General features: G+C 41.3%; 57 protein-coding genes and 1 riboswitch (2 of these 58 running past the window's edge). Of the genes, 12 read left to right on the plus strand and 45 right to left on the minus strand.

From position 1 onward, the window contains the following. From ACQKL0_RS11305 to ACQKL0_RS11315, 3 genes are all read right to left on the minus strand, one after another. Positions 1-133: the 5' portion of a DUF1648 domain-containing protein gene (locus ACQKL0_RS11305; protein ID WP_427687648.1), read on the minus strand. The gene continues 260 nt to the left of window position 1, outside the view; only the first 133 of its 393 coding nucleotides appear in the window; it begins with the start codon at positions 131-133; the stop codon falls past the left edge of the window. A gap of 7 nt (positions 134-140) precedes the next feature. Continuing rightward, a complete protein-coding gene (locus tag ACQKL0_RS11310) occupies positions 141-650 on the minus strand; it encodes a hypothetical protein (protein ID WP_427687650.1) in 510 nt (169 codons plus the stop codon). Between the two features lie 713 nt (positions 651-1,363). Beyond that, a complete protein-coding gene (locus tag ACQKL0_RS11315; RefSeq protein ID WP_427687652.1) occupies positions 1,364-4,246 on the minus strand; it encodes an SH3 domain-containing protein in 2,883 nt (960 codons plus the stop codon). Between the two features lie 316 nt (positions 4,247-4,562). On the opposite strand from ACQKL0_RS11315, the gene ACQKL0_RS11320 reads away from it, so the two are divergent. Beyond that, on the plus strand, positions 4,563-4,823 hold the full coding sequence (locus tag ACQKL0_RS11320) for a membrane lipoprotein lipid attachment site-containing protein (protein ID WP_427687654.1): 261 nt from the start codon (positions 4,563-4,565) through the stop codon (positions 4,821-4,823). Positions 4,824-4,998: 175 nt separating this feature from the next. On the opposite strand, the gene ACQKL0_RS11325 is transcribed toward ACQKL0_RS11320, so the two are convergent. From ACQKL0_RS11325 to ACQKL0_RS11355, 7 genes are all read right to left on the minus strand, one after another. Further along, positions 4,999-5,313 (minus strand): thioredoxin family protein, encoded by a 315-nt coding sequence (locus ACQKL0_RS11325; protein ID WP_402874112.1) that lies wholly within the window; start codon positions 5,311-5,313, stop codon positions 4,999-5,001. Between the two features lie 150 nt (positions 5,314-5,463). Beyond that, complete coding sequence (locus ACQKL0_RS11330; RefSeq protein WP_427687656.1) at positions 5,464-7,185, minus strand: allophanate hydrolase; 1,722 nt, start codon at positions 7,183-7,185, stop codon at positions 5,464-5,466. Then, positions 7,157-10,792 carry an urea carboxylase gene (gene uca / locus ACQKL0_RS11335; RefSeq protein WP_427687658.1) on the minus strand — a complete coding sequence of 1,212 codons (3,636 nt, stop codon included), beginning with the start codon at positions 10,790-10,792 and terminating at the stop codon, positions 7,157-7,159. The genes ACQKL0_RS11330 and uca overlap by 29 nt, the downstream gene beginning before the upstream one ends. Positions 10,793-10,797: 5 nt before the next feature. Beyond that, a complete protein-coding gene (locus ACQKL0_RS11340) occupies positions 10,798-11,454 on the minus strand; it encodes an urea amidolyase associated protein UAAP2 (RefSeq protein WP_427687660.1) in 657 nt (218 codons plus the stop codon). Then, on the minus strand, positions 11,454-12,191 hold the full coding sequence (locus tag ACQKL0_RS11345) for an urea amidolyase associated protein UAAP1 (RefSeq protein WP_427687662.1): 738 nt from the start codon (positions 12,189-12,191) through the stop codon (positions 11,454-11,456). The genes ACQKL0_RS11340 and ACQKL0_RS11345 overlap by 1 nt, the downstream gene beginning before the upstream one ends. 34 nt (positions 12,192-12,225) lie before the next feature. Next, the gene (locus ACQKL0_RS11350) at positions 12,226-13,530 is read right to left on the minus strand and encodes an APC family permease (RefSeq protein ID WP_427687664.1); all 1,305 of its coding nucleotides are present in this window, start codon (positions 13,528-13,530) and stop codon (positions 12,226-12,228) included. A 91-nt stretch (positions 13,531-13,621) separates the two neighbouring features. Then, a riboswitch (guanidine-I (ykkC/yxkD leader) is annotated at positions 13,622-13,729 on the minus strand. Positions 13,730-14,454: 725 nt separating this feature from the next. Then, positions 14,455-15,828, minus strand: coding sequence for a VanZ family protein (locus ACQKL0_RS11355; protein ID WP_427687666.1), 1,374 nt, complete (start codon positions 15,826-15,828; stop codon positions 14,455-14,457). A 426-nt stretch (positions 15,829-16,254) separates the two neighbouring features. On the opposite strand from ACQKL0_RS11355, the gene ACQKL0_RS11360 reads away from it, so the two are divergent. Then, positions 16,255-16,860 (plus strand): DUF6518 family protein, encoded by a 606-nt coding sequence (locus ACQKL0_RS11360; RefSeq protein WP_427687668.1) that lies wholly within the window; start codon positions 16,255-16,257, stop codon positions 16,858-16,860. A 331-nt stretch (positions 16,861-17,191) separates the two neighbouring features. Here the strand turns inward: ACQKL0_RS11360 and ACQKL0_RS11365 are convergent, their stop codons facing one another. Next, positions 17,192-17,941 (minus strand): class I SAM-dependent methyltransferase, encoded by a 750-nt coding sequence (locus ACQKL0_RS11365; protein WP_427687670.1) that lies wholly within the window; start codon positions 17,939-17,941, stop codon positions 17,192-17,194. 118 nt (positions 17,942-18,059) lie between these two features. Then, complete coding sequence (locus ACQKL0_RS11370) at positions 18,060-18,596, minus strand: GNAT family N-acetyltransferase (protein WP_427687672.1); 537 nt, start codon at positions 18,594-18,596, stop codon at positions 18,060-18,062. A 127-nt stretch (positions 18,597-18,723) separates the two neighbouring features. On the opposite strand from ACQKL0_RS11370, the gene ACQKL0_RS11375 reads away from it, so the two are divergent. Continuing rightward, positions 18,724-19,650 (plus strand): ketopantoate reductase family protein, encoded by a 927-nt coding sequence (locus ACQKL0_RS11375; protein WP_427687674.1) that lies wholly within the window; start codon positions 18,724-18,726, stop codon positions 19,648-19,650. 223 nt (positions 19,651-19,873) lie between these two features. Here ACQKL0_RS11375 and brnQ read toward each other — a convergent pair whose 3' ends face one another. Both brnQ and ACQKL0_RS11385 read right to left on the minus strand, forming a co-directional pair. Then, on the minus strand, positions 19,874-21,232 hold the full coding sequence (gene brnQ, locus ACQKL0_RS11380; RefSeq protein ID WP_427687676.1) for a branched-chain amino acid transport system II carrier protein: 1,359 nt from the start codon (positions 21,230-21,232) through the stop codon (positions 19,874-19,876). 33 nt (positions 21,233-21,265) lie between these two features. After that, positions 21,266-22,246 (minus strand): proline racemase family protein, encoded by a 981-nt coding sequence (locus ACQKL0_RS11385; RefSeq protein ID WP_427687678.1) that lies wholly within the window; start codon positions 22,244-22,246, stop codon positions 21,266-21,268. Positions 22,247-22,483: 237 nt separating this feature from the next. Here ACQKL0_RS11385 and ACQKL0_RS11390 point away from each other — a divergent pair, with 237 nt between their 5' ends. After that, positions 22,484-23,476 carry a proline dehydrogenase family protein gene (locus tag ACQKL0_RS11390; protein ID WP_427687679.1) on the plus strand — a complete coding sequence of 331 codons (993 nt, stop codon included), beginning with the start codon at positions 22,484-22,486 and terminating at the stop codon, positions 23,474-23,476. An 83-nt stretch (positions 23,477-23,559) separates the two neighbouring features. Here ACQKL0_RS11390 and ACQKL0_RS11395 read toward each other — a convergent pair whose 3' ends face one another. Next, on the minus strand, positions 23,560-24,852 hold the full coding sequence (locus ACQKL0_RS11395; RefSeq protein WP_427687681.1) for a sigma 54-interacting transcriptional regulator: 1,293 nt from the start codon (positions 24,850-24,852) through the stop codon (positions 23,560-23,562). Between the two features lie 138 nt (positions 24,853-24,990). Here ACQKL0_RS11395 and pruA point away from each other — a divergent pair, with 138 nt between their 5' ends. Next, positions 24,991-26,535 (plus strand): L-glutamate gamma-semialdehyde dehydrogenase, encoded by a 1,545-nt coding sequence (gene pruA / locus ACQKL0_RS11400; RefSeq protein ID WP_427687683.1) that lies wholly within the window; start codon positions 24,991-24,993, stop codon positions 26,533-26,535. Between the two features lie 166 nt (positions 26,536-26,701). On the opposite strand, the gene ACQKL0_RS11405 is transcribed toward pruA, so the two are convergent. Continuing rightward, on the minus strand, positions 26,702-27,175 hold the full coding sequence (locus ACQKL0_RS11405; protein ID WP_427687685.1) for a YjdJ family protein: 474 nt from the start codon (positions 27,173-27,175) through the stop codon (positions 26,702-26,704). Between the two features lie 19 nt (positions 27,176-27,194). Then, positions 27,195-27,476 (minus strand): hypothetical protein, encoded by a 282-nt coding sequence (locus ACQKL0_RS11410; RefSeq protein ID WP_427687687.1) that lies wholly within the window; start codon positions 27,474-27,476, stop codon positions 27,195-27,197. 175 nt (positions 27,477-27,651) lie between these two features. Here ACQKL0_RS11410 and ACQKL0_RS11415 point away from each other — a divergent pair, with 175 nt between their 5' ends. Next, on the plus strand, positions 27,652-28,308 hold the full coding sequence (locus tag ACQKL0_RS11415; protein WP_427687689.1) for a DUF6944 family repetitive protein: 657 nt from the start codon (positions 27,652-27,654) through the stop codon (positions 28,306-28,308). On the opposite strand, the gene ACQKL0_RS11420 is transcribed toward ACQKL0_RS11415, so the two are convergent. After that, positions 28,305-28,712 (minus strand): VOC family protein, encoded by a 408-nt coding sequence (locus ACQKL0_RS11420; protein ID WP_403124747.1) that lies wholly within the window; start codon positions 28,710-28,712, stop codon positions 28,305-28,307. The genes ACQKL0_RS11415 and ACQKL0_RS11420 overlap by 4 nt on opposite strands. 222 nt (positions 28,713-28,934) lie before the next feature. Here ACQKL0_RS11420 and ACQKL0_RS11425 point away from each other — a divergent pair, with 222 nt between their 5' ends. Both ACQKL0_RS11425 and ACQKL0_RS11430 read left to right on the plus strand, forming a co-directional pair. Next, a complete protein-coding gene (locus tag ACQKL0_RS11425) occupies positions 28,935-29,612 on the plus strand; it encodes a YqjF family protein (protein WP_427687855.1) in 678 nt (225 codons plus the stop codon). Between the two features lie 122 nt (positions 29,613-29,734). Continuing rightward, on the plus strand, positions 29,735-30,433 hold the full coding sequence (locus ACQKL0_RS11430; RefSeq protein WP_427687690.1) for a hypothetical protein: 699 nt from the start codon (positions 29,735-29,737) through the stop codon (positions 30,431-30,433). A gap of 56 nt (positions 30,434-30,489) precedes the next feature. On the opposite strand, the gene ACQKL0_RS11435 is transcribed toward ACQKL0_RS11430, so the two are convergent. The 4 genes from ACQKL0_RS11435 to ACQKL0_RS11450 are packed head-to-tail and all read right to left on the minus strand — an operon-like array spanning position 30,490 to position 33,590. Continuing rightward, on the minus strand, positions 30,490-31,665 hold the full coding sequence (locus ACQKL0_RS11435) for a hypothetical protein (protein WP_427687692.1): 1,176 nt from the start codon (positions 31,663-31,665) through the stop codon (positions 30,490-30,492). Between the two features lie 34 nt (positions 31,666-31,699). Then, complete coding sequence (locus ACQKL0_RS11440) at positions 31,700-32,521, minus strand: hypothetical protein (protein WP_427687693.1); 822 nt, start codon at positions 32,519-32,521, stop codon at positions 31,700-31,702. 8 nt (positions 32,522-32,529) lie between these two features. Then, positions 32,530-33,216 carry an ABC transporter ATP-binding protein gene (locus ACQKL0_RS11445; RefSeq protein WP_402874061.1) on the minus strand — a complete coding sequence of 229 codons (687 nt, stop codon included), beginning with the start codon at positions 33,214-33,216 and terminating at the stop codon, positions 32,530-32,532. Continuing rightward, positions 33,213-33,590 carry a GntR family transcriptional regulator gene (locus ACQKL0_RS11450; protein ID WP_402874058.1) on the minus strand — a complete coding sequence of 126 codons (378 nt, stop codon included), beginning with the start codon at positions 33,588-33,590 and terminating at the stop codon, positions 33,213-33,215. Before ACQKL0_RS11450 ends, ACQKL0_RS11445 begins: the two co-directional genes overlap by 4 nt. Before the next feature lie 289 nt (positions 33,591-33,879). Here ACQKL0_RS11450 and ACQKL0_RS11455 point away from each other — a divergent pair, with 289 nt between their 5' ends. Together ACQKL0_RS11455 and ACQKL0_RS11460 are read left to right on the plus strand one after the other, a co-directional pair. Beyond that, positions 33,880-34,224 (plus strand): PadR family transcriptional regulator, encoded by a 345-nt coding sequence (locus tag ACQKL0_RS11455; protein WP_402987181.1) that lies wholly within the window; start codon positions 33,880-33,882, stop codon positions 34,222-34,224. Further along, a complete protein-coding gene (locus tag ACQKL0_RS11460) occupies positions 34,221-34,565 on the plus strand; it encodes a DUF1048 domain-containing protein (protein ID WP_407408739.1) in 345 nt (114 codons plus the stop codon). The genes ACQKL0_RS11455 and ACQKL0_RS11460 overlap by 4 nt, the downstream gene beginning before the upstream one ends. A gap of 116 nt (positions 34,566-34,681) precedes the next feature. Here the strand turns inward: ACQKL0_RS11460 and ACQKL0_RS11465 are convergent, their stop codons facing one another. The 14 genes from ACQKL0_RS11465 to ACQKL0_RS11530 all read right to left on the minus strand — a co-directional run bounded on the left by ACQKL0_RS11465 (position 34,682) and on the right by ACQKL0_RS11530 (position 46,779). Next, a complete protein-coding gene (locus tag ACQKL0_RS11465; protein WP_402957261.1) occupies positions 34,682-34,837 on the minus strand; it encodes a hypothetical protein in 156 nt (51 codons plus the stop codon). A gap of 118 nt (positions 34,838-34,955) precedes the next feature. Beyond that, positions 34,956-35,399 (minus strand): hypothetical protein, encoded by a 444-nt coding sequence (locus ACQKL0_RS11470; protein ID WP_402874046.1) that lies wholly within the window; start codon positions 35,397-35,399, stop codon positions 34,956-34,958. Positions 35,400-35,430: 31 nt separating this feature from the next. Next, positions 35,431-36,246 carry a DUF3100 domain-containing protein gene (locus ACQKL0_RS11475; RefSeq protein WP_402874041.1) on the minus strand — a complete coding sequence of 272 codons (816 nt, stop codon included), beginning with the start codon at positions 36,244-36,246 and terminating at the stop codon, positions 35,431-35,433. Between the two features lie 73 nt (positions 36,247-36,319). Further along, positions 36,320-37,540: a M20 metallopeptidase family protein gene (locus tag ACQKL0_RS11480; protein WP_427687695.1), complete on the minus strand. Its 1,221-nt coding sequence runs from the start codon at positions 37,538-37,540 to the stop codon at positions 36,320-36,322. A 453-nt stretch (positions 37,541-37,993) separates the two neighbouring features. Then, the gene (locus ACQKL0_RS11485) at positions 37,994-38,239 is read right to left on the minus strand and encodes a DUF2164 domain-containing protein (protein ID WP_402874035.1); all 246 of its coding nucleotides are present in this window, start codon (positions 38,237-38,239) and stop codon (positions 37,994-37,996) included. A gap of 150 nt (positions 38,240-38,389) precedes the next feature. Then, a complete protein-coding gene (locus tag ACQKL0_RS11490) occupies positions 38,390-39,034 on the minus strand; it encodes an FMN-dependent NADH-azoreductase (RefSeq protein ID WP_402957253.1) in 645 nt (214 codons plus the stop codon). A 200-nt stretch (positions 39,035-39,234) separates the two neighbouring features. Beyond that, entirely contained in the window at positions 39,235-39,600 is a 366-nt protein-coding gene (locus ACQKL0_RS11495) for a bleomycin resistance protein (protein ID WP_427687697.1), read from the minus strand. A 73-nt stretch (positions 39,601-39,673) separates the two neighbouring features. Beyond that, complete coding sequence (locus ACQKL0_RS11500) at positions 39,674-40,321, minus strand: SH3 domain-containing protein (protein ID WP_427687699.1); 648 nt, start codon at positions 40,319-40,321, stop codon at positions 39,674-39,676. Between the two features lie 186 nt (positions 40,322-40,507). Next, positions 40,508-41,860 carry an LLM class flavin-dependent oxidoreductase gene (locus ACQKL0_RS11505; protein WP_427687701.1) on the minus strand — a complete coding sequence of 451 codons (1,353 nt, stop codon included), beginning with the start codon at positions 41,858-41,860 and terminating at the stop codon, positions 40,508-40,510. A gap of 36 nt (positions 41,861-41,896) precedes the next feature. Continuing rightward, positions 41,897-43,255 carry an LLM class flavin-dependent oxidoreductase gene (locus ACQKL0_RS11510; protein ID WP_427687703.1) on the minus strand — a complete coding sequence of 453 codons (1,359 nt, stop codon included), beginning with the start codon at positions 43,253-43,255 and terminating at the stop codon, positions 41,897-41,899. A gap of 23 nt (positions 43,256-43,278) precedes the next feature. After that, complete coding sequence (locus ACQKL0_RS11515; RefSeq protein ID WP_402873991.1) at positions 43,279-44,100, minus strand: ABC transporter permease; 822 nt, start codon at positions 44,098-44,100, stop codon at positions 43,279-43,281. Between the two features lie 26 nt (positions 44,101-44,126). Then, positions 44,127-44,933 (minus strand): ABC transporter ATP-binding protein, encoded by an 807-nt coding sequence (locus tag ACQKL0_RS11520; RefSeq protein WP_402874284.1) that lies wholly within the window; start codon positions 44,931-44,933, stop codon positions 44,127-44,129. 13 nt (positions 44,934-44,946) lie between these two features. Beyond that, a complete protein-coding gene (locus ACQKL0_RS11525; RefSeq protein WP_427687706.1) occupies positions 44,947-45,978 on the minus strand; it encodes an ABC transporter substrate-binding protein in 1,032 nt (343 codons plus the stop codon). A 450-nt stretch (positions 45,979-46,428) separates the two neighbouring features. Continuing rightward, complete coding sequence (locus tag ACQKL0_RS11530) at positions 46,429-46,779, minus strand: n-acetylglutamate synthase (protein WP_427687708.1); 351 nt, start codon at positions 46,777-46,779, stop codon at positions 46,429-46,431. Between the two features lie 192 nt (positions 46,780-46,971). Between ACQKL0_RS11530 and ACQKL0_RS11535 the strand changes: the two genes are divergently transcribed. After that, positions 46,972-47,136, plus strand: a complete 165-nt coding sequence (locus tag ACQKL0_RS11535; protein ID WP_403080380.1) for a hypothetical protein — start codon at positions 46,972-46,974, stop codon at positions 47,134-47,136. A gap of 222 nt (positions 47,137-47,358) precedes the next feature. Here ACQKL0_RS11535 and ACQKL0_RS11540 read toward each other — a convergent pair whose 3' ends face one another. The 8 genes from ACQKL0_RS11540 to ACQKL0_RS11575 all read right to left on the minus strand — a co-directional run bounded on the left by ACQKL0_RS11540 (position 47,359) and on the right by ACQKL0_RS11575 (position 55,925). Further along, positions 47,359-47,844: a hypothetical protein gene (locus ACQKL0_RS11540; RefSeq protein WP_402873978.1), complete on the minus strand. Its 486-nt coding sequence runs from the start codon at positions 47,842-47,844 to the stop codon at positions 47,359-47,361. A 24-nt stretch (positions 47,845-47,868) separates the two neighbouring features. Then, a complete protein-coding gene (locus tag ACQKL0_RS11545) occupies positions 47,869-48,357 on the minus strand; it encodes a GNAT family N-acetyltransferase (protein WP_427687710.1) in 489 nt (162 codons plus the stop codon). A 202-nt stretch (positions 48,358-48,559) separates the two neighbouring features. Continuing rightward, positions 48,560-49,792, minus strand: coding sequence for an MFS transporter (locus tag ACQKL0_RS11550; protein ID WP_427687712.1), 1,233 nt, complete (start codon positions 49,790-49,792; stop codon positions 48,560-48,562). 4 nt (positions 49,793-49,796) lie between these two features. Further along, on the minus strand, positions 49,797-50,534 hold the full coding sequence (locus tag ACQKL0_RS11555) for an alpha/beta fold hydrolase (RefSeq protein ID WP_403080375.1): 738 nt from the start codon (positions 50,532-50,534) through the stop codon (positions 49,797-49,799). A gap of 447 nt (positions 50,535-50,981) precedes the next feature. Continuing rightward, positions 50,982-52,094, minus strand: coding sequence for a GerAB/ArcD/ProY family transporter (locus tag ACQKL0_RS11560; protein ID WP_427687714.1), 1,113 nt, complete (start codon positions 52,092-52,094; stop codon positions 50,982-50,984). A 25-nt stretch (positions 52,095-52,119) separates the two neighbouring features. Further along, complete coding sequence (locus ACQKL0_RS11565; protein ID WP_427687716.1) at positions 52,120-53,331, minus strand: Ger(x)C family spore germination protein; 1,212 nt, start codon at positions 53,329-53,331, stop codon at positions 52,120-52,122. Then, positions 53,321-54,949 (minus strand): spore germination protein, encoded by a 1,629-nt coding sequence (locus tag ACQKL0_RS11570; protein WP_427687718.1) that lies wholly within the window; start codon positions 54,947-54,949, stop codon positions 53,321-53,323. The genes ACQKL0_RS11565 and ACQKL0_RS11570 overlap by 11 nt, the downstream gene beginning before the upstream one ends. 217 nt (positions 54,950-55,166) lie before the next feature. Beyond that, complete coding sequence (locus ACQKL0_RS11575) at positions 55,167-55,925, minus strand: SDR family oxidoreductase (protein WP_402873962.1); 759 nt, start codon at positions 55,923-55,925, stop codon at positions 55,167-55,169. A gap of 151 nt (positions 55,926-56,076) precedes the next feature. On the opposite strand from ACQKL0_RS11575, the gene ACQKL0_RS11580 reads away from it, so the two are divergent. After that, positions 56,077-56,637: a TetR/AcrR family transcriptional regulator C-terminal domain-containing protein gene (locus ACQKL0_RS11580; RefSeq protein WP_427687720.1), complete on the plus strand. Its 561-nt coding sequence runs from the start codon at positions 56,077-56,079 to the stop codon at positions 56,635-56,637. A gap of 119 nt (positions 56,638-56,756) precedes the next feature. On the opposite strand, the gene ACQKL0_RS11585 is transcribed toward ACQKL0_RS11580, so the two are convergent. Further along, positions 56,757-57,671, minus strand: the 3' portion of a protein-coding gene (locus ACQKL0_RS11585) for a metallophosphoesterase (RefSeq protein ID WP_427687722.1). The gene runs 186 nt beyond the window's last position; 915 of the gene's 1,101 nt are visible here — the last part of the coding sequence; its start codon lies beyond the right edge, outside the window; it ends in the stop codon at positions 56,757-56,759.

Below are 57,671 nucleotides of genomic sequence, written 5' to 3' on the forward strand. Positions count from 1 at the left end.
TAGGGATGCTATTCGGTAGAACCGGCCACTTTAAAAATATGTATACAAACATCATGATAAGTAGAATCATCGAAACACTATCTAATAAACTCTCAACGAATGTTTTTTTAGTTGTTACTTGTTGCTTTACCATGTTCTCCTCACCTTCTTAACATAGCCAATTCCTTTGCCAGGATGGAAGGACGGAATTTCTTTTGATGAAAGAACTCCCTTAACTCTTCCGGAGTCTGATAGGAAAGCCTGATATGGTAGTAATTGATATGTTCAATGATGGCGAATGCATAAAGAAAGATGAACCAATAATGACCGACCGAAAAAAAGATGAATTGATAAACGGCTACGAGTAATCCTATCAAGATCAGAACAATGTTAATCTTTTTAAACGCACGGAAAATACGTAGTTGAGCAGAAGGCAGCCCGACGAACTTCTTTTGCTTCGCTTGTTTCCATTTCAGAAACCAATAGAGGCTCCCTTGAAGCAGGATGAACTCCAGCACAACAAAGGCATAGATAGGGGGAAATGAAATCAAGTAAGGATCCGCCCATTTCTGTTGCTGAATGAATAACAACCACAAAGCGGCAAAAAGGACCGTTGCCGTCAACTCCCCCGTCCATAAACTGTATAATTTCCGGTTCGCTTTTTTTTGCATCTAATTCCCCCTGTATACATTCGAATATTTTTTTCTATCAATTCTCTCTTCATACTTCTCTAAAAAACAAAATAATCCTTCCAGGCATCCCTCATGACTACCAATTTCATATGGGTATCCTTGAGCCTTTTATTAAAAAACCATGACAAATCGATAAGCTAACTTGTCCGAAGTCGCATTAACTATATAAACCAGTAGAAAAGAGGTGAATTACATGTCTGATTCTGTGTCCATTCCTAGACCTCCTGATGTAGTGACGATACTATGGGAAAGAAATCCTTTAAGGCCTCACTCTTCTCGTACAATTGTAGAAGCTACAGTCATTGGAAACGCTGATTCCTGCAAGCTATCAACAGGTAAGTCCTACCGGAAAGCTGTAAATTGTCTACTATCAAATGATTTTGTAAGGGTTTCGAATACCTGTTTGGGAGTTTTCGGGGTTTCCGTCTACGTCCGAAAATTCTAGTATATTTTATATAAGAGAGACGATATTGGACTGAAGTGGATAGGTAAAAGGTTCAGGCCAAGCGTGATAACCTGAACCTTTTCCTACTTATATTACTGAAGAATTTTGTCGAAAAATCGATATAATGGCAAAATCCGAAGATATATGAGACGATTACGAAGATAAAATTGCCTTTTCGTAGATAAATGTTGAAATAAGCTATATATCGTAAAAACCACATGAACCTAATCATGTGGTTTTTACGATATTATTTATATTTTGGAATTTCAATGTTTAGATTATAGGAATCTAATAAACTATATAGATTATAAATCTGTTTTACTTGCTTCACGGCCCAGCCGATATCTGTTGCATATTGGTGTGTGGCATATCCATAACTGCTAGCCCCAGCAGGATTCCATCTCATTTTATATAAGGTGTCCTGACCTGTGGAGATATACCCTTTGGCGATGAATTCTGCACCACCTATGATGGCAGCTTCAGGAGTGAACCAGCCTGCATTATAGGCATACTGCGCGCCACTGCTTACTGCCGTTCCATCATACGCGCCTATTCCATACATATTATAGACCGTCTTTCCATTCACCATAACGCCTGTTGCTAATGGTGAAGTCCCTTTGCCCGTTTCCAATAATGCGTGTGAAATAAGATAAATATCATTGACTCCATATTTATCCCCTGCCGTCATGAAGGTGGCTGCTTGTCCTTCTAAAATCCCTTTGCCGGATAGGATTCTACTATTCACTTCGGCAGCGTTCAGGTTCGCACTTTGAGAGAGTTTAACAAATTGAAACGAGTTAACTGGATCATCCACGAAATTATCTGGATTCAGATGATATTTCACATCTTCTGGACTCGCATTGACCCAGGTTTTATTGATATCGACTTCATACCAGTAATAACCGTCAGAGCCTTTCACCTTCGATTTGATTGTAAGGGACTGATTATTGCTAACGGAACCGACTACCCAGTTATCCGGACCGGCTCCTCCCCGTACTCGCCAGCCCGATCCATTGACCGTACCTTTCGTGGAAGAGGTCAAAATAATACCGTCTTCACGTATGTAGGTTTGGTAGCTTTTATCCGTTTGGGCATTGACGGCCATCTGCAAATCTACCATCTTGTCGATCGTCAGGCCATATTCTGTATAATTCTTAATGACCGTTCCAGGAGCATTGCCTGGAGTTTCTGCAGCTGTGTTAACTAAATACTGTGAGCTCACATATCCCGTTTTCCCATTGGCTGAAACCTTTGCCCAACCATCAGATTCAGAATACACCGTTACCGCCGTATTATTGGCAAGCATTGCCACGATAGAGGCAGACGTTGAGGCTGCGGATCGCATGTTCAAATTAGATCCATCGTTCACCTTCACGAATTTAATGAGCGTGTTTTCTTCAATAGGAGGGGTAGGTTCAGGCTTTTCATCTTTCGAATTTGGCTTGGTCGTTGAAAGATATTGCGAGCTAACATAGCCTTCTCCACCATATACTTCAATATTTGACCAGCCATTCGATTCAGAAAGAACGGTAACCTCTACACCCTTCGCCAATTTCACAATGATGGAGGCGGTTTCTGTCGGTTTATTCCGTACATTGAGTGTACCTGAGCTTACATTTACATATTTTATCTCTTTGACAGTTGGTTCCACTACAGGTGTTGAGCTTGGCTTTGTTGTGGAAAGGTAGGTTGTATTCACATAGCCTTCCTTATTGTTCGCTTTGATTTTTGCCCAACCGTTGGACTCCGAATACACTGTTACCTTTGTCCCTTTCGTTAGCTCGGTGACGATGGCCGCGCTTGCGGAACCACTTTTCCGCATATTCAGCGTACCTGAACTTACATTCACGTATTTTGTCGTCGTCTTAACCGGAGTGGACGCTGGTTTGGCCGTGACTGGTTTCGTTGTGGAAAGGTAGGCTGTATTCACATAGCCTTCCTTATTGTTCGCTTTAATCTTCGCCCAGCCTTTTGACTCTGAATACACCGTTACTTTGGTGCCTTTGGTTAATTCCGTGACAATTTTCGCGCTCGCGGATCCACTTTTCCGCATATTCAGCGTACCTGAGCTCACATTCACGTATTTTGTCATCGTCTTAACCGGAGTGGACGCTGGTTTGGCCGTGACTGGTTTCGTTGTGGAAAGGAAGGCTGTATTCACATAGCCTTCCTTATTATTCGCTTTGATCTTCGCCCAGCCTTTTGACTCTGAATACACCGTGACTTTAGTGCCTTTGGTTAATTCAGTGACTATTTTCGCGCTCGCCGAACCACTTTTCCGCATATTCAGCGTACCTGAACTCACATTCACGTATTTTGTCGTCGTCTTGACGGTGGTGGAAGCCTTAGTTGCCGTTGCTGGCTTCTTTGTGGAAAGATAGGCTGTATTCACATAGCCTTCCTTATTGTTCGCTTTGATCTTCGCCCAGCCTTTTGACTCCGAATACACCGTTACCTTCGTGCCCTTGCTTAGCGTCGTGACTATTTTCGCACTCGCGGAACCACTTTTCCTCATATTCAGCGTACCTGAACTCACATTCACGTATTTTGTCGTCGTTTTGACGGTCGCAGTAACTGCTTGCTTAACCGCTCCTGGCTTTTTTGTGGAAAGGTAGGCTGTATTCACATAGCCTTCCTTATTGTTCGCTTTGATCTTCGCCCAGCCTTTTGACTCCGAATACACCGTTACCTTGGTACCCTTGCTTAGCGTCGTGACAATTTTCGCACTCGCGGAACCACTTTTCCTCATATTCAGCGTACCTGAACTCACATTCACGTATTTTGTCGTCGTTTTGACGGTTGCAGTTACTGCTTGCTTGACCGCTCCTGGCTTTTTCGTGGAAAGGTAGGCCGTACTTACATACCCTTCTTTTCCATTCGCTTTAACTTTAGCCCAACCTTTGGATTCCGAATAGACGGCTACCTTCGTGCCTTTACTTAGCTTCGCCACTACGGCTGCGCTTTCCTTACCGCTTTTTCGCATATTCAGTGATCCTGAGTTCACATTCACATATTTTGTCGTTTCTATCGTTTTTTGTTCGGCTGATAGTGGAGCTGCAGATATATGTTCTTCAAAAGCAACAGTACTCAATACTGCGAAACAGAAAGTCGGTATAAGTAACTTTTTCATATCATTCTCCCTACTAAAGTATTATTTTTGTTACATTATTTTAAATATCGGTTAGAATTAGTATTCTGATATAGGTATTTTAAACTATTTTTATGACATAATTGTGTATTTATCTAAGATTATGACTATTGTTAAGTTCTTTTAATCTAATAGTAAAATAATTAATATTTATGTAACATAATTGAAACGATAGTATTTTAAGGTATATGGTTCATCCATCAAAAAGGAATGTCATGTAAGCAAGGTTCTTGAAAATATTTGTAGAATAATAAGTTGAGGAAAGAAAAAAGTATTTCCATTAATAAGGAGGTTGCATATGAAAAAGATCTTCCATTTTTTAGGCGTGGTTGCCGTATTGGCTGCTTGTTCGAATAGTGATGCGAAATATGGTGGAGCACCTTTGAATATTGCAGTAATTGGCGAAACACCTGAATTTAAAAATAATAATTCTCATACGACCATTTATTTACATGATGATCATGCAAATAAAGAGGATGCTTGGTATTTTTATGTAGACGATAAAAAGAACATTGACCAACTTTATACCGATCTCTTCAAAAAAATCGAGGAGGTATAAACAAAAGAAAAATGCCACTTTAGTGGGGAACATTTTAATTCGTTACATCGACTATATCTTGTTGAATGTCTGAAATTTTGTATACTGCGTAACAATTTATTCCTATTCACATACCATGAAACGAAAAACAACCCCCACATGACGATACATGCGAGGGTAGGTTCCGTGCTTATTATTATAGGTTATTTAAAAACTCATTCACTTGATCAGGAGTTTTAGCGTTCGCACTGTGCAGGTGGGCGATTTTTTCACCATTCTTGAATACCAATAATGAAGGGATTCCCATTACAGTCTGTTCTTCCGCGATTTCCGGGAATTCGTCTTTATCGATGGTGAACCAATTCTTGTCTTGATGTTCTGCTGTGATGTCACCGATGAACATATCCAGACGTTTGCAGTCCGGGCACCATGTTGTCGTGAAAATCCCGACCGTTAATTCATCTTGTTTGATTTGTTCACGATATTCTTGTTCTGTACTAATCGTTTTCATAATATTCTCCTCCGAGCTTTTCTAAAAATAGCCTATGTCGCATATGTGACTCAGTGATAAATATATAGGTATTTCCTTCATTATTCAAATTCTAACTACAACTCACCAGTCAGATTCGTTATTGTTCCCAACATTACAGAATTCCACTACTTATTCAATCGATGTCGTTTCTAAATAACGCCACCCACCGGTATAAGAAATATCCAATGCTTGCTCGATTGCATCTGGCTCACAAATAAAACCAAGAACTTCAAGACCGTTTGCTAGCTGGACTTTTCCCATTCCAAGCGGTGCAGGAATCCGTTGCATAAAGGCACCGAGCTGTGCAATTGGCATATCCCATACCTCGACTTCTATGGCGACACCATCTGCACTCCGAACTAACCCAGGTTTAGCTGGCTGTGTAGCTAGTTGATATAATCGATAGGTAGAGGCTGTTGTTGTTTGATAGGCAAAGGTAGCTTGGCATTCTAGCATTTGGTGCTCTAATGCAAAGCCACGCATATGAAGTCCGCATACGGCAACGGGAATTGTGTTGCCACGCTCAATAGTAGTGGCCAGTCCTTTTAATAAATGCTCTTCATCGAAGCGGCTAAAAAGTGTAATGCCAAAAGGAACGTTTGTGGTTGCATGATCTGCCGGAACAGCAATCGCTGCCAAATCAAGCAAATTACAATGATTCGTATACAAGCCCAATTGTTGATTTGTTGAAATCGGGTCTTCTTTTGCCTGTTGAATCGTCCACGTACCACCTGTTGTTGGCAAAACAAGCACCGCGTTCTCTAAATCTAACATCGCACGTTTCTTTAATGCTTGTAGACGATGCATTGCCTGAAATAGCTCGGTGGCACGATACGTTTGATTTTCGCTTTCACGTAGTAATTGGCGCGTAACATCGAAGATTTCATCAGGATGGTCCTCTACAAAATCCCCAATCGCAGACCAGCGCTCCGCAATCCATGGACCGTCGTATAAAATGGCTGCCGCTTCTTGTAAGTACGTCACATCTATATAACGGATCGGCACGTTCCCATTTTCCAGACGTTGCACCGTGCGATTCCAGGCCGCTTCATATTCCCGCGCATATGGGCCAAAAAACGTTAAATCATTTTTCGGCAAACACACTACAGCTGGATTTGCAGCGGGGGCCAATGGTACGGCACGGCTCCAGATATCAGCCGCATCCTCCCCGCGTACAACGGCATCCACCGAATAGACATCTTGCAGTTCAGTCGCAAACACCGTCACACAATCCAAACTTTCGCATGCCGGTACAACACCTTTCACGGGCCAAGAGCCTAGACTTGGTTTCAACCCATACAACTCATTTAATGCGGCTGGTACGCGACCCGACCCCGCGGTATCCGTACCAAGACCAAAGCTTGCAAATCCTAGTGCCACCGCGACGGCCGATCCCGAGCTGGAGCCCCCGCTGATCAATTCTTCATTCAAGGCATTTTTCACGACACCGTATGGACTACGCGTGCCGATCAGCCCCGTTGCAAACTGGTCTAAATTGGTTTTGCCAATTGGAATTGCACCAGCATCAATCAAGCGTTGGACAACAGTCGCACTTTCAGTAGGTGTATAGGCATAGGTTGGGCAAGCCGCTGTCGTGTCGGCATCAACCCAATCGATATTATCCTTAATGACAAACGGAATTCCATATAACGGAAAGTCCTGCATGTTGACTCGTTCCAATTTTTCAACATAAGGCGTCAGTCGTTCCCACGTCGGGGGAACAATAAATACCGTACTCGCCGTATAGTCTTCCACACGCTGTAAAATATCGGTGACTACTTGCCGTGGCGTCAAGCTACCATCTGCATAAGCTTGTTGTAAATTATTGATAGATAATAATGGATTCATCATCTTTTACCTCCACTTCTATGGGTTCTAGGGCTACCATTAATTGATTGGCTTGTACTTCGTCTCCCGGAGAAACATAAATTTGTTTCACTATGCCATCAAATGGGGCAACCTGCGGAAACTCCATTTTCATACTTTCTTCAACTAGCAATACATCCCCTTTTCTTACATACATGCCTGCTTCAACAAGTACTTTCCATATGCTCCCCGGTAATGTACAGCGGATGGCCTCGCTATTTTCGGGCACATCGCTATCGACATTCACCGCTTCATGATGCTCTGCTACATATTCGTCTAATCCAAGGTCGCGCCAACGCTCACGCTCTGTATCAAACGCTTGCTGTTGCGTTTGTTTAAAGCTTTGCGTTTCGACTTTAACCTCTTCCAAAAATCTGATATAGTCACGGAGTTTGAATGTTGTCTCTTCAATCTTGACCTCAAATTGACCACGTAAAAATTGTTGGCGTTTTATTCCTAATTCTTCTTCTGCTACTGGATAGAAGCGAATTTGATCGAAGAAGCGTAATAACCATGGTTTTCCTTCTGCAAAACTTTTTGTTGCTCTAAGGCGATTCCACATCTGGACCGTACGGCCAACGAATTGATAGCCCCCAGGTCCCTCCATGCCATATACGCACATATATGCGCCTCCGATCCCAACCGCATTTTCAGGCGTCCACGTCCTCGCAGGATTGTACTTTGTCGTTACGAGACGGTGCCGCGGATCGAGTGGTGTGGCAACGGGTGCCCCAAGATATACATCGCCAAGCCCCATCACTAAATAATTGGCATCAAACACGATACGACGAACATCTTCCATCGCTCCAAGACCGTTCATACGGCGGATGAATTCAATATTACTCGGACACCAAGGTGCATCGGGGCGGACATTTTTTTGGTAACGTTCGATGGCTAATTGTGTCGAAGGATCGTCCCATGACAATGGTAAATGGACGATTCGCGAAGGTACCTCCACCTCTTCCAATACAGGCAATGCTTGATTTAGCTCGTCTATAATACGGCATACTTCCATTAGCGTCATTTTCGTTGAATCAATATGCACTTGCAGGGAGCGGATACCTGGTGTGAGGTCAATCACCGGAATATCGCTGCGCTCCTTAATCGCCTCCATTAACAGATGTGCTTGGAAACGCAATAGCAAATCCAGAACCATATCGCCATATTCAACAAGCAAATTTTCATCCCCATCTGCACGGATAACCATCGGGAAGCGGCCTTTCTCGCTTTTAAATAAAATCGCCGTTTCTGGATCAGCTTGTTCCATATACGTTACATCGTTCATCTCTTCAAACGAGGTGACCGTTAATTCCTCTAAAAATTGCTCTTGATTTTTACGTAGAGCATTGGCTTCGTCTACTGATAATAATTTAAAGCGCACCGTATCACCGGCGTGCAACTGACCGATCTTCCAAAACTCTGCAGAAGCCGTGGTCACTGGACAAACAAAACCGCCGAGGCTCGGTCCATCCGGCCCTAGTAAGATCGGCATATCACCCGTTAAATCCAGGGTACCAATCGCATAGGCATTGTCGTGAATGTTCGATGGATGCAAGCCTGCCTCACCTCCATCTTTACGTGTCCACTTTGGTGTGGGGCCAATGAGCCGCACCCCTGTCCTGGAGCTATTAAAATGCACTTCAAAGTTGGTTGCCACCAGCTCTTCTAAGTAGGCCGCTTCTAAATATTCCTTCGTGCAATGAGGACCAGCAATAACGCCAATTTCCCACTCATGTGTATAGTGTTGTTGAGCTTCGGCTGGTAAGGCGCGCGGTACCACGAATTCTGCCGCATTGACGCGTAACACATCGCCTGTATGTAGTGGTCGGCCATTGTGTCCTCCAAAGCCACCAAGCGTAAACGTCGAGGCACTGCCTAGATACTTCGGCATATCAAGCCCCCCTGCCACGAGCAAGTAACTGCGCATACCTTCTTCTGCCTCTTTTAGTGACAGTACTTGTTGCGCAGCTACTTGAATCGTTTCGTAACGTGCAACTGGCACCCCATCGAGCGTCGCTTGCATATCGGCCCCTGTTAAACAAATAGTCATCGGTGCACGGAAGCGATAACTACCGCCACGCAGTGTCAACTCTAAGCCTGGTGCGTCGAAGGCATTGCCAAGTAACTGATTGCCGATGCGGAATGCATAGCTATCCATCGGACCACATGGCGGCACTCCGACGTTCCAATGTCCTGTTCGCCCCGGAAAATCTTGTACCGTCGTTTGAATGCCACCATCTAACACTTCAATACTTGCTTCCTCTGGTAAAAAAGATTCCAATAGCTTCGTATAAACGGCCCCTGACCGCACCGATTCTTCCATTAATACTTGCTCTAAATATTGCAGGTTTGTCGTCACACCATATACACGCATTTCAGATAATGCTTGCTGTAACTTTGTAATGGCATCCTTACGCGTATCGGCATGGACAATCACTTTGGCAACCATTGGATCATAATACGTTGAGATGGAACCGCCTTTTTGGATGCCAGTTTCGATGCGGACACCCGCTGGCCATACGATATCATCTATCGTCCCGACACTTGGCTGAAACTGGTTGAAACAATCTTCCGCATAAATGCGAACTTGCATGCTATGACCTTGTGGCGATGATACGAGTGTGGAAAGATTCGCCAACTCCCCGGCTGCCTCTTTAATCATCCATTCCACTAAATCTACACCTGTGACTTCTTCCGTGACACCATGTTCAACTTGCAAACGCGTGTTCACTTCCAAGAAATAAAACTGATCACTCGCAGGATCGTATAAATATTCCACCGTACCAGCACTACGATAGCCTACTAGTTTCGCTAAACGTGTGGAGGCTTCCAGCATCTTTTCACGCACTTCTTCATTCAATAGAGGTGCGGGTGTCTCCTCCACCACTTTTTGGTTGCGGCGCTGCAATGAGCAATCCCGTTCTCCCAATGCCACAATTTCCGTCTCTGTACCAAAGACTTGGACTTCCACATGGCGTGCACTTGCAATATACTTTTCAACAAATACACCACCATTATTGAAGTTCTTCTCGGCTAAATGCGTCACTGCTTCAAACGCCTCACGCAATGCTTGCTCATCCTCACACACTTTCATGCCAATGCCACCGCCACCAGCCGTACTTTTTAAGATCACTGGATAGCCAATCCTTGTAGAGGATGCTAGTGCTTCTTCTAAATCCTCAATCAAATGGGTACCGGGCAGTAACGGTACTTGCGCTTCTTTTGCAAGTTGACGTGCTGAGTGCTTTAAGCCAAATTGTTCGATTTGTTCAGGTTTAGGTCCTACAAAAGCAATGCCACTTGCCATACAATCACGTGCAAATGCGGCATTTTCACTTAAAAAGCCATAGCCTGGATGAATCGCTTCAGCACCAACGGCACGTGCCTTTTCTAAAATTAAATCCGCATTTAAATAGCTTTCTTTTGCAGGCCCATCGCCGATGAAAATGGCTTCGTCTGCCTCAGCTACATACGTATTGTCCTGATCGGCCGTTGTATAAACGACGACAGATTGTACATTCATTTTCTTTAATGTTCTAACGATTCGTGCAGCAATTGCACCTCGGTTAGCAATCAATACTTTTTTGAACATCTTATTCACCCTTCCCAAATTAGTAGTTGAATTGGTGTTGGATTATACGCATTACATGGATTGTTGAGCTGTGGACAGTTGCTAATGAGCACCACTGTACGTGTGATGGCACGCATCTCCACATATTTACCTGGAGCGGAAACTCCATCATCAAATTTCAGGCCGCCCTCAAGTGTGACAGGCACATTCATGAAGAAGTTTACATTAGGGGATAAATCACGTTTTTGCATGTGTTGATATTGATCGCTTTTCGCTAACTGCAACATATATGTGTCACGGCAATTGTGCATGGGTAACGTTTCGTGGGCATAACGTACTGTATTGCTTTGGGCTGAACATGAGCCGCCTAGTGTATCGTGACGCCCACACGTATCGGCGACAATTTCAACTAGTTCTGTACCCATCTCGGACAGTAAAACGGAGCCTGTTGATAGATAGATATTTTTTTGTTTCTGAATCGTTTTAACCGCGCTATAGTGATCTGTCGGTACCTCTGCATTGAAAAATAATGTATCTGCTGCTTGATTGCCTTCTAGGTCCACGATGCGTAATACTTGGCCCGGTTCTAATGTATGTAACCAGCCATCGCCCGCTAACAACCTTTTCGAATAAATGGCCTTCGCCTCTTGTCGTTCACTTTCAACATTATTAAATACAGCCATTAGAGAACGCCTCCTTGTGTAAGTTGTACATATTCCCACGTATTCTCATATGCGCGCTTATTTTCATCGCGGTGAAGGACGCATGGATCATCTCCGGTTGCCGGCATCGTATCCTTTACTTCCACGGTTACTTCCGCTTGTGGATAAGTGGTCGCTTCCGATAATGGATGGGGCGTATTCGACAGAGCCATGAAAACATCCATCTCCGTCCGTAATGTCACTGTATCTCCAGCTTTTACATGATCGGGTGCTAGATGCATATAGCCTGCATCATCACAGGATACTTTTGAAAATAAGTTGACAACAGGTCCTAAATCTTGGCGGCTTAAGCCATTACGGAACAATTCGATAAGCAAGTTATCTTCTCCATTACGATAGCGTTCATTGCGTGATTCTTGATACGTCGTTTCGCCGAATTGTGCGTCAATTTGCGCTTTTGTCGAATAACCGCCGATGGTGTCATGCCAGCCGACAGAATCTTCGGTAATGCTCGCTAGAACACGGCCTTGGTCACTCATCAATACATTATGCTTCGTAAAATAGGCAGTATATTGAGCCTTTAGTGAATCCGGCATATTGTAGCGTTCTGCCAAATCATGTGCGTTAAAAAGCAGCAATGATACATTCGCTTGTTCCGCTGACACGGTAAAGGTGATTTCTTTGCCACGTTTGATGAATGCAGACCATTTGCCCCCTGCTGGAATGATTTTTGATACGATCACACTTGTCTGTTGCATATAATCGCCTCCTATAGATTGAATATTCTGATTTTTAAACCAACTTTTTATCTAAGTTCCTTAAACTCGGTGTCGTGATTCTATTTTTCAAAAATAAGTAGACAAATCCAAAGGCAACCCATGCTCCCCCAATCCATAAAGTATGAGGATCGAGTAGCGTCCATAACCATCCGATGAACAACACCCCAACACTTGGGAAAACCAGATAGAAGAAGGTGGCTTTGACCCCTCGATTCTGCTCCTTGATATAGTAGTGGGAAATAACGCTTAAATTGACAAAGATAAAACCGGTCAAAGCGCCAAAGCTGACGAACAATACTGCCGTATCAAGGTTGATGAAAATGGCTGATAGGGAGATTGTCGATACAAACAAGATATTTAGAATGGGTGTACGTAGTTTTGGATGTAGGGAAGTAAAGACCTTTTTCGGTAAAATGGATGCCTCCCCTAATGCATAGAGAAAACGTGTCACACTCGTCATGGAAGACAGGCCTTGTGTGAATGTCGCAATAATCAGCACCATGATGAAGAGGGTACTAAACAAATTGCCGCCGACCATTTGAATCAAGCTATACGCCGCATTGTCTGGATCTGCAAAGCTGAATGCCGGGAATGCAATAGCTGTTAAAAACGAGATCATCGCGTACAAAGTGATTGCGATGAAAATAATATAAAAGATGGCTCGTGGAATCGTCTTTTTCGAATCAATTGTTTCTTCTGCCATTGTTGTAACTGCATCAAAACCTAGGAAGCAGAAACAAATCAGTGACGCACCGGAAAAAACTGATACAACTGAACCCTCACCAACCAGCAATGGATCTAAGGTGAATAAAGCACTGGCACCTTGATTAAGGACAATGTCTTTAGCTGTCAATAAACAGAAGATGAGGATAAACCCGATCTGGACCAACACGGAAAAGCCACTAATGCGTGCCGCTGATCCAATTCCGATAATATTCACAACCGCCAGCACAATGTTCATCAAGATAATCCAAACGAATATTGGAATGCTTGGAAACTCAGCGTGCATAAAAATCCCAAATGTTAAAATGGCGATAATCGGAGAAAATAGGTAATCGATCAATAACGCCCACCCTACCAAAAAACCAGCCTTTGGGTGAATTGCTTTACTGGTATAGGTGTACGCAGAACCTCCGGTCGGGTACACTTTAACCATTCGACTGTAACTATAAGCAGTAAACACAATAGCAAGAAATGCGACGATATAAGCGGGGGTCATTAAACCATCGGCTGTTTCGAATACCACACCATATACCGTAAAATAAATCATCGGTGTCATCCATGCTAACCCCATAACAACAATTTGTGATGTCTTCAAACTCCTCTTGAATTGTACGTTGCTGATAAGCATCTACCCCTTTCATCAATGGCTATAAAAAAAGATAAAAGCCCGGGTGAACTATACTAAGTTCTCCCGGGCTTTTATCCCTCCGTGTATATAGCAGTATGATTTGCTATACTCTTTCTCTCGGTCCAGACTTCAATATAGATTGAACGGAACCCTAGAAAGATATTTTATGATGTTTTGCTCTGTTATAATAACCCAATTATAGTCAGAATGTTATGAAAAGTCAACACGTGATGTTACATTTTCTAACATCAATTGAATTTTTCTATATCTGGAGTGGATTATCAAGAGAAAAACCGAATCCAGCCAAGATGAACCAAAGAAATCGTTTCTCTCGTGAATATGGGGGTGGTCCCATTTCATTTCTTTTAGGAAGACTCCCATTCTTTTAATCCTTTCCAAAAAGAAAAGGACCCCATTTGGTCCTTTAAGATGTTTCCTTATTCAACTGACTCACCTGTTGGGTTAATAACAAATTAAGAGTTGAAATATGTTTAATACATGATCCGATTTTTCTAGTTAGTTTGTTCGTTGATCATTCTATGATTAATATATAAATAGATTGCAATGCCACCAAATGTGATAATGGTTGACAGAATTGATCTTGTATACATTTAGTACAGGAATGCTGCCCCGATAGTAAAAAAGCTCCTCTTTTTTCTTCCACAATCGCATCCGATTGTGGAAGATTGTTTTTTCAACTAAAGCTACTGTAACTGAAGTATAGAAACAAAAAAATACAGGTTTTTATACAGATAACACACTCTGCATAATCTTGAAAAATGCTATCGTAGCATTTATTATTTTGTATGGGATTGTATAGCTTAATTTAATCCGTATCCCGGTTTCTTTATGATTAGAGCTAAATAAAAATTTTAATTTTCACTTTTTATTTTATTCAATACCAGGTATAGAAATAGTAGCTTCTTCCCCATTAATTGTGCCACTAAATACATAAATAGGTTGATAAAATCCTTTAGAATCCAGTTCATACGCTTGCTTTACTTGTTGAATTTGCATTTCCTTAATATTTTTATCATACGTCTTAAACTTCCCATCTAATAATTCGTTATAGGCTTGTTGTTCACTTTTTAACTTAATTTCTCTTACCTTTTCATACGTGATTATGTTATTTACAACACTTTTTATCGTTTTATCTTGATAATAAGTCAATTTCAGTATCCCATCAATTAACTGGCCGCCTGTTTCGAATTGATTGACCCTCCATTCATACTGCCCTACATCCATTCTTTCAAATTGTGCCGTTGCAGGAATGGTAATTCCCATTTTTTGAAGTGATAATGATAATGTTTGTTCATCTGTATCTGCAATTTCAACATCAAACATCGAAAAATCAGTCAATTCATACGATCCATCTAAAAAGTGAAGCCATATAAAATACGCTGGTTCCCCGTGATAGCGATAATTCGCTTCATTTTGATAATCAATAATTTCTATTGAAGATGTATCAACCTTTAGATTCCTAAATATTTCATATGCATTTTGCTGCGCTTCGTCCTTCGTTAAACTTGGTGCCTTGTAAACAGTTGCTACAGGGTGTTCGTCATTGAATGTTAGCGTCGTTGATATCCTCGCATCTTCCATATTCACCTTAACAGCAGGGACGATGGCTAAATTTCCAAACTCTTTTTGCTCATAATATGTAAACATTACTAGTGATAATACAATGACAAGTAGCAATGGCATTAATGATAACACACGTAATGCCCATCGTTTCACTATGAAAGCCTTCACTAAACCAAAGCCAATCAATGCACCTAATATATTATTAAATAAATCATCTAATTCAAAAATGCCAACACCTGTTATGTATTGTGCGGCTTCAATAAATCCAGTAAACAACACCGCAGCAAGTAACGTCCAACCTATTGCAAAAAAGCGTTTAGATAATAGTGGCAGGCAAAATCCAAGTGGCACAAACATCGCAATATTAAAATAAATATATTGCCAATCACGTACACTAAAATCATACCAAGCTTCCCGATACGAGCTAAAAAGTGCTAAATTGACACTCCCTTCATAATTTGCTCCACGATTCATTAGCGTTAGCGCACATACTGATACGATATATAAAATAAACAGCAAAGAAACAACTATTTGTTTACCTTTCAGTCGCTTATCGCCAGCAAACTTTTTTAAATAAACAAATCGATACACTATAAAAAAAACTAAACAAATAATAATTGTCGCACTTAGTGCAAACATTAAATTGCGTTGTAACATAAGAATAATTTCTTCTAATCTCAAATCTGCTCCCCTATTCCGATTTAAAAAATCACTTATAATTTTATTTAACAGAATTATACAATAAAAAGCACACCCAAAGCGTTGTTTGGAAACTTTTCTTAAAAGAATGTTACTCAACAATATGGCCCGATTGTTGAACAAGGATATTTTTTCATTTGTCACTTTAGGAGATAATTTGCATTTATTTTAAGCGCTATTTTGCACATGCAACTTTAAAACCCAGCTACCTTCATAAAAGCACCCGAACGTTCCTCAATTAAATTACGTTAAAAATAGAACCTTATTTATAAGCTATAATAAAAGATAGAAAATGGTTATTTTTTTCTTATTTAAGCAATTGATCCATATTGTTGTAAATAGTGGAAGTTTAGCACAATGTATATTAGCTTTTAAAAAGTATTAGAAAACAGTATTAGGGGTGTTGCAATGGCTAATTTGAAAACCAAAATACCAGACTTTGTTGCCTGTCTGTTCTTGGGTATAATACTTGGTATGGCGTCCAAATATTTAGATAACATCTCGGTTACTGATGGGAATTTGTGGATGGATTTTCTGAGTTATTTGGGAGATCTGTTTACAAGGTTAGGTATCTGGGTATTAGTCGCAACATTGATAGCTGCATATAGTAAAATATTAATTAGAGCTGCGGTTAATACGTTCTTATTCTTTGCAGGGATGCTAGTAAGTTATTATATATATTCGGCATACTTATTTGGTTTTTTTCCAACTAGATATTTTATACTTTGGGGCTGTATAGCATTAGTTTCTCCTTTTTTGGCGGCCATTGTATGGTGGGCTAGAAATAGCGTACGTTTATCCCTTATCCTACCGGCATTGCCTATGGGATTAATGTTAAGTCTCTCTGTGGGAATAGGTTTATTTTATATGTATTTGATTCATGTTGAAGAATTGATTATGTATGTTGTTTTATGTGTAGTCTTTTACAAGGAACCAAAGCAAATTGCAATAATAGTTGTTTTTTCAATGGTGGTAGCGTTTATTACTAAACAAATAAGTCCATTTGCTTTTTGAACTTCCGCAAAAGGGCGCTTTTCCGGAGTAACGAAAAAAGTTCAATTTCTCAATTTTAATGCTGAGAAATTGGGCTTTTTATATTTGCGTATAGTGCAAAATAATGCTTAAAATAGGTGCAAAATAACTCCCAAAGTGAAATTTTCATTTGAATTTAAATGTATGATTTGTGTAAGCCTCGTACATTCAAAAAAGCTGCCAATTGGCAGCCCTTATTGTTTCTGTAAGTTATCATAACCCCTGATCTAGGAAGCTGGCCTTGTGCCAGCTTTTTGTGTATTGCCTAAATATTTATTTAGGAACGTTTTGATAATTTAAATATGCATGAAGGTTACTTTAATCGCGCATGAACAACCATAGAAATACTATTTGCATCAAATATTGCTTTTTTCCATGAGCCATATATATGAATTAGCTCAAACCCATGTTGTTCCAAAAGACGTTTCAACTCTAATGGATATGTATATCGTAGTTTAATACCATCTTTATATTCCTTTTTTGAAGATATATATGTTGAAGTACACGCTGAAATTTGAGTTAAAGGATTATATTTTTCCTGACTGATTACTTTTGTTATTTCTCCCTTTAATTCAATCGATTCTTCAGAAATATCAACGTTTAAAAGTTCTTGTAAAATCGGATTTCTTGTATCAAAAATAAATTCGCCATTTAAGTTTAAATGCTTTTTCACTGAGATAAAAAGGGCATCTTGACTCTCATTTGTTAAAAAATGTTGGAAAGAGTTACCTGTCATATATATAAAGTTTGATTTGATAGGTAAGTTTAATTGTGTACAATCTTGAACACTTAAATGAATGTTATGACCTTCAGCATCAGCTTTTTTTTGTGCATATTCCAACATTCCTGCATCAATATCAACACCATATACTAAGTGTCCTTGTTTTGCTAAAGGTATTGCTAAGCGACCTGTTCCACAAGCAAGTTCAATAATTGTTTGATGACTTTCTACTAAATGAGCTTTGATGAATTCTAAATCTGCTGCATAACTCTTATAGGTTTCGTCGTATTCTCTTGGATTTGCATATTTGGATAAATTATCGCTAAATTCATTGTTAGACATAGAGTTTGACCTCCTGCTATTTTATGATTTTTCAGAATACTCATTGTAACACTATTGCAAAATCTTAAAAAGCGTATTTTTGAGGTTTGAATGACTGATTTGTGTAAGCCTCGTACATTCAAAAAGGCCATTCATTTAGTTTTATCGGCGTTACTTCTTTATTTTCCCAATCCCTTCTAATGATTGCATAGCAAACCGAGTCTGAAATACTCCCATCGTTATTCTCCCAAGCATCCCGTAGATATCCTTCTTTAACAAATCCGCATTTGTTACATGTTTTTCTCATAGCTAGGTTGTCACTACGTGTATAGGCTTCTATCCTAATCTTCCGATCTGGCAAACCAAAAAGATAGTCTACTAACCAATGAACAGCTAGCGTTCCAATCCCTTTTCCTCTAACACTTTTGTCTAAACGAATGTCGAAGGATGGGATGGTGTCGTGTATATCATGCAGCATAATCAATCCGATTTTTTCATTGTCTTTTTCTATCCAAATCGTTTCCTTATCCTTTTGATACCACCCCTTCTGGTACGCTTCGACAATTGGTTCGCCAGAAGGGTGTGGGTCTGGGTGATAGGGCCACGTATTATTTGTCAGTAGGGAAATTAAATCATGGTACTCATTCTCAAATTTGATCATGTTAATTTTGCTCATTATTCCATCCCCTTCTTCTCTTTCTCTTTGCCTTCGATAGGCTACTGTTATCGTAAGTAAAACTATTAGAAAATTCAATAAATTATGTTAGAATGCTAATGGGACATGTACAGGAGGTAGAGGAAAAATGACGATTAAAAAAGTTTCGATTATTGGACTGGGCGCATTAGGCGTTTTGTTTGGACATCATTTATCCAAGAAGATGAAACCAGAGGATTTACGGATCATAGCGGATTCCGATCGCATGATGCGATATGAAAACGATAAGCTTTATAGCAATGGAGAACCGTGCAATTTTCACTATGTTACGCCTGAAGAAGACTGCGGTCCGGCCGATTTGTTGATCATCTCCGTTAAATATAATGGGTTGGAAAATGCCATCGAATCGGTAAAGAACCATGTCGGGGAAAATACCATCATTCTTTCCCTACTGAATGGCATTACAAGCGAAACCATTATTGGTGAAACGTACGGAATGGATAAAGTATTGTATTGTGTGGCACAAGGCATGGATGCAGTAAAGGTCGGCAATGAACTAACCTACGAACATATGGGCATGCTCTGCTTTGGTTCAAGGGAGCCTGGTGTCATTTCACCACAAGCAAAAAAGGTGGCAGAATTCTTCCAAGAGATGGATGTGCCTTTTGAGTTGGATACCGATATGTATAGAAGACAATGGGGAAAATTCATGCTGAATGTAGGGGTCAACCAAACGGTTGCTATCCATACAAGCAATTACGGCGAAATTCAACGAGAAGGGAAAGCGAGGGACATGATGATTGCCGCCATGAGAGAGGTCCTTGCTTTATCGGAAAAAGAAGGAGTGCCTTTAACCGAAAAAGATCTGGAGTATTGGCTGAAAGTATTAGGGACACTAAGTCCAAATGGCAAACCTTCCATGGCTCAAGATGTAGAGGCGCAACGAATCAGTGAAGTCGAATTATTTGCAGGAACAGTAATTGAACTGGGGGAAAAATATCAAATCCCAACCCCTATCAATCAAGAACTATATGACAAGATCAAAAAGATGGAAAGGCACTATTCCATTCAGTGATGGTGGACTCCGACGGAAGTCGTCTGATTTTTTTAGTTTTAGAAAAAAGGATGAACGAAACAGCTTTGCTGGCTAAGCCTTTTCAATAGCCGTTCTTAAGTACATTATATTTTTTTATGATATTCCATAAGCTTAACAACTCAAAGAATTGGAAAACCTCTACCCTGGCCACCAATCGATTGGCAAGAGTAGAGGTTTCGGTCTCATTTCACAAGGCTCACTTTCATAGTGTCGAGTTGAATTCCATCTCTACGTCACTATTCTTTTGTGACTTATTTTTAAAGAGCATACCCACGATAAAGCCGATGATGCCGGTAATGATCCAGCCTGCGCCGTTCGTGAAGAATGGAATGAATGAGAAGATGTCGTTAATGGTTGAGGTAGCTAGATTCGCATCCTTTAGTGCATCCAAAATGGCGACAAGTGTTACGCCCACGATGGTTCCGATATAAACCGATTGAGCTCCACCAAACAGTTTGTCTAAGAAAACTAAAGCAATTAATGCGATAGCAATCGGATATAACAACATTAAGACTGGGGATGCCATGTTAAGAATCGTATACAAGCCAAAGTTCGTGATGACCAAGCTCACGGCAGAAATCAGAATCAACCATTTTTTGTAGGAAATCGATGGAACGATCCGTTCAAAATACTCCGCCACGGCCGCAAGACAAGCAACATTGGTCGTAATGCCTGTCAGGAAAATGACCACGCCGATTAAGTATAGGCCCACTTGTCCAAACAAAGACTTAGACGCCAATGCAATCAGTTCACCGCCATTTTGTTTATACCCGATGGCATCGACACTGGACGCACCGATCCAAGCCATGGAAACCTGCAATAATATCAAGCCTATAAGCGTGACGATTCCCGCTTTAATGAAGACCGAGGAAACTTCCTTAGCTGATTTCACGCCTAAAGCATCGACTGATTTGATGAAAATGCCGCCAAATACAAATGCCGCTAAAACGTCCATTGTGAAATACCCTTGCGTAAAGCCTTTTAAAAAGGCAGCGGTTGACGTTTCATACCCAGCACCTGTTACAGGGCCATGAATAGAACCCATTGGAGTGAAGATGGATTTACCAACCAAAATCACAAGCAGTACCCCAAAGACGGGTGTAATCATTTTACCGAGTCGATCCACGAATTTGGAAGTTTCCCAGGATAAATAGATGGTAAGTCCAATGAAGATAATAGAGAAACCTAGTAAGAAAAATACGTGCATAGTAGATTGAGGAATCAACTGGCGAATGCCGATTTCATACACGACACTCGTTGTCCGGGGAATGACATATAAGGGCCCTAACGCTAGAAACAGGAGGACGCTAAATACTATAGCGAACTTGGGATGAACCCGGCTCGCCAATTTTTCGACGGTCCCTCCCCCTTTCGTTAAAGCAATGATTGCGAGAATGACCAAACCAACACCCGTGATGAGAAAGCCACCCATCGCAATGACGGTATTCGTACCGGCTTCTTGACCAAGAACCGGGGCGAAGATAACATTCCCAGCACCTAAAAACATAGCGAAAAGCATGAACCCAATGATAATAATCTGATAGTTTGATACCGATTTCATGGAAGCGCCTCCAATTATGTTATTGTAATAAAATTAAATAGAGAACCCTGTTTCATACACATCATGGTTCTGTAATACAAAAAGGTGTTCCCCAGTAATCCATGCTGAGCCTGTAATCTCCGGAATTACGGCTTCGATTCCTGCTACTTCTGTATGCTCCACTACCGTCCCTTTGAACTTCGATCCGATAATGCTTTCCTGAATGATTGATTCACCCGCTTCCAGGTCCAAGGTTGCCATTTTCGCACAAGTTCCTGTCCCACAAGGCGAACGGTCTATTTGCCCATCACCGAATATGACAACATTCCGATAATGGTTAGGCCCTACCTTTTCGCTGATTTCAATTAAATCAACCGTATTGATTTCCGGTTTCAACGGATGTTCGATGGATAACTGACTGTTCAATTTATCGCGGATTTCCAAAGCCTTATGTATCATTTCGTTTTTATTTTCCAGTGAGATCTCTATTCCTAAATCATGAGCATTCACTATTCCAAAAAAACTTCCCCCAAATGCCACATCCACGTTTACGTGTCGATCATCTGACAGGTGAACAGGGGTTTCCTTGTAGAGAACGAATGACGAAACGTTTTGGAATGACACGCTTTCGACAACGTTATCTTTATACGTAATCAAGCACTCTATCAAACCTGCAGGCGTATCAATGAACACTCTATCTTTTTTAGGTATGAGCGCTTTCGTTAGACACATGGTTACAGTCCCTATCGTTCCGTGGCCACACATGTTCAAGTAAGATCCGCTGTCCATGAAGATGACGCCTATATCCGCCTTGGGATGTGTCGGTTTTGTTAGAATGGCTCCGAACATATCTTTGTGTCCACGCGGCTCATTCATCAGCAACTTGCGGAAATCATCAAAATGATCTCGCACATAATTCTTTTTATCCATCATGGTTTCCCCCATGATTTCAGGGAATCCATCGATGACAATTCGTGTAGCTTCCCCCATCGTATGCGTGTCGATTGTTTGAATTTGTACGTTATAATTCTCCATCGCTACCCCCTATTTTTTTACAAATTTAAAAGTAATTCACATCATAATGCATAATTTCTTTTTTGAAAAGCAGGAAAATACGAATGTTTATCTTGGAAAATATTTATTTATTCTTGAAAACCCTTTAATACCAAAGCTTATTTTCAAAGATTCAAAGAAAAAGAAAATAAAACGATTTGATTTTCTTGAAAATATATTATAATCTTCAAATAATTTCATAATTTAGGGGGCAATCACATGAGTTTACGTGATTTTTTTATTCATCTGTCGGAAAATAAAACCTTGAACAGCGCTGCACAACGGTATGGGTTAAAGCTTGGGGCACAAAGTGTGGTCGCAGGGACGAACATTGAAGAAACGATCCATACCATCAAACATCTAAATCAACAAGGTATTTCCTGTACAGTAGATAACCTTGGTGAATTTGTATTCGAAAAAAGCGAAGCGACGGCAGCAAAAGAACAAATCATCAAGGTGATCGAAGCCATTCATGAAAACCAGGCAGATGCACATATATCCCTCAAACCATCCCAGCTTGGTTTAGATATTGATTATGATTTTTGTCTTCAGAACTTACTGGAAATCGCTGAAAAAGCGAAAGAATATAATATTTTCATCAATTTCGATATGGAAAATTATGAACGCTTACATCCCTCATTCGACTTGATGGAAACGGTCCAAGAACACTTTGGTAACGTGGGGACCGTCATTCAGGCTTATTTCCACGAATCAATGGAAAATATCGAGCGATTCAAGGATTACCGGTTACGCATTGTAAAAGGCGCCTACAAAGAACCTGAAACGATTGCGTACCAAAGGAAAGAGGACATCGATAAGCACTATATCGAACTGATTGAATACCACTTACTACATGGAAAATTCACATCGATTGCGACACACGACCATCGTGTCATCAACCATGTTAAGAAGTTCGTCATCCAAAATAATATCCCTAAAGAGAAATTCGAATTCCAAATGCTTTATGGGTTCCGTAAAGAATTACAACTGGAGCTTGCAAAAGAAGGATATAATTTCTGTACATATGTTCCATTTGGCGCCGATTGGTATGGATACTTCATGAGACGCTTGGCAGAAAGACCTCAAAACCTGACATTGGTCACAAAGCAAGTCTTCAACAAGAAAACAAATATCGGAATCAGCGTAGCGACCGGGGCATTTATACTCGGCCGACTATCGAAAAGACGTGCGGTTAAGCAAAAAACACGATAAGGCAAACTGGATGATTCCCGTCGTTTTCGGGAGTCATTTTTTTATACAGGAAAACCCGAATGAACATCATTCGGGTTTTCCTGTTACTCATTGAATTTTTTGAGGCGGTATTGCAGGCTTTGCCTCCGCAGGCCCAGTGCTTTTGCCGTTTGCGAGACGTTGCCATCGAACATCTTCAAGGCATTTTGAATATAGTACTCTTCGACTTCGTTCATGAATACGTTTAACGGACGAATATCTTTTTCATTTTCCGCTACAAACATGCTCCCCGTCGTATCGGAAAGCTCCTCGCTTTGGACTTTCCATCTGAAATAAATCGGCAGCATATCAAAATCAATGAGCGTTTCATTCGTCATCGTGCTTGTAATATCATCCAGCAATACTTCTAGCTCTTTTAAATTTCCTGGCCAATCATAATCAAGAAAGATTTGTTCCACTTTAGCTGAAAGCCCTTGGATCCGGCTTCCGGTATTGTTGCGATAGCGGTTGAAATAGTCCGATATAAATGGCTTAATATCTTCTTTTCGATCACTTAATGCGGGGACATTTATACAAACCGATGCAAAGAAGTAATATAAATCCTTAGAAAGCTGCCCTTTCTCGATCAAATCAATCGGGTCTTTTCCCACGCTTGCTATAAAAACGTGACTCTCCAGATGTTCCTTGAACAGATTCAGGATTCTTTCCTGGCCTTCAAGGGAAAGGTATTCCACACGCTCACAAAAAATCGTGACCTGTTCATTTTTATCGATTTGCTGCTTCAGCTGGTCGATCAACGCTTGTTCATCATTCCGGCAAATCAGTGTAATGAAATGATCATTTTCAGGGTTCAAATCATGATGGATCCCTTCTGCAATCATGTCCTTTCCCGTCCCGGACTCCCCATAAAGCAAAACAGGCATCCTCGTTTTGGCAGCCATCTTGGCCCGTTCGATCACCCCTGCCATAAGTGGAGAAACAGCTGTAATGATATCGAATGTAAGGGGTTGACCATACCGCCGCAATGGTTGATAGGCCATCAATTCCCTCTCGGTAATATCCTTCGATATCTCGACTGCCCCAATCAATTCACCGTCTTTCTTAATCGGCAGGATATCGGAAATCGTCACAATTTCCTGACCGACACGATTCCAGAAATTCATTTTGTAGTTTTTGATTGGCTCACATGTTTTCAGGACCCGATAGAGATGGCTGTCATTAATTTTAGCGATCATTTCTTGCTCGAATTGATCTTCCTCAAGCGAATGAATCCCTTTTAGTTCCCGCATTTTCGCATTATAGATCACGGTTTTCCCCTGAGCATCCACGGCGTGTATCCCTGCTGAAATATTGTCCGTGATATATTTATAAATCTCGTGTAAATTTTGCTGTTTCATTGGAACACCCCTTTTGAATTTTTGTAAATTTTCGGAAAAGTTATTGTAATATGCCAAAAAATGTTGCATTATATATATATTAACAATAACATAAGTGCACAATTATTTGGCACCCGTGATTATAAGGAGGATATTAAATTGATTCCATACACAACTGAACAACTAACTGACTTTTCAAAAAAGGAAAACCAACAAGCTTACAATGAGGCCCTTCAAAAGGTTCAAAGTGAACTTGGAAAAGATTATCCATTAGTTATTGGTGGGGAACGCATCACTACTCATGATAAAATCACTTCTTACAATCCGGCTAAAAAAACCGAAGTCGTGGGCACAGTATCTAAGGCAAACAAAGAACTGGCCGAAAAAGCGATGCAAGTTGCCGACCAGACATTCAAGACTTGGAGCAAAGTAAAACCGGAAGTACGGGCTGACATTCTATTTAAAGCAGCTGCCATTACAAGACGCCGTCGTCATGAAATGTCTGCAGTCATGACCCTTGAAGCGGGTAAACCATGGGTTGAGGCAGATGCTGACACAGCGGAAGCCATTGACTTCATGGAATATTATGCGCGTCAAATGCTCGAATTGAAAGACGGAAAACCAGTAAAGAGCCTTCCAGGCGAATATAATAAATTTGGCTATATCCCACTTGGTGTCGGTGTCATCATTTCACCATGGAACTTCCCATTTGCCATCATGGCCGGGACGGCCGTGGCAGCCGTGGTTACAGGGAACACCATCTTACTGAAACCGGCATCCACAACACCAATCATTGCGTATAAATTCATTGAAATTCTTGAAGAAGCCGGCCTTCCAGCTGGTGTCGTGAACTACATCCCAGGACCTGGTGGTGAGGTTGGCGATTACTTAGTCGATCACCCACGCACTCGCTTCATTAGCTTCACCGGTTCACGCGATGTCGGTTTGCGCATTAACCAACGCGCGGCAGCCGTAAACGAAGGACAAATTTGGATTAAGCGCGTCATTGCCGAAATGGGCGGGAAAGATACAATCGTCGTCGACAAAGAGGCAGACCTTGAATTGGCTGCACAATCGATCGTTAAATCCGCTTTCGGATTCAGTGGCCAAAAATGTTCCGCTTGCTCACGTGCCATCATCGTCGAGGATGTGTACGATACCGTATTGGATCGTGTAGTAGAATTGACAAAAGAATTAACGGTGGGAGACCCAACTGACCATAACAACTTCATGGCTACCGTCATTGATGAAAATGCCTTCAAAAAGGTGACAAGCTACTTTGACGTCGCTAAAGAAGAAGGACGCATCCTTACGGGTGGAGAAGCGGATGATTCAACAGGTTACTTCATTCAACCAACTGTTGTCGCAGATGTGGCACCAAGAGCACGCTTGATGCAAGAAGAAATCTTCGGTCCAATCGTCGCCGTTTCCAAAGCAAAAGACTTTGACGAAGCGCTAGAAATTGCCAATAACACAGAATACGGCTTGACGGGTGCCGTCATTTCAACAAACCGTGACCATATCGAACAGGCGCGCGAAGAGTTCTTCGTGGGGAATTTATACTTTAACCGAGGCTGTACAGGTGCTATCGTTGGGTACCAACCATTCGGAGGGTACAATATGTCTGGAACCTGTTCAAAAGCGGGCGGTCCTGACTTCTTGACCTTGCATATGCAATCCAAATCGGTATCTGAAAAGTTATAAGAGCCTCTAGTAGAATTCGAGTTTCTTCCTATTATATAGATAAAGAAAAAGTCGTAACTCGTATAAAAAGGAACTGCCCCATTATTGCGGGCGGTTCCTTTTTACGTGAGTCATATAATTCGAGTTTCTTCTATTATATATACCCAAATCCATAGAGTACCTATAACTAAGCCACTCTTTTGGATAGGGGTGTCCATTTAACGTAATACAGCATTCCAACCAAGATGGCCACTATACCAAAAATCAGGGAAATCCCCTTGAAGAAATGACCCCCAACCGTCGGTGAACTCCAAATCAAACCGCTCATGAGTAGCAATAAAGTGCCCAGCCCCGTTAGAAAGAAAGCCGATTTTTTCCGACTTCCTTCACTTACTGTAAGGCCCGTTAGCGTGACTAAGTATAATAGTGTCATCATCATAAGTGCCGGGAACAACGGCCTGAACTTGGCCGCGTACACAAGATGGTCCAGACTGGAAATATCCTCCGGGCCTTCAACTTGTGTGTGTACTAGCTCCGAAAAAGGCGTTGTATACTCCCACTCCCATGGATTATCCAAGATTTCACTTCCTTCATACCACGCACAAAACGTGAAAATCAAAAAGAACAGCATCGCCATTATAGCCTGTAATACACCCTTCATCGACAACTCCCCTTCCCTCTCACATGGTCATATACATATAAACCAATAAGAACCAAATCAATGCATATCCAAAATCAAGCAAATAGACTTTCCTTTTCTCTTTTTGTAAATAGCTTTCCATTCCATCTATAATCGAACTGATACCCGCTAATAGGAAAATCAGCTTTAAGTAAAAGAACTCTTTTCCGTTGATGATTGCCATCACTAAAAGGATGATCATCGCTACCGCAATCATCGTATGAAGGATCATATTCGCTTTTGTTCTTTTCGCATTTCCTCTCTTTATAAAAAATATCCCCATTTGAACCTCCGCCTACATGGTTAATAACATTCTTATTTTTTATTAAAAGGTAAATAACTCCTCATCCAGTTTAACATAAACATCCAAATTATATGATATTCCCCATCGTTCACCTGTACATAAATGTACTTCCCCGAATACCATAAGGTAACTTCTTGTAAGGGGCGTTCGGACTATGGGTACAAGCGGAGAAGACCTCCTTATCACGGGAGCTTGGTTATTGGGGATCGGCACGGTTGTTGAAGCCATCGGGCAAACCCAGCAAACATTGACAGGCACGGATTTGGGCAAGGATTTGATTATTAAGGGGAATGGAATCGAGGCGGTCGGCAATTCACTTCAGGCAATCGCTAGGACAAAATTGTTCAACCCCGAGGAGTATCCGCTTTCGCAACTATATTATATTTTCGGCGAATGGGTTGAAGCCGCGGGAAATACGGCAAATTCTGTAGGTATCAGTATTGAACTGAGTGGTGAAGAGGAAGAAGGCTTAAAAATCGATACACTCGGTAGTGGCATCCAAGGCCTCGGTGCTGCTTTCGAGGCAGTCGCAGCATACATTGCCGAAGAATCGTCATTCAAGTCTCTCGATATTACAGGAAATAGCCTCGTGTCATTAGGCTCATTCCTCGACGCCATCGGTAATCTTTTCATTTTACAGGATAACAGGGAGATTGGTGAAATGATCCTATTAATCGGTGCCTGGCTCCAAGTTATCGGTGCCTTTATCTTGATTCGTGCCGTCACGATGGAGGTGGAAGCGGATAATGCCCCCGAAAATGGAGGCGATAATCCTTATTCGTATCACCACTATCATTTTGCCCATCCCTAAAGGGATTCAACAGGAGCAACCAATTCCACTTTCAATCTATCGGGATCCTCGAAGAATACAGCATAATGGTCCTTCCCACCAGCGAACGGATGCCTGTCGGGATAAAGAATGCGCATTCCCTGCTGTTTTAATTTATGTGTCATCTCATCCACTTCCTGGCGTGAGCTTGCATGAAAGGCTAGATGATTAAGCCCCACTCTTCCCCTATGAAAGGGAATTTCGAGAAAACGCTTCTCTGCTTGGACAAACACCACATACAGATCATCGATTCTCCAGCTCCTCCCCCCATCCCATTCCTGGAAAGGACGATACCCTAGCTCCTCCAAAAACCAACTCCAAAATGTCACGGTTCTTTTCAAGTCGGAGACATTGATCTCGATATGATGAATGAAGCCTTTTGACATATGCGCACCTCCATTTGTTATATATCGAAAACCGGTTCATTTTGATATACTACCAGTAACTGGTTTATTTTAGCATAAATGAAAGGAATAGATGCTTGCAACAGGTTTAAAGCAGCCGTGAATAAGGAGGAGAACAACATGAAAGACCAACCTAAACACTTCTTTGATAACCAATGGGACGATAGCCATCGTTCATGGCCATTGCCACGATTACCCTGGACGATGAAACAGACATGGAATGATCTGTTGTTTGCCCATTATCCAATAAAGATCGACGTCTTGCGAAAGTTAGTACCTACCGTGCTGCCGATAGATTCTTTTGACGGCATGGGGTGGATAGGCGTCGTTCCGTTTCATATGACGGACATTCGTCTAAGAGGGCTACCTCCCGTACCAGGCACGGATCGGTTTCCTGAACTCAACGTCCGGACTTATGTCACAGTGGATGGAAAACCGGGGGTGTACTTCTTTAGCCTGGATGCATCCAATATGCTTGCGGTCAAGACTGCCCAAACTGTCTACCATTTGCCATATAAATTTGCCGATATGAATGTGCAGCGCAGCGGCGATGTCATCGATTATAAAAGCAAGAGAAGAAGTGGCAGTCAAATATTCGAGTGTACATACAAACCAACCTCAGAACCGTATCTTGCCGAAAAAGGTTCTTTCGATGAATGGCTTACAGAGCGTTATTGCTTATATACACTAAACAATAGAGGAGTGCCGCTTCGTTGCGATATCCTGCATAAACCCTGGCCACTCCAGCATGCTGAAGCGGATATCAGACAGAACACGATGCTGACCAACCAAGGCATTCATGTTGAAAACGACAAGCCCATCTTGCATTTTGCAAAAACATTGGAAGTCCGGATGTGGCCATTGGTCCGTGCGACCGACTAAATGATCGGATATAGCCATTATATCGGTCAATGTTGAGCGTTTATCGGTCAAAATTGGAATATATCGGTCAAAATCTACATTTTATCGGTCAACGTAGCATTCCTACAAATGGAGGGGTCATGATGAAAAAATGGATAGGGATGTTGGCATGCAGTTTATTCCTTGTCTCTTGTAATGCTCAAGAATCAATCATTGAGATTGAGTGGGTCGATTTCGTTAAAATCAATAGCAAACAGTATGAAGGGGTCCATTCCGCTATCCTTGCCGACTCCACTTCTATCGGGGAAAAGATAGGAGAAGTGAAGTTCAGAGTCGCGGATCATGTATCCGATGTCGATTACAAGACGAAAGAAGGTGACGCCGCATTCTGGGAAAAGGGTACGGAGGTCTTTTCCGTACAAGGCAAGCCTGAATTTGCTGCTATTCAGTCAAAAGACGAAATCAATGGGTATGCAATCTATCATGAAGTTACGGAGAATCAAACATTTCGGGGCAAATACGAAGACATCGATGAAGAATCGATCAATCGAATAGATATATATAAAGAGGATAAAGATAATCATCCCGTACTCACCCATTCATTATCGGATAAACATGAGATACAAGCTATGACCCTGATACTTAACGAAGGAAAGACGAACGCCCGCTTTAATCCGAATACCAGCCAAGGAGACCCGGCTAGCTATCAACTCGCATTCTATACCGAAGAACCGATCGCCTATACGTTCCCCTTATTTTTCGATGGGGAACAATGGTATTGGATACCATGGGATACCGTTCTTTTATCAGATAATGTTGAGAGATTCATAACGGAAAAATAGAAGACTTATAAACCTGAAAAACTCCCCTTCTTCAAGGGGAGTCTCGGTCAAAAGATTTATTTGATGTAAATATCATGCAATTGAATGATATGATTCTTATCTTTCTTCTGGTCATCAGAATCGACCACCAATTCTCCTTTATAAAGCGTCTTTCCAGTCTTCGGATTGGCAATCAGCAATTCACCTTTGGTAATGGCAAAGATGCGTCCATCCTTTATCTCAGTGAAATCAACAGATCCCGGTTTGTAGTCATTGATTACTTTCTGTTTATCGATATCAAAGGTGAGGATACGATTCATCCCTTCCTCCCATCCTGTCACGTAGAGAGTCTCATCATCATAGAAAAAGTCACTTTCCACAGATTCAAAGGTGATATTCTCTTCATTTGGAATCTTGATTTTTTCCAGTTTCTTTGTGTCGTAATGATAAGCGAATAGTGAACTTTCACCCCTTTTTTCCTTGAATCCTTCCTCTTCACTATACCTACCTTTTACTAACGCCAGTAAGAACACATGACTTACCATCCCTCTATCGACTTTTGACGGCATAGAGAAATGTCCTTCATTGGATGAATCAAACGTTTCGGATAAAAGCGTTTCATCGCTCACGATTTTTTGACCGGCTAAATCAATGGTGTAGTGGTGTATCTCAACCGTATCTTTTTCATCCTTCGTAATCACATCATTTTGAGTGATGACCTGTAATTTGGATTGAGCGAATTGAATATCCCTTACTATGATATCATCATATTTTTCTTGTTCTGGCACATCTATTTCATACGACTTTTCATCTTTGTTTTTCTTTTCTAAACTATCAATATTGAAGTACGAGCTAAATTTTCTATTCTCATAATCCACATTCATGGTTACGAACGTCAGGTTATCTCGATCTTCATAATACGTTTCGATATATTCTTTATCCCTCATGAAGGAACGATACTCATTCACCAACCGTTTATAGTTAGGATCATAGAAATCAAAAATTTTTTCAAAATAAGACTGTTCTTTTGCATATTTCAATTTATTGGATTCAACACGAAAATGTTCACTTAGGCTGCCCTCTTCATAATATCCTTCCAAGGCAACCGATTGTAATTCCTTTTCATTACCTTCTATCGTTTTAAATGTAAGTTTGGGAAGGTTTGAAGCGTAAGAAGTTACTTGAGCATAATACGTTCCGATACTAAATAGACTAACGACGATGATGAGGATGCTGCTGATATATCGTTTCACCCTGTTCACTCTCCTTATATTAGTTGGTGGGACTTTATACGGTTACACGTTTCTTTAACAACCAAGAGCCAAGCCAGATGGAGACGGCTGTAATGATAATCCCCAAAGCGATTAAACTACCGAAGATTTCTGACGGATAAAGAGAGATACCGTTAGAACCATTCTGCCAAATAGGCGATAGGAACAATGCGCCCGCTAGTACGGAATAACTAATGCCTAGCACAATCCCTTTGATCCGGTAACTTCTTTCCAACATGATGGCTGTAAATAAGACAAACAGGATCATCAGCCCGATTCCATAGGAAATGATAAATTGAGTGAACGAGCCAGGAATGATGAGCGCTAATACTCGGTTGGATTCAAGGATGGTCATCACACTCATTTTTGCGGTTAAGAACACTTCCGGCATCATGGAATTGAACAGGGCATTCTCCATCGGTAGGATGATCAATTGTAAGGCAATCAGTCCTAATACCATCAAGAAAATCGCTGTAGCTTTGGATAAATAGAGAGATAATCTCGTAGTCGGCAGCATCAACAGGCGATAAATAAAAGTATTTTTCCCGAACCAATCACGGTACCAAATGAGAAAGATGTAGAATATAAGGGCAACGGCACACAACGCAATCGGTCCTAAAAACCAGAGCGACCCTGAAACCAAGTTAAAGTTCACTCCGCCATAAACTTCTAAATAAGTAGCTTCGGTCAATTTTTCTTCTAACATGGTTTGATCAGTTTTATTTAAGAATCCTTGTACTTTAATGATCACGCCTGCAAATTGCGAAAGGATCGTGATCAACAACAATGAAAAATAGATTTTGCTAAAACGGTTGATTTCGAAATTGACTAGCTTCATATAACGCATCATCCTTGATACACCTCTCTCATTACATCGACTACTGATTTCCCTTCCTCTTCACGCATATCTTCTGTATTGAACTCTTTCACTACATTTCCGTTTCCAAGTAAGATGACCTTATCGATTAAATGTTCAATATCACCGATTTCATGGGTCGTGATGATGACTCCCCTGTCCTCGATCAAATGACTGGCAAAGACGTCGGCAATTTGTTCCCGGCTAAACATATCGATGCCGGAAAATGGTTCATCCATTAGCACGTAATCCACATCAAGCGACAGACCCAGCATCAAGTTGACTTTTGCCGTGTTCCCTTTTGATAAATCTGAAATCCTTGTGTTTTCCTCCAGTTTGAAAAAATCCAGCAACTCATTGGCTCTTGACTGATTCCATGTAGTATAGAAATCGTTCATGAAGACCATAGCCTGCTTGATCGTCATTTGCGGAAGCATAATCGGAGCGTCCGGAATGAAGGTGATCTTTTCATAACTGTTTGTATTGAGCTTTTCATGATCAATCAAAATTTCCCCACGATACGGCGTCAATCCCATAATCGCCTTTAACGTCGTGGTTTTCCCTACACCGTTTATCCCGATCAGGCAGGTGATTTCCCCTTTGTTCGCGGTAAAAGACATCCCATCCAAGATTTTCTTTCGACCGTACTTCTTAGAGATTTGCTTCACTTCGATCATTTCTCTTCCCCCTCTTTTGCATATTTATCTTTCACGATCTGAAGTAGCTCATCAACCGGTACATGAATGGGACGAATGGCTTCTACAAAAGAATCGACCGCAGCAAGAATAAGCTCTTGTCGGACAGCATGTAACATCTCTTCATCCGTAGTGATTCGACTTGGGAAATTTCTTTCTGTATGAATCAAACCTTGTTCCTCCATTTCTTTATACGCCTTTTGGGCCGTATTCGGATTAATATTCAATGTTGCCGCCAATTCCCGACGCGAAGGGATTTCCTGTCCCGCAACTAACTCCCCAATGGCCATCTGTTCTTTGAAATGCCTCACCACTTGCAAATAAACCGGCTCACGGGCATTAAACGAAACGTTCATTAAACCACCCCTATATTTAATAAAAGATCTGATAATCACACTTGGACTCAAGTGTATGTATTAAGTGGTTCATACACCTTATGTATGTACTATACCCGTAATACACTTCAGCTGTCAATATCGTTTTAAAAAATATTTCCATTTTATGATGAAGACGATTCCTCCAAAAATACTCTATAGATAAATGGAAGGCGATTGACAAATCACTACTATGTGATACTATATACTAGTAGTAAGTATTACTAAATAGCGTATAAAATCCAACAACAAACATATGGGGTGAATTCTTTTGGAGAATCTGACAGAAATGCTGAAAGGGGTGCTTGAAGGTTGTGTGCTTGAAATCATCAGCCGAGGCGAAACGTATGGCTACGAAATTACACAGCAACTACAAAAACTCGGCTTCGTTGATGTAGTGGAAGGCACGGTTTACACGATTACGATGAGGCTTGAAAAGAACAATCTGGTAGACATCGAGAAAAAGCCATCCACGATGGGACCACCAAGGAAATTTTACACCCTCAATGCAGCGGGTCAAGAAAAGCTTCAAGTTTTCTGGACAAAATGGGCATTCATTTCAAGTAAACTGAATGAACTTAAAAACTTACCGATTGAAAGGGGAGACGCAAAATGAGTTTTTTTGAAAAAATAATGGGAAGTTTTGATGAAAAGAGAGAATGGAAAGCGATGGAGGCGCGTGCGAAGGCTCTTCCTAGTGAATACCATAACGCTTACAAAGCGATCCAAAAGTATATGTGGACTGCTGGAGACAGCCCCACCGATTGGGAGGGTACCAATCGTATTTTTTCCGGTATTCTCGACCTTTTCGAGGAAGGTGCAGCGGAAAGCAAAAAAGTCACCGACCTGACAGGTGAGGACGTGGCTGCCTTCTGTGACGAACTAGTGAAGGATGAGCAAACTTGGAAGGATAAGTATCGCAAGAAATTGAACGATACCATCGGACGTATTGAATGAATCTATTTGAAGGATAAGAAGTAAACAATTTTAAAGAGCCTTGCTACGCAGAATGTAGAAGGCTCTTATTTTTTCAAAAAAAGTCAACAAACCCAATGGGCCTGCTGACTTTCCGTTCAGCTTGGATCATTTTCATCCAATGAGAGTGTGACGACTTTTGTATAGTCTCCTTTTGCCACCTCTTCCGGAGTAGCGCTTTCATCCAGCTCCTCTTGCGTTGTGATTCCATCGGCTACGATTGGTTCTTCTTCATGATTTTCGCGCTTTTTCATGGGCTATCCCCCTTTCATTGATAGAATATCCAGGAGTGGCTTTTTCATTCTTGAATCAGTTTGCATAAAAAAATGCCCGCTTCATTTTACTGAGACGGGCATCTTTCTTTAAGTACGCTTAATGGAATTTCCCAGTTAATCTAAAACTAATTTCTGCAACAACCGTTGAAAGGACAAACGTTCCTGTATAAACAACTAGAGAAATGACAACGATTCGCCACCCTAATTGTTTGAATTCCTTTAAATCTTTCCCGAAGGATAGACCCGCATATGCCAAAATGGGAGTGGCCAGCGCCATGAAATTCACATGTTCCGTTACCTTGATGATTTCTGCATTTCCGGGAAAAATGGGCGTTGTAATCAGCAGCGCTAACATCGAAACCCAAATGACGATGGGTAGTTTTATAGGGATGACTTTAGCCAAAAAGAACCCTACGATCGTAACGGCAACAATGATCAACATGCCTGGTAGTGCATCTATAGGTGAAACATCGTATCCAATCCAATTTCCCATCAGGGCTATTATTCCAATGATTATAAAAGTCAATATCTTATCTTTCATATAACCTCTCCCCTTTAAGTCCTGCACTGCCTTATTTTTCAATCACTTTTGACTTACGCCCCAAAACGGGTTCTAATTTTTTGTATAAAAAGTTTGTAAAAGGAAGGGAGAAGAATACACATATGTATGTCCCTAAGATTGTTGTAATTAAGTTAGCCGCACCGGCAAATACAGCAATATCCTTTGCGGATTCCGGGAATATTACCGCTAGCGCTCCAGACATCGCAGCCATCATGCTACCTGATCCCACTCCTGCACCCATGGCAAGGGAAATCGGATGGAACCAACCAGTTTGAGCCAAAAAGCTCGCTAACACGGAAAGGTATAATGCTCCAAACAAAGTCCCGCACACATATACGCCCAGTGCTCCCCTGCCTTCAGGTGAATCCGATCCATATTTTTCAGCGATGATGGCTAAGTTTGGTTCTCTATCAATCGAAAAAGTGGCACCGACTGCTTCTCTTTTCATGCCAAGTAACAATGCAATCGGTAAACCTAATAGGATTGTCCCTGCGAAATGCCCCAATTCCTGCAAACCTAAAGCAAGGCCGGCATCAAATATCTGTGGCAAGGATGGTCCCATTAACATGCCTAATTTGGCTACAAAAAGCATGAATGAAATCCCTAAAATATTGGCCGCTACATTCATTTCCTTCGGTTTTAAGACTTTCAAAGAAGGTAAACTAATGACCGCACCGATGATCAATGCATACAACATGGGAAATAAGGCAATGGCCCCAATACCGATATTAAAGGTTTTTACACCGATGAATTCTGTTATACACACTAATATCAAAACAAAAAAATGAATTTTCCAACTACGCAGAGAATTTTCTTGCACATTCATCACTCCTTTTTTGTCTACGATTGGTACGGACTTCAAAAAGGAAAGCCCGTACGATCCATGTTTGCGATGTTATTTATTGAATTTTCTCAGTCGTATGTAAAGCTATGCCCACGATAAGTGAAATCCCCTGAATCATCGCTTTCTCATCTGGCAGAAACACGTCGCTATGTAACTTCATAGGGTCATCCGGGTTTTCCGCTACACCTAAGAAGACAAACGTACCCGGAACTTTTTCTAAATAGAAAGCGAAGTCTTCACTTGCCATACTTGGTTTACTCAACCATTGAACGGACTCTTCCCCAAATAAGTCCGCCGCAATCGCAGCAGCATGTTCATTGAATGTTGAATCATTTATGGTAACAGGGTAGCCCACTGAAAAGTTAAAATTGATTTCCACTTCTAGTTTAAGAGCCGAAGCCACACCTTCAACGATCCGCTGAATACTGTCAGCCACTTTCTTACGGGTATCGGCATTAAGAGTACGCACCGTTCCTCTAAAACTAGCTTTTTCAGGGATGATATTATAGCCATCTCCTGCTTCTATCGTTCCGATTGTCAGAACGACGGAGTCAACCGGATCCGTTTCCCTGCTGACTATCGTTTGGAGGGCCGTTACGATATGAGCAGCCCCGACGATTGCATCCACCCCTTGATGAGGTGCTGCCCCATGGCCTTGTTTGCCTTTTAGCATAACATCAAAGGAATCCATGCTTGCCATGATGGCTCCATTTCTAAATCCATATGTTCCAGTAGCTAACTCAGGCCAAACATGAAAAGCAAAGGCATGGTCAACTGCAGGATTACTAAGAACTCCTTCATCGACCATTACGCCTCCCCCGCCCTTCATCTCTTCAGCGGGTTGAAAAATGAATTTTATCGTACCGGAAATATGTTGCTTATTTTGGGATAAAACATGGGCGGCAGCCAGTAACATCGCGGTATGCATATCATGTCCGCACGCATGCATCACACCGGGATTTTGAGATTGATAGGGCACACCCGTTTTCTCCTGAATCGGTAACGCATCAATGTCGGCCCGTAACGCAAGTACTGGCCCCTCTTTATCGCCATGAAGAAGACCCACAACTCCCGTTTTCGCTACTCCTGTAGTCACTTCGATTCCAAGCCCTTTCAAATAATCCGCAATCATTTCAGCGGTTTTTGTCTCTTCAAATCCAAGTTCAGGATTTTCATGGATCATTCTTCTTATTCTCACAGCTTCTTCATAGATCCCTGATGCCTTCTCCACGATTTCAGCTGCCGTCAAAGAACTTGTAACGCTTTTTATACTCACAATACTCATCCCCTATACTACTTTGTACATACTATTAAAATAATAATAATTGCCACAATTATATTTAAATTACATATTTAACCTCAATATCCACCAGTACTTTTATACTACCATTTCAAATATAACCTGTACATATCAGAAAATACCAATAATTCTGCATATTCATAGAATTATGGTCTTCTAAATAGAGTTACTTTAGGCAATGAAAGAGCTGATTTTATTGAGTTCACAAGGTTAATAGGATGGGACATCAGTTTATATCTTCTAACTAATTTTATTTTAATTTTTAGAAAAATTTCTTTTTTACAATATTATTTTTTCTAAAAAGCGAATTAGAAATGTTATATCTATATAAAAAATAAGCCCTCGCCCTTACTTTCTTGGGATCGACGACTTATCATATACTCAAGCTACGGCTCTTTGGATGGAAAAAGGCCTCATATTCTTCCTCGCTTATCTCTTTATCGGGCGTTCCAACGTCAGTATTTCATCTTCCATGGAAGAAAACTGTTGTTCCACGACATGTTTAACATCTTGGACGGCCGCGTTATAGAAATGAGGAGCAAGTGTTTCCTTGACGAAATCCAATACTCTTTCCGCGGCAAATTCCGTGATTTCCTCATCTCTTTCTTGCGAGAAGAAATACTGGATATCGGAAATCATTAATTGCTGTTGGTCTTTTGTAAGTTTTATAAACAAAATCGAACACCCCTTCATGGATAGTACATGTAATTATAAATGGTGATGGTCCCCATTTATAGCCTGTTTTTTCATAAAAGAATATGTACAGCACAAAAGTAAAAAAAACGACCAACAAAGCAAAAAGCTTCGTTGGCCGTTTCCGTTTAATTACCCTTTTACAGCTAATTCTGCTAGGCGCTGTGCAGAAGCTTTCACTTCTTCCAACCCTGCAGAAATGATTTCTTGTGCTTTATCAGGCATTGCATTGTGACCTTCGATGATGACTTCATCAATGATTTTCATGCCGAATACGCCACCGAATACATTGCGCATGTAGTTCACTGCCATTTCCATTGGAGCCGCTTCCGGAGTTGAGTAAATTCCGCCGCGAGCGTTTAGGAAGATCGCTTTTTTGTCAGTCATTAATTGAACCATATTCCCATTTGCATCATATTTGAATGCGAATCCTGCCGCATACACATAATCGATGAATGTTTGCAATTTAGCCGGGATTGTTAAGTTCCATAATGGGAACGCGAATACCACTACGTCAGCTGCAGTGATTGCATCCATTGCTTTTTGTTTAGCAGCCAAAAGACGTGATTCAATATCCGTTAACTCTCCGCCTGTTTGCACTTTGCCGAATGCGTTGAAAATTTCTTGACCGAAGTATGGTGTATCTTCTTCAAACACATCATAAGTTGTTACATTTACATCTTTACCTTCTAATGAAGCCATGAACGTTTCGTACATTTTGCTTGAGATACCTTCTGTTGCCGGACGGTTGTTTGCTTTCACTACTAATACATTCATTATATAAAATCTCCTCGTATTAAAATATTATGATTTAAGTTATCTTTAATTCAAGATATTTATATCTTACAAGAAAGCATGCATATTTGTCAACACACTTGTTTGGAAATTGTTTGAACTTTTATCCAGATTATTGATAATTAGATCATTATCCTCATTCTCTTTCTTTTAAGTGTTCCGCAAATCTTAATAAATAACCGTCAGGATCCATGATTAAAAAACTCTTTTTGCCCGAGTAAAAGATCATCTGCCCGATACCAATTCTCCTGAATCTCCATCTTAATGGGATACTGATGTTCCATTATACGCCGGTATAACTCATCGATATCCCTGACTTGTATTTGAAAATTAATCCCTCTTCCAAATGGGTAAATCAATTCTCCTGTCTTCCAGTGTTCATTCGTTTCTTCCAACATCATTTGGCAATCTTCTAGGGAAATCATCGCGAATTTATCCTCTGGACGTTGGTAGTCCATCTTGAATGGGAGAATGTTCAAATAAAATGATAGACTATGGTTTAAATCTGACACCGACAACTCAGGTACACATGCTTGTCGTTTTATCACTGTTTCCCACCTCCATTTGGTTCTTATAAAAGATTCCTTATAATTTCATGTGAGAAAACGACCATTGCATTTATCACTTTTCATAAGCCCCACCCTGGCGGTCATAGATACCTAACCCTGTAAAATCACAGCTATCCCCTTTTGATTTTTGTTCTACACGAATCGTTTTGCCGACTGTTTTGAAAGTAGCTTTACAATCTTTACTGTTAAAAGAGGCTTTCGTTGTGGATGTTACTTTTGCTTTTCCATAATAATTATTGAATTTCCAAGGCATATCTGCCCCTGAAAGGTTCCCTGTTGGATCGTAACGATACCCTGTTTGTGACACAAAGTAAATGTAGTGATCTGTTTTTTTATACAAATATAAATCAGTTATTACGCCACTTCCTGAATAATAAGAGTTGTAATAACTACCTATCCAGCGTTCATTTGGTTTTACTTCCTCTGCATAGTCCATTGAGACATAGGCTTTTTTCCCTTTGTATATGACTTCGTAGAAGCCCTTATTGTAGTTAACAGTTCGCATATTCGCGGTTTGATTTTTCTTTAGCTTGCCTACTATTTTGGAGGATGTGGATGGTTTTTCCCTAACATTCAATACGCTTGTTGTTGATTTAACTTTGAGCGTATACGTCTTTCCCTTTGCTTGAACATCATCACTATGCGATACTCCAAAAACCATCACAAAACATAACACAATTCCAACTATGCATTTATTCATAATTAATCCTCCTAATCCATTAATATCCAATTTAGTATATCAATATAATCTGAAACTTTCACCTGTTTATTTAAATGAAAAGGATTAACTCTATATAATCTTTAAAGTTTGAGGTAAGAGTAAAGGAACAGTTCACAAAAATGAACGAAAAACAAAAAACCGGGCAGAATCGCCCGGCCTTACTGGTTACACGGTTTCTATAATCTTGTTGACCAACGTGTTGGCTGGCCGATTCAGTCCTAAGTTTCCGCGTAAGGTATCTTCTGTGTATTCGGTACGGAATATGCCACGTTTTTGCAATTCAGGGATGACATGATCGACGAAGTCTTCAAGGCCGCCCGGTAAATAAGGAGGCATGATGTTGAATCCGTCCGCCGCTCCATTTTCGAACCATTCTTGCAATTGGTCTGCGATTTGTTCCGGTGTTCCTTTGATTTCACGATGGCCTCTGGCGCCGGCTGTTCGTTGATATAGCTGGCGTATGGTCAGGTTTTCACGTTCAGCCAGATCCTTCAATAATGTAAAACGGCTTTTCCCTCCATTGATTTGTTCTAGTTCCGGCAGGTCTGGCAGTGGTCCATCAACGGGATACCCGCTTAAATCCACACTGATCATCGCTGACAAAAGTGCAACGCCAGCTTCCTCTGGGATAAGTTCCTCAAATACTTGTTTTTTCTCGTTCGCTTCTTCTTCTGTTGCCCCAATGATTGGGAAGACACCCGGCATGATTTTTAGTTCCTCAGGGGAACGGCCATATTTCGCCATCCTTCCTTTCACATCCGCATAGAAGCTTTGCGCTTCTTCGATTGTTTGCCACGCTGTGAAAATCACTTCCGCCGTTCGTGCCGCCAGCTCTTTTCCAGCTTCGGATGATCCCGCTTGAACCACGACGGGATGACCTTGGACCGGACGGGAAATATTCAGTGGTCCTTCTACGGAGAACCATTCACCCTTATGGTTGATGGCATGGATTTTCGAGCCATCGGCGAATTGCGCAGAATCCTTATCCATGATCAACGCCTCATCTTCCCAGCTATCCCAAAGCTTTTCTACAACGTCCACAAATTCCTCGGCCCTCTCATAACGCTTTTCATGTTGAAGATGATGATCGGAATTAAAGTTCCGTGCTTCGGCATCCGTATTGGATGTGACGACGTTCCACCCTGCACGGCCATTGCTTAAGTGGTCGAGCGATGCAAACTTACGGGCTACATGATAGGGTTCGTTGTACGTCGTGGACACCGTGCCGACTAGCCCGATTTTTTCCGTAACCGCTGAAAGTGCTGATAATAGAGTGAACGGTTCAAAACTAATTCCCGCTCTTTGGACGTTTTTAGAACCGTTATGTTGCAACGCATTACCATCCGCCACAAACAGCATATCGAATTTGCCGCGCTCTGCTGTTTGGGCCAGTCTTTTTAGAAAATCAAAATTCAATATATTATGAGTTTCAGCCTCGGGATGGCGCCAACCGGCCACGTGGTGTCCAGGAATCATGAAAAAAGCGCCTAATTTCATTTCTTTTTTATTCGTACTCATCTAATCTCCTTCTTTCTACTATTCTATTTTCAACACTTATATATGAGCGCCCGCCACTTTTTCAAGGAGAGTGTTTTTCGGACGTTGTAATCCCAAATTTTCACGCAATGTGCTGCCTGAATACTCCGTTTTGTATATGTTCCGCCTTTGCAATTCAGGAATGACTTGATCGACAAAATCATCTAACCCGCCCGGTAAATAGGGAGGCATGACATTAAATCCGTCTGCCGCTCCATTTTCAAACCATTCTTGAAGTTGGTCAGCAATTTGCACGGGTGTCCCTTTAATTTCACGATGCCCGCGAGCACCTGCAATATGTTGATATAGCTGACGGATTGTATACCCTTCACGGTTCGCCACATCCTTCAATAACTGAAAGCGGCTTTTTGTTCCATTGACTTCTTCTAAATCAGGAAGTTCAGGCAAGGGACCATCCAATGGGTAACCACTCAAATCGACATTGACCATCTTCGATAAAAGAGACACACCGGCTCCTTCTGGAATCAGATCGACCAATGCTTGTTTCTTCTCATTTGCTTCCTCTTCCGTATTCCCGATGACGGGAAATACTCCAGGCATGATTTTCAGTTCCTCAGGGGCACGACCATATTTCGCCATCCTCCCTTTTACATCCGCATAGAATGCTTGTGCTTCCTCTAATGTTTGCCAAGCAGTGAAAATCACTTCGGCCGTTCGCGCCGCCAGTTCTTTTCCGGCTTCGGAAGATCCGGCTTGAACTACAACCGGATGACCTTGAACAGGACGGGAAATATTCAGTGGTCCTGCAACGGAGAACCATTCCCCTTTATGATTGACGGCATGGATCTTTAAACCATCTGCAAATTGCGCCGATTCCTTATCCATGACAAGCGCCTCATCTTCCCAGCTATCCCAAAGCTTTTGAGCGACATTCACAAACTCTTCAGCACGCTCATACCGCTTTTCATGAAGGGGATGTGCGTCGAGATTAAAGTTGCGAGCTTCTGAATCAGAGCCTGATGTGACGACATTCCATCCTGCTCGCCCATTGCTCAGATGGTCCAAAGAAGCAAACTTACGGGCGACATGGTAAGGTTCGTTATACGTCGTCGATACGGTACCAACCAGCCCGATGTTTTTCGTTACTGCTGAAAGCGCCGATAACAAGGTAAATGGTTCAAAGCGTGTATTTACGGTTTGCCCTAATACTTGTTCATCCTGCGTGTTGAGTGATACATGATCGGCAAGGAACAGTAAATCGAATTTTCCGCGCTCTGCCGTTTGGGCCAGCTTTTTTATAAAATCAAAGTTCATGATATCCCTTACCTCTGCTTCTGGATGACGCCAAGCTGCCACGTGATGACCTGGAATCATGAAGAAGGCACCTAACTTCATTTCTCGTTTATTATTCGTCATCAAACCACCCCTTCTACCTTCGATTATTGATTGACTTTCCAAGCCGAGAATCGTTTTTCCAGAGACACTAAAACATAATTCAATAACAATCCAAGCAAAGAAATCGTTATGATTCCGGCGTACATTTCAGCGATTTGGAAATTCATCTGCGCATAATTGATCAAGTAACCTAAGCCTTCTTTGGCTCCTACCATTTCAGCTGCAATTAACACGAGAATCGATGCCGTCCCTGCCATCCGTATTCCGGTAAAAATAGTCGGAATAGAGGCCGGCAAAATAACCTTATAGAATAGTTTCTGGGAGGATAATCCCATTGATTTAGCTGACTTGATGAGCAACGGATCGACATTTTGAACGGCGTTGATGGTATTTAAAAGAATCGGAAACGTACAAGCGAACAGGACAATCGCTATTTTGGATACTTCCCCAATCCCAAGCAATAGGATAAAAACAGGCAATAAGGCCAACGCGGCTGTATTGCGGAATAACTCCAATACTGGGTTCAAAAAATCTTTGGCCAAAGGAAACCAGCCGATGATCAGACCTAAAGGTATCGCAATCAATAGGGCCAACCCAAACCCAATGAACGAACGGAAGAAGCTTGCCTTGAAATGGGCGAATAATTCTCCTGATGTCACCAATCCCCACCATCCTGCAACCACTGCCGAGAAAGGGGGGAAGAATACGGAATCCACCAATCCAATTCGCGGTGCAATCTCCCAAATGGCTAGTAACAGGACGATCACGGCTGTCTGCTTCACAAGTTTTTGAAGCCAGGTAAACGATAAACGGATAGGCCGCTTTCTTTCAATAGGTACAGCAATAGCTTTTTCTAAACTGGACATCTATGAACCACTCCTTTTTTTATGAATTAAATGGAAGCTGCTTGATAGACCTTTTCATGAAGAAGGCTCCATATATGATGTCGTGCTTTTACAAAGTCTTCATGTGATCGAATGTCCACTTCGTTCAAACGTGAATCCAAGGGGATATCCACCATGTACTTGACCGTTCCTGGATTTGTGGACATTACTGCGACTCGCTGCCCTAAGTACACAGCTTCATCGATGCCATGCGTGATGAAGATGATCGTTTTCTTGGTCTTCTCCCAAATCCGTACCAATTCACTCTGCAAGGTTTCTCGCGTCTGCGCATCCAATGCGGCAAACGGCTCATCCATCAGTAGCACATCCGGATTATAAGCTAGACTCCTAGCGATGGCGACGCGCTGCTTCATCCCACCTGACAATTCATGAGGAAAACGATCTTCAAACCCCTCCAACCCGACCAAAGATAAGTAATATTGCGTCCGTTCATGTCGTTCTTTCTTCGGAACTCCCTTAGCTTCGAGACCAAAATCGACATTGCCTCGCGCTGTCTTCCAAGGAAACAAAGCATATTGCTGAAACACGATTCCGCGGTCCAATCCAGGTCCCGTAATTTCCTTTCCATCAAGGAGGATACGGCCTGAAGTCGGTTTCGTTAAACCACCGAGCAGATCCAACAACGTGGATTTCCCGCACCCACTTGGACCGACCAGCGTTAAAAATTCACCATCTTTCACGGAGAAGTTCAAATCCCTTACCGCCGTGAACTCCTTCTTCGAGCCTTTTCCCTTTTCGGTATCCCGTACAGTAAACACCTTTGTCACTTGATCAAATCGGATTTTATCCGCCATATCCACACCCCATTCATTTAGTTTCAAGCTCTTTCGTATATGGATTAAACTCATTGGTGTATACGTCTTCCAACTTCACTTGGCTCTTTTTGATCTCGCCATTATCTTCTAGCCAATCCGTCCATACTTGGAATTCGGATTCTTTTATATAGCCTCCTTTTGCGGCAACACCCGGACTTTTCCAGTATTGAACCGTTTTTGAATCTTCTTTTCGACCTCGTTTCTCTATGATTGATTCAAAACGGGCAATCACTTCTTCACGTGGTGTTGTACGTGCCCATTCAATTGCCTTTGCGGTTCCCTCTACAAATTTTTTCACCGTTTTTGGATTTTCCTTTAGAAATTTTTCTGTAAAGACGATGCTTCCTGCCGTAAAGGTTCCAAATAGATCATAATCACTGAATACTTTACTGATGCCTCCATTATCCAGTGCCCTGTCACGTGCCGCCCCATTCAAGGCCACGACATCGATTTGTTTTTGCCGTAATGTTTGCTCCGCATTACTCGGGGGCACCACCACTAAGGTAACCTGTTTGATTTCATCATCCGAAAGACCATTTTGTTTCAAATATTCTTTTAAAGCCAATTCAAGATGGGCACCAAGCGTATTCACTCCGACTTTTTTTCCGATTAAATCACGTGCTTCTTTTATTGGGCTACCCTCTAACGTGTAATACCCAACAAAGGTTTTTTCATCACTCCCATAATAGCCAAGTACCGCTTTAATCGGAGCGCCGCTTGATTTCAATTTGATGATGGCTCCATTAAAGGCCCCACCAAAATCCGTTTGACCCGTCGCGGCCGTTTGAATATCCTGCGGTCCGCCATTCACATTTCCCACCCAATCCAACTTAATCGAATCCAAATAACCTAAATCCTCCGCCAGTTCTGGGTATGTAACCACCCCTGCCGATCCCTGATACTTCAGTTCTGCTTTTTCATAACCATCCTGGTTTTTCTCCACTGCCTTCCCTGAAGAACAACCAACTATCACAAGTAATGCACCAATCCATACTAAAAATAAGGCCTGTCGAGTCATTTTCATTTTTTACTCTCCTCTATTAATGAGGCTCATTAAACACAAAAGACCCTCGATTAATTTACCAATTAAACGAAGGCCTCCAGAAGTCTAGTCAGCCACACTATTCAATTATGATTCAGGGACCATATGAACATCCCTTTGAAGATTCTCCCCATTAGCGCTCCTTGCATTGGATCAATATGTATATAACTGAAACGTAAATCCCCCCTTTCTTAAACAAAAGAGGCCCCCATTTTCACCATGTGGTGAACGTAGGGGCCTCCGGTTAACCAGTAAGCCAATTCATTTAATTCCAATAAAGTTTATAGGTTTAATATATTTACTTTTTCAAAAAATGTCAATCATTTTCTGAAAGTTCTTTCTTTTTACCCATATTTTATGTAAAGATAATTCGCTATTTAATTTAGATTAGACAGGATACAGAATGGTGCAGCATTCATTCACCAACAGGAATCACTGTGGGCACGTCACTTCTTCAACAATCGATTCCCCCTCACTCTGATCACGATCTGACCACTTCCACTTTTCCTGCAATCGGATTCTCCCATCAGGTAGGAACTCAGGTGTGGAAAAGCATTGCCCGCCTCTGATCTCCTGCTGAACATTTACATGGTTATACCTAAACTGGATGCAGCCATTTTCCTGTACAATCCCGATCATGGTCCCTTTTAGGATGTCCCCTCCGCTATAGGTGGCGAAAAGAATATTCCCTTCTTGATGATAGTCAAAAATGGTTTTTGAAGAAACCTCTCCGTTTGCTGTATTATCAGTCGATACAAAAGTACGTCCATCGTAATTAATCATAGATAAAGGCTCCTTTTTGTTTGTCCTCTTGACCTGTGTACTGCCAGACCCAAATAAATATTGCTCTCCTAATCAATCAATATTTATATCGATATAAAATTGTTTAATCAACGTTCATTTCCTTACAAGCCCATCTATCCCCTCTAGCATTGTGTTAAAATTTGGTTATAAAGGATAGAAAGAGGTTTGTACATGAATAAGATGATGTTTTACTTTTGGATAATGGGTATCGCCATTATTGCTTTTTTTACAGGGGAAATTGCTACGGTCATGATGCTCTACTTAATCTTGATTGCCCTACATGCCATCCATTCAACACTTAAAGATTTTTATGATGATTGGAAAAGTAAGCAGTAAATGATGTTCGAATGTTTGATTTCTTTTCTCTTATTTGTTGCTCTTGTGAATTTAATTCCTCAATTTTTCACTATGAAGTTAGCAAATACATATAAGAATAAAGCTTAACTAGTTGGATGGGTAACTTTTTTAAAGTTACTCATTTCTTGAAAATATCAACAATCTTCATACATAGCCAAGATTAATATATTGGTAAATTGGTAAGCGACCATGATGGTTCACTCACTCTTCACCCTCAAAGTTCAAATAGGTTACGTCTTCTTTTTTAACCACCGTAAATACTTCGTTATCCTTTGCATATAATACGGTATCGCCATAACTATACTCTCCGTGATTAAAGGAAATGCCGAATTTATTATTGCTTGGGTAGCCATATATGTAACAAACGACTTCCCCCTCTTTCATGAACACGATTTGATTCATGCCCTCGTTGACCGTTTCCTTAATTCTATCCCACTTATATCCGACCGTCTCATACACATCTTCTTTTGTATAATACGCGGGAAATGAATAGACTTTATCCCATTCAAATGGAGTAAACTCCGTCAAGTTCACAGGTTCGTCCGGTATCTCCATCGTCAGGATCTTATCTTCGAGCAGCTTTGCATTTGTATCCCAAATCTCCTTTTTAAATGGATTCGCCCATATGAAGACAATGAGAATCGTCAAGAACACCGAAGCTATCATATACCTTTTCTTATTATTCATATAACCTCCTCCTTAAATTGTTTTTTAAAAGTAATCCGGGATTTCAAAAGGATTTCTATCATTTTCTTTTGAGTAGTACATACATATGCTATCCTTATATTTTTGCTTAGCAGGTGGCAACTCAATAAATTTCAACTTGTTATAGAATTCCATTCCGATATCGCTATACAGGAAAAAATCCGTGCACTTTTCATTTCGCTCTAACTCCTGTATGGCTTGTTGAATCAGGGCAGACGCATAGCCTCTTTTCCTTAGGGTAAAGGGGGTGGCAATTGATCCAATTCCTCTACTGGTGCTACCTTCTGATGAAGGTAGTTCGTATACGATAAGAGAACTTATTACCTCTTTTGTTTCTGGATTTTCCAAAACATACCATGTGCCCTTCTTGTACTTACTAGATTGGTTACACATCGTTATATATTCGTCAGAAGGCATGTTTTCTCCCCAAACATCGTACCCCATCAGATACACTGACTCCATGTCCTCACTTGTTGCTTTTCTGATCTTCAGCATATACCGACTCCTTGTTTTTACTTGGTCCCAACCGGATTTTCATGTAAAAATGGCTTAAAGGAGGTTACGGATATGGAACTACATTTGCCTAAACGTATCCTAATATCTTTAACAATTGGCATCTTCCACTCTATGACTTAATGAACTTGAAGTTTCGGCAAACAGCTATTTTTGTTTTGAAGAAGATTTTCCTATCCTAGAGTCATAGATTCCCCGTTGTTATTTCTTCCTTTTCTTCAAAATATTGTGCTTTAGAAGGGATGAATATGGTCAGGCAAAGGGCCCCGGCCAGTACAATTCCTAATAGGCCAAAGCCGATACAAACCATTTGCAACGAAAACCAGTCGGCCATTAACCCGAGTAACAACGTCAAAATAATTTGTACGATGCCTTGAACCATTTCTGCCATGCTGCCAAATCTCCCCATAATCGCAACCGGTACATTGTTTTGGAAAAAGGTGGCGTATCCCGCGTTCGCAAATGACATCACAAAGCCTAAAAACACGAAAGCTGACGTCGCCGTTATAAAGTCCACGGATGCATAAAATAACAGGTATCCGATTGTTGACAGGAACAATCCCCCTCCTACAAAGTATCGAAGTGGCAGTTTCTTGGAAACCGCAGTCGCAACGGCCGCACCTCCCAATGCCCCAGCACCCGTGAGACTTGTAATGAAGCCATATTCCTTATCCGTCAATTCCAAGTGCTGTTTAATGAAGGTGACTTCTTGTGAATCCAAGGCATAACCGATGAGCACGGCCCCTTGAAACAAGATGTATACCGTTATGAAGAACTTAGCTCCCTTCGTGAATTCCCTGACCACTTTCCAATCGCTCAGGAGCGTTTTCAAGGAAACGGGGGCTCTTTCCGCTTTTCCTAAATCTCCGTCCACATCCGGAAGAAGGTAGATGAAAAAAGCACAAACGAAGAACGTTATGGCATTGATCACAATACATAAATCGGTCCCTACCGACATAATGAGGATTCCTGAAATGGCGGGTCCCAATAAGAACGCACCTGAACTGGTCAAACTCATGATGGAGTTAAAACGCTTTCGCTGTTCAGGAGGAACGAGCTTCGTTATGTAGACCGATGAACTTGGACCAAAAAAGGCGCCCACAATATTGATCAATAAAAGCACCGCATAGATAGACCATAATGACCCTATAAAAGGAATCAAGAATATCAAGATCCCTCTTACGACATCAATGGACATCATCAACCGGCGTTTATTGACCCGATCAATGACACTCCCCGACCAGGTATTCGTGATCAAAGTCGCTAATGGCCTGATCATATACAGTCCAGCCACCGCTGCCGCTGAACCGGTCAAGTTCAAGATGGAAACATTAAGGGCAATTAAGTAAATCCAGTTTCCTAGATACGAAACCCCTATTCCTGATAGTAATAGAATGGGGTTCTTCCAACTCTTCATTCACTCACCCCTTTACTATCGAAGAATTGTTATCCAGTGACTCTATAAAAGTATGTAGCGTTCGTGAATATAATTCAGGCTGGTCTCTATGTACCAAATGTCCCGCGAATGGAATGATGGAAACATGGATATCCGAATTCAATTGCTTATAGGTTACGGCCGCTGAAATTTCGTTTTTCTCTGCTTCGCCAACCATACACAAAGCTGGAACAGCAAGGTTAGAAACATCGCCCGTTTCGTCGAACGGATAAAAATCGTCTCCTTGAAAAGAGCGGAGTAACGCTTTCCAGTCATTGTTTCCATGCATTCCATCCAAAATCGAAACCACTTCTTCATTTTCAAATAGTTGTTCGTGATGCGCTGCTTCCTGTTTCGAAAGTTCCTTCCAATTATCCGGCTCAATGGGGAAAATTCCGGAGAAGGTTAAGGATGACACTTGCTCGGGATATTTCTTAGCAAACAATAAAGCGGCTATGCCACCAAGGGAAACTCCGGCAATATGGCACTTTTCAATCCGCAATGCCTTTAATGTGTCATGGATGTCGTCTGCGCAATGACTGAAATAATGATCAATTGGACCCTCCGATTGACCATGCCCCCTTAAATCAGGACGAATCACTTTGAAATTCCTCTCTGAAAAATAATCGCTTTGTTCCTCATACTCCGTTAATCCCGTCATACCGCCTGAATGAATCAATACAAGCGGGAACCCTTCTCCTGAAATGCTTGTATGTAAAATCATCCCCATCTCTCCAATCATTCTATAAGTTTTCATTTATTATACTATTAATCATACATATTTTTACATAACATTCAGATAAAAAGGGTGGGGTAGCAAACCCCTATAATCACGCCTCCCAAAGTCCTAAATCAATAAAGCCAAGAGTTTTGCGCTATGTTTTTTATATTTAATCTTTTGTTGTTCCTTGCTTCTTTTTACGGTTTCGATAAATGGCTAGAGTAGAAATGCAAACTATATAGATAATAAAAAGAAAGAAAAGAACCACTTCCTCTACCTCCATGACAAGAAAAGGATTAAACGTGTCTATAATGGAAGTGGGCACATCAAAGCCTATGAGCATATCTATTCCTAACGAAAACAAAATCAAGCATACAAATATCAAAATAGAGATTCCTAATACTTTCAAGCCTTAACACGCTCCCCATAGATTTTGGTCCCACCGATTTATCAGTTCACTTTCAATCCTTCATCCTTCCCTTTCCTATTCTTGATAAAAGCAATGAGCAGAAGGAAAAGAGGAATAACCAACTGAAAAGGAAGATGGATATACAAAGGAGCAACCTCTAGTCCTTTATATACATGTTCTGAAAAGTTGCTGGCAATTAATATCGATAGTAGTAAGACGATGAACCCCATTGGATAAACCAATACAGAAGATTCTTTGATCTGGAACAAATTAGTGGTACCTTCCACAGATGCATAGAAAAAAACACCTAGCTTAAAGAAGCCTGCAAAAACGGAGGATAGCATAAAAGTAACATCCAATCTTTCTAAAAACCCAGCTAGCTCTATGGTCTGGATAGTAGAAAGAAGGGGAAACTGCGTGCGTGAAAGTAGACTCACACCGAGTACACTGATATTTATTGTCATGATTAGTGCCAGAATCACGCCACTTAACCCTAGTCCGTATAATCCTGTTTTCATCACCTTTTCGGGCTTGTTCAAAAAGGGAAAAATCATGGTGAATACAATAATTTCACCGAATGGAAAGTATAGAGTAGTAAAAGCGGTTTTTAGGACTGGCCTTAATCCTTCTTCCAATACAGGTTGCAAGTTAGAAATATGCATACTTCCAGAAATACTAATTAGTATGAAGCCGCTGATGCCGAGTAAAGCGATAATAATAAAAATCAATTCTCCAGTTCGGGCCAGGACCTCGATCCCTTTTCTAATTGTATACACGACGACTATGATCATCAGTGCATTCATAATAAATAATGGACTTTCTGGAAAGAAGACCGTGATCAAAAGTTCCCCAAAATCCCTCAGGACTCTAGCCGAAATATAAAGAAAGTAAAGGATGTAAAAGAAAGCCAATATTTTCCCTACAAAGCTACCTAGTATTTTTTGCAGATATTCGGTCAAAGGAATATCTGGATAGTACGAAAAAAGAGCATAATATATCAAAAATAAGCATAACCCGCCTGACAGTCCAATTAGTATAGCCAGCCAAGCATTCTGTTTCGCTTCAACCGCGAGGGGGACCAATATCGCACTGCCAAGTTCAAACAAGACAATAAGCACGAACAGCTGATGTGTACTGATCTTTGCCTTTTCCAATAAAATTCACATCCCATTTTAGACTTTACATATCTGAAAGATACGAATTTTTTCTTAACCCACTCCGCCTGATAAAAGCTTCTACCTCAACCTTTACGGTCAATTTCGGGAAGTAAGCTTCATTCCACTCACTTTTCATACCTTCCCATTGCTTTGGGTCGGACCGATGAACCACTTCGCCAAATCCGAAAATATCCGTTTTATTTAGTTGAGTCTTCTTAACTGTCTTTTCTAGCTCCTTTTTGATTTCTTTTCTCACTACTTTTTCCAATTCCAAAATTATAGAAGGATCATTTAGATTGATGGGTGTCCTTACTTCGCGAATATCTCCTTCCGCCCGGATTCGTACCGTAATGACAGGGAGGTCCTTCTTCGTGTCAGCAGTGACTTTAACTTTTTGACGGATAACATTATAGACAAGGCTATTTTTATTCCCTCTCCAATCCAGTTCAACATCGGTTTCTTTAATTCTGTCCAGTATCCAAACAACACCTCGGGAGGTTTCGCCCTGATACCAATCAATTAACTTCCCGTCTCTAAAAATGGCTAGCCCGTGCGCTTCCAGTGTTGTATCGAGCTCCGACTTTTGAACATTCGTCATATCTTTGCCCTGTTTGACCTTCCCTTTCATTCGAAAGCCGCTGAGGACCGGTTCCCTTCCATCGGCAGTAAGTACAGAAATGAATTCCTGAATGGAAACCTCCAAATGCTCTCCTTTCGTTAATTCAGTAATTTTTAATGTGCCGTTCACTTTCTCTGCAGGAATTTCATCTATGGCCGTCAAGGTTTTAAGCAAATCCCCCGCTTTTGTATCATGGGCAATCACAAGTTTTAATGTGGCTCTAATTTCTGGATCCCTTTCAAAAGCATCTAAAATGGTTGAAATTCCTTCTTCCTTTGCCAGTTCTTCACTGATGACTAGTAGATTTGCATGAGCATGATAGAGCCTACGAGAGACTTTGGATGTTGCGTTGAAATGAGCCTCCAGCGTACTATGCCCCTTAGCACTGTATACGGAAACAGCAGGACTTTGTCCGCCCCCACCGCCCTGGAGCCCTCCTGCTACGTTACCTGGATTGATTATTTGTATCGTCTTGGTATAGGTTCCATCATCATTCTTATCAATCGCCATAGCAGAAATGATGGCTAGGTCGTTTAACTCCTTCTGGTTCCAACACCCTGATAGGAAAATGGGGATTATCATCATCATATAAAGAAAAATCGATTTATGGTTCATTGCGACCACCTTTTCTTACGGTAGAATTCACCATGTTACGAGGTCCTGGGGGCTTAGGTTTCTGAGTTTCACCTTGTCCAGTATTAGTAGATTCGCTCATTAATCTTGGTTTCTTTTTGTAAGCCCAAAGTGGCCTACGGAAAATCGTATCTCCGACTTCATCCTTTATGAATGGGGCCAACGGAGACATATAAGGGACACCGAATGAGCGCAGGCTGCATAAGTGAACAATTAGGACGATAAAGGCAAGGGTGATTCCATAGAAACCGAATACCGCGGCACTTAACATGTATACAAATCTGATCATACGTGCAGATATAGCCACTTCATACGAAGGTGTTGCGAAACTGGCAATGGCTGTTATCGAAACGACAATGACCATTGCCGGTGAGACTATGCCTGCCTGTACAGCTGCCTGCCCAATGACAAGCGCCCCTACGATAGAGATAGTCGAACCTATCGCTTTAGGCATGCGTAGGCCTGCTTCTCTTAAAATTTCAAAGGTTATTTCCATGATGAGCGCTTCGAGAAATGCCGGAAATGGGACCGATTCACGTTGTGCCGCAATGATTATGACCAACTTTGTTGGAATCATCTCCTGATGGGAGGTGGTAGCAGCGATATAGACTGCTGGTCCTACAAGAGAAATAAAGAAGATGGCGATACGTAAAAAGCGAATCGCCGTAGAAATGTCAAACCGTTCATAATAATCTTCAACCGATTGAAAAAAATCAATAAATAAGGCGGGAACAAGCAATACGAAGGGCGTCCCATTAACAAATATGGCAATTTTCCCTTCAAGTAGATTACCTGCAATCTTATCTGGCCGGTCTGTATGGTTGATGGTCGGAAACGTCGTTTTTGTCTCATCTTCAATTAACTGTTCGATATATCCAGATTCAAGAATGCCATCGATGTTAATCCTTTTTAATCGGGTACGCACTTCTTCAATGATTTCCTTTTTTGCAATACCATTTATGTACAATAACGATACATCCGTTTTCGTTGTTTTACCTATCTTCATGGACTCACTCCACAAATCTGGAGTATTAATTATTCTACGAACCATTGCTATATTAGTCTCAATGGATTCCGTAAAGGACTCTTTTGAACCACGAATAGCAATACTTGTAGTCGATTCCTGAATGGAACGTCTCTCTCCACCCTGCGTGCTGGCACTGAGAGCTTCCCTTACCCCATCTATAAAAATGATGGTGTTGCCTGACATCAAGTCCGTGAATAAAGAATCCCAATCAACAACTTCTTTAATCTCTCCAAGAGCAATAACCTCTTCGCCAATAAACTGTAAAGCCTCTTTAGGAATGGACTTTTCGTGTAACACAGGATTATTAAGAATGGACTCTATTAAGAAATCATGTAAAGTTTGAGTGTCAATTAAACCTTTAATATATACAATGGCAATTTTCACCTTGAAATTTTTTTCAGATAATGATCGAATCACGATATCCGAACTGTTCCCCGTTTTCTTCTTCAAAACTTCAAGATTCGCTTTCAATGTCATCTCCAAATAGTCTTTTAATTTAGCACTAGAAGGATCTTGACCGTTATTCTTTTCATCATTTCCCGAATCAGGCTTTCCTTTTATAAATGAAAACATGGCACCGACCTTCCTTTTCTTTTCCTATTCTGTTCGTGAATGTACCCATTTATGCAAGGCTCTCCCCGGTAAGAAGGACAAACTTTTGTCTCCCGCTACCCATGGAAATTCAACCCTATTTACTATTTATGAAATAAAAAAGCACCTCAAAACCGCTAGGTTTTGAGGTGCTTTTAGGTATACGTATCAAATTAAAATCTTCAATATAAGGTTTGGATTAATAAGTTGTCCAACCGCCATCAGCTGTAACGACTTGTCCATTGATGAAGCTAGCATCTTCGGATCCTAAGAAGATAGCCAATTTAGCAATTTCTTCTGCTTGGCCGACACGCGGGTTAAGGGCCATTCCCAACCCTTGACGAGCTACACCCACTTCAGAAACGCTAGTCATCGATGAAGTGATGTTCGTCAAGACAGCACCTGGTGCGATGCCATTGCAACGAATGTTTTTGTCAGCGAACATGAATGCCGTGTTTTTAGTTAAACCGACCACCGCATGTTTAGAAGCTGTGTAAGCTGCACCTGCACGTCCGCCATGAAGGCCGCCCGCAGAAATGTTATTCACGATGACACCATGTCCTTGCTCTAGGAATAGTTTCGTCGCGATGCGCATGGATTTCATAACAGCTGTCGTGTTTACAGCAAAGATCATATCCCAACGGTCATCTGAAATTTCGTTGACAGGCTCCATGCCGTCCATGATGCCAGCATTATTCACTAAAATATCCAGTTTACCGTATGTTTTTACCGTTTCATCGAATAAGCGCTCTAAATCTTCAGCCTTCGTTACATTCGTATCGATAGCGAATGCCGTTCCGCCTTCAGCCACGATCGCTTCAGCAACAGCTTTAGCACCTTCTAAGTTCATATCCGAAACCACTACTTTCGCCCCTTCAGTTGCATAACCTTCCGCAATGGCTTTCCCCATACCTGACGCTGCACCTGTGACGATTGCTACTTTATCTTGTAATTTCATTAAATACTCCCCCTTACACACCATTTTTATTGAACACTTGTTCAATAAAAATTATAATGAAAAGAATGAATATGTACAATCGACAAAAATGGTAGAATGTGTTCATAAATAGACAGATTTAGGATGATGTGTCCGTTAAAGGAGAAATACAATGAAAAAAGATTTACGGGTGATCAAAACAAAGAAGAATTTGCAAACGGCCTTATTGACCTTACTTGAGGAAAAACCACTGGAAAAAATCTCGATTGCGGAACTTTGCAGAGAAGCAAACGTGAACCGGGGGACATTTTATTTACATTTTCAGGATGTACCGGAGTTGTTTGAAATGTACTTTGAAGAAATCACGATTGATTTGAAGAAAGCCTATTATGAGCCCTTTCATTTAACAAACAATCATATTGCGAATTTAGAACCACATATGGTCCGCATCTTTCATCATGTAAAGTCGTTCGATACCTTTTATTCCATTGTTTTCAACAGAAAAGCGCCACTGATGTATTACTATACGTTATTTGACATCATCCGCGTTTATTTAAAGGATTCCATCGAGGATAACATCCTGAATGCAGAGGACTTTCATTCGGATTATACGGCAAGTTATCAGGCCAACGCCATCTTGGGGATGGTCATCGAATGGGTATCAAGGGGATTCAAGGAAACGCCTGAATATTTAAGCGAACAATTACTTCGTATGAACAAGAACATTCGATAAATGGAAGAATTACCTGTAACTTTACGAGATGATTTCACACAATAGAAAACCCAGTAACCATGAATTCAGTTACTGGGTTTCTTTTGCTAAAAACAAGATTTGCCGTTGCTGAAATTATCCTATTCGAACTGGATTTGAATCGAAACGACTTCGGAGCGTGTACCAATCCTAATCGGTGGCCCCCAAAAACCAAAACCGGATGTCACAATCGAATGCATCTGACCCTTCTGCAAGTAGCCCCGATCATTTTCATAAATGGCATCAGTAATGAGGTTGCCCGGGAAGACCTGCCCGCCATGAGTATGACCTGACAACATCAAGTCAACGCCTGCCTGCTGTGCTTTATCAAGTTCATATGGTTGATGATCCAGTAATATACTAGGTCTTGTACGGTTCACACCATTCATCAGTGAGTCTAACGGTCGTCTGTCGTGATCGATTCGGTCTTTGCGCCCGACGAGCGTGAATTGCCCTTGAACGTCTACGATTTCATCATAGAGGATCGTGATTCCGCCATGTTCCAAAGCTTCGATTAGTTCCTTTATCGTACCATCATGCCTATCGTGATTTCCAAGCGATGCATAGACTCCGTACGAGGCATGGAGCTTGGATAATGTCTGATCGATTTTTTGATCAAGGAAAGGCTGAATATCATCATCGAAGAGATCGCCTGGCAACAGGATTATATCTGGGTGGAGCGCGTTCATTTCCTTAACCAAACGCTCCGCGTGATTTTTACCTGACAGCAGACCAAAGTGTGTATCTGCCGCCATCGCAATATGAAGGCTATCAAGAGTCGAGGAGCCTTTTTCCATCTTGATATCATAGTTGCGAACAACGGGGCTGTATGCGTTATATGTCCCGTATATTAGAAAAAAAATAACCAAGCCTATCGTGACGATGCCCGCCCATTTATGTGTTATGTGCCTTGGTAGCCGAGTGAGGCGCAAGAGGATAACCGTAATATGGGCAAGGGGAACGAGCAGTAACAGCAAATAAAAGCATGCCATCCAATAAGCACCCACAATATTTAT

Origin of the sequence: Peribacillus sp. NPDC097264 (genome assembly GCF_050277925.1) — a bacterium.
Classification (GTDB): Bacteria; Bacillota; Bacilli; order Bacillales; family DSM-1321; genus Peribacillus.

Excerpts from the sequence above, each read along its gene's own strand:
- ACQKL0_RS11310 (WP_427687650.1), bottom strand. The coding sequence starts at position 650 with ATGCAAAAAAAAGCGAACCGGAAATTATACAGTTTATGGACGGGGGAG.
- ACQKL0_RS11315 (WP_427687652.1), bottom strand. The coding sequence starts at position 4,246 with ATGAAAAAGTTACTTATACCGACTTTCTGTTTCGCAGTATTGAGTACT.
- ACQKL0_RS11320 (WP_427687654.1), top strand. The coding sequence starts at position 4,563 with ATGAAAAAGATCTTCCATTTTTTAGGCGTGGTTGCCGTATTGGCTGCT.
- ACQKL0_RS11325 (WP_402874112.1), bottom strand. The coding sequence starts at position 5,313 with ATGAAAACGATTAGTACAGAACAAGAATATCGTGAACAAATCAAACAA.
- ACQKL0_RS11330 (WP_427687656.1), bottom strand. The coding sequence starts at position 7,185 with ATGATGAATCCATTATTATCTATCAATAATTTACAACAAGCTTATGCA.
- uca (WP_427687658.1), bottom strand. The coding sequence starts at position 10,792 with ATGTTCAAAAAAGTATTGATTGCTAACCGAGGTGCAATTGCTGCACGA.
- ACQKL0_RS11340 (WP_427687660.1), bottom strand. The coding sequence starts at position 11,454 with ATGGCTGTATTTAATAATGTTGAAAGTGAACGACAAGAGGCGAAGGCC.
- ACQKL0_RS11345 (WP_427687662.1), bottom strand. The coding sequence starts at position 12,191 with ATGCAACAGACAAGTGTGATCGTATCAAAAATCATTCCAGCAGGGGGC.
- ACQKL0_RS11360 (WP_427687668.1), top strand. The coding sequence starts at position 16,255 with ATGGCTAATTTGAAAACCAAAATACCAGACTTTGTTGCCTGTCTGTTC.
- ACQKL0_RS11365 (WP_427687670.1), bottom strand. The coding sequence starts at position 17,941 with ATGTCTAACAATGAATTTAGCGATAATTTATCCAAATATGCAAATCCA.
- ACQKL0_RS11370 (WP_427687672.1), bottom strand. The coding sequence starts at position 18,596 with ATGAGCAAAATTAACATGATCAAATTTGAGAATGAGTACCATGATTTA.
- ACQKL0_RS11375 (WP_427687674.1), top strand. The coding sequence starts at position 18,724 with ATGACGATTAAAAAAGTTTCGATTATTGGACTGGGCGCATTAGGCGTT.
- brnQ (WP_427687676.1), bottom strand. The coding sequence starts at position 21,232 with ATGAAATCGGTATCAAACTATCAGATTATTATCATTGGGTTCATGCTT.
- ACQKL0_RS11385 (WP_427687678.1), bottom strand. The coding sequence starts at position 22,246 with ATGGAGAATTATAACGTACAAATTCAAACAATCGACACGCATACGATG.
- ACQKL0_RS11390 (WP_427687679.1), top strand. The coding sequence starts at position 22,484 with ATGAGTTTACGTGATTTTTTTATTCATCTGTCGGAAAATAAAACCTTG.
- ACQKL0_RS11395 (WP_427687681.1), bottom strand. The coding sequence starts at position 24,852 with ATGAAACAGCAAAATTTACACGAGATTTATAAATATATCACGGACAAT.
- ACQKL0_RS11405 (WP_427687685.1), bottom strand. The coding sequence starts at position 27,175 with ATGAAGGGTGTATTACAGGCTATAATGGCGATGCTGTTCTTTTTGATT.
- ACQKL0_RS11410 (WP_427687687.1), bottom strand. The coding sequence starts at position 27,476 with ATGGGGATATTTTTTATAAAGAGAGGAAATGCGAAAAGAACAAAAGCG.
- ACQKL0_RS11415 (WP_427687689.1), top strand. The coding sequence starts at position 27,652 with ATGGGTACAAGCGGAGAAGACCTCCTTATCACGGGAGCTTGGTTATTG.
- ACQKL0_RS11420 (WP_403124747.1), bottom strand. The coding sequence starts at position 28,712 with ATGTCAAAAGGCTTCATTCATCATATCGAGATCAATGTCTCCGACTTG.
- ACQKL0_RS11425 (WP_427687855.1), top strand. The coding sequence starts at position 28,935 with ATGAAACAGACATGGAATGATCTGTTGTTTGCCCATTATCCAATAAAG.
- ACQKL0_RS11430 (WP_427687690.1), top strand. The coding sequence starts at position 29,735 with ATGAAAAAATGGATAGGGATGTTGGCATGCAGTTTATTCCTTGTCTCT.
- ACQKL0_RS11440 (WP_427687693.1), bottom strand. The coding sequence starts at position 32,521 with ATGAAGCTAGTCAATTTCGAAATCAACCGTTTTAGCAAAATCTATTTT.
- ACQKL0_RS11445 (WP_402874061.1), bottom strand. The coding sequence starts at position 33,216 with ATGATCGAAGTGAAGCAAATCTCTAAGAAGTACGGTCGAAAGAAAATC.
- ACQKL0_RS11450 (WP_402874058.1), bottom strand. The coding sequence starts at position 33,590 with ATGAACGTTTCGTTTAATGCCCGTGAGCCGGTTTATTTGCAAGTGGTG.
- ACQKL0_RS11460 (WP_407408739.1), top strand. The coding sequence starts at position 34,221 with ATGAGTTTTTTTGAAAAAATAATGGGAAGTTTTGATGAAAAGAGAGAA.
- ACQKL0_RS11465 (WP_402957261.1), bottom strand. The coding sequence starts at position 34,837 with ATGAAAAAGCGCGAAAATCATGAAGAAGAACCAATCGTAGCCGATGGA.
- ACQKL0_RS11470 (WP_402874046.1), bottom strand. The coding sequence starts at position 35,399 with ATGAAAGATAAGATATTGACTTTTATAATCATTGGAATAATAGCCCTG.
- ACQKL0_RS11475 (WP_402874041.1), bottom strand. The coding sequence starts at position 36,246 with ATGAATGTGCAAGAAAATTCTCTGCGTAGTTGGAAAATTCATTTTTTT.
- ACQKL0_RS11490 (WP_402957253.1), bottom strand. The coding sequence starts at position 39,034 with ATGAATGTATTAGTAGTGAAAGCAAACAACCGTCCGGCAACAGAAGGT.
- ACQKL0_RS11500 (WP_427687699.1), bottom strand. The coding sequence starts at position 40,321 with ATGAATAAATGCATAGTTGGAATTGTGTTATGTTTTGTGATGGTTTTT.
- ACQKL0_RS11505 (WP_427687701.1), bottom strand. The coding sequence starts at position 41,860 with ATGAGTACGAATAAAAAAGAAATGAAATTAGGCGCTTTTTTCATGATT.
- ACQKL0_RS11510 (WP_427687703.1), bottom strand. The coding sequence starts at position 43,255 with ATGACGAATAATAAACGAGAAATGAAGTTAGGTGCCTTCTTCATGATT.
- ACQKL0_RS11515 (WP_402873991.1), bottom strand. The coding sequence starts at position 44,100 with ATGTCCAGTTTAGAAAAAGCTATTGCTGTACCTATTGAAAGAAAGCGG.
- ACQKL0_RS11520 (WP_402874284.1), bottom strand. The coding sequence starts at position 44,933 with ATGGCGGATAAAATCCGATTTGATCAAGTGACAAAGGTGTTTACTGTA.
- ACQKL0_RS11525 (WP_427687706.1), bottom strand. The coding sequence starts at position 45,978 with ATGAAAATGACTCGACAGGCCTTATTTTTAGTATGGATTGGTGCATTA.
- ACQKL0_RS11530 (WP_427687708.1), bottom strand. The coding sequence starts at position 46,779 with ATGATTAATTACGATGGACGTACTTTTGTATCGACTGATAATACAGCA.
- ACQKL0_RS11535 (WP_403080380.1), top strand. The coding sequence starts at position 46,972 with ATGAATAAGATGATGTTTTACTTTTGGATAATGGGTATCGCCATTATT.
- ACQKL0_RS11540 (WP_402873978.1), bottom strand. The coding sequence starts at position 47,844 with ATGAATAATAAGAAAAGGTATATGATAGCTTCGGTGTTCTTGACGATT.
- ACQKL0_RS11545 (WP_427687710.1), bottom strand. The coding sequence starts at position 48,357 with ATGCTGAAGATCAGAAAAGCAACAAGTGAGGACATGGAGTCAGTGTAT.
- ACQKL0_RS11550 (WP_427687712.1), bottom strand. The coding sequence starts at position 49,792 with ATGAAGAGTTGGAAGAACCCCATTCTATTACTATCAGGAATAGGGGTT.
- ACQKL0_RS11555 (WP_403080375.1), bottom strand. The coding sequence starts at position 50,534 with ATGATTTTACATACAAGCATTTCAGGAGAAGGGTTCCCGCTTGTATTG.
- ACQKL0_RS11565 (WP_427687716.1), bottom strand. The coding sequence starts at position 53,331 with ATGAACCATAAATCGATTTTTCTTTATATGATGATGATAATCCCCATT.
- ACQKL0_RS11570 (WP_427687718.1), bottom strand. The coding sequence starts at position 54,949 with ATGTTTTCATTTATAAAAGGAAAGCCTGATTCGGGAAATGATGAAAAG.
- ACQKL0_RS11575 (WP_402873962.1), bottom strand. The coding sequence starts at position 55,925 with ATGAAATTACAAGATAAAGTAGCAATCGTCACAGGTGCAGCGTCAGGT.
- ACQKL0_RS11580 (WP_427687720.1), top strand. The coding sequence starts at position 56,077 with ATGAAAAAAGATTTACGGGTGATCAAAACAAAGAAGAATTTGCAAACG.